51 protein-coding genes and 1 pseudogene (2 of these 52 only partly in view) are annotated in these 56784 nt (G+C 65.7%); 19 read left to right on the top strand and 33 right to left on the bottom strand.

Going from position 1 to position 56784, the window contains the following annotated elements; translation table 11 throughout:
• Positions 1-1100: the 5' portion of a D-alanyl-D-alanine carboxypeptidase/D-alanyl-D-alanine endopeptidase gene (gene dacB, locus PQV96_RS01275; protein WP_207374249.1), read on the bottom strand. 274 nt of this gene lie to the left of the window's left edge; 1100 of the gene's 1374 nt are visible here — the first part of the coding sequence; the start codon lies at positions 1098-1100; the stop codon falls past the left edge of the window.
• A 314-nt stretch (positions 1101-1414) separates the two neighbouring features.
• Between dacB and tsaB the strand changes: the two genes are divergently transcribed.
• The 9 genes from tsaB to corA all read left to right on the top strand — a co-directional run bounded on the left by tsaB (position 1415) and on the right by corA (position 12267).
• Positions 1415-2140, top strand: a complete 726-nt coding sequence (tsaB, locus tag PQV96_RS01270; protein ID WP_066696280.1) for a tRNA (adenosine(37)-N6)-threonylcarbamoyltransferase complex dimerization subunit type 1 TsaB — start codon at positions 1415-1417, stop codon at positions 2138-2140.
• Positions 2137-2628, top strand: a complete 492-nt coding sequence (gene rimI, locus PQV96_RS01265) for a ribosomal protein S18-alanine N-acetyltransferase (protein ID WP_066696282.1) — start codon at positions 2137-2139, stop codon at positions 2626-2628. Before tsaB ends, rimI begins: the two co-directional genes overlap by 4 nt.
• A 58-nt stretch (positions 2629-2686) precedes the next feature.
• Positions 2687-3487, top strand: coding sequence for a uracil-DNA glycosylase family protein (locus PQV96_RS01260; protein WP_142082946.1), 801 nt, complete (start codon positions 2687-2689; stop codon positions 3485-3487).
• Between the two features lie 413 nt (positions 3488-3900).
• Positions 3901-6444 carry a nitrite reductase large subunit NirB gene (gene nirB, locus PQV96_RS01255; RefSeq protein WP_273624321.1) on the top strand — a complete coding sequence of 848 codons (2544 nt, stop codon included), beginning with the start codon at positions 3901-3903 and terminating at the stop codon, positions 6442-6444.
• A 36-nt stretch (positions 6445-6480) separates the two neighbouring features.
• A complete protein-coding gene (gene nirD, locus PQV96_RS01250) occupies positions 6481-6819 on the top strand; it encodes a nitrite reductase small subunit NirD (RefSeq protein WP_198846878.1) in 339 nt (112 codons plus the stop codon).
• A gap of 45 nt (positions 6820-6864) precedes the next feature.
• Positions 6865-8178 (top strand): nitrate regulatory protein, encoded by a 1314-nt coding sequence (locus PQV96_RS01245; protein ID WP_207374243.1) that lies wholly within the window; start codon positions 6865-6867, stop codon positions 8176-8178.
• A 237-nt stretch (positions 8179-8415) separates the two neighbouring features.
• Positions 8416-9228, top strand: coding sequence for a formate/nitrite transporter family protein (locus PQV96_RS01240; protein WP_273624320.1), 813 nt, complete (start codon positions 8416-8418; stop codon positions 9226-9228).
• A 92-nt stretch (positions 9229-9320) separates the two neighbouring features.
• On the top strand, positions 9321-11054 hold the full coding sequence (locus PQV96_RS01235; protein ID WP_273624319.1) for a bifunctional protein-serine/threonine kinase/phosphatase: 1734 nt from the start codon (positions 9321-9323) through the stop codon (positions 11052-11054).
• Between the two features lie 223 nt (positions 11055-11277).
• On the top strand, positions 11278-12267 hold the full coding sequence (corA, locus tag PQV96_RS01230) for a magnesium/cobalt transporter CorA (RefSeq protein ID WP_273624318.1): 990 nt from the start codon (positions 11278-11280) through the stop codon (positions 12265-12267).
• A 190-nt stretch (positions 12268-12457) separates the two neighbouring features.
• On the opposite strand, the gene PQV96_RS01225 is transcribed toward corA, so the two are convergent.
• From PQV96_RS01225 to PQV96_RS01210, 4 genes are all read right to left on the bottom strand, one after another.
• Positions 12458-13207: a 5'-methylthioadenosine/adenosylhomocysteine nucleosidase gene (locus tag PQV96_RS01225; RefSeq protein ID WP_273624317.1), complete on the bottom strand. Its 750-nt coding sequence runs from the start codon at positions 13205-13207 to the stop codon at positions 12458-12460.
• A 238-nt stretch (positions 13208-13445) separates the two neighbouring features.
• Positions 13446-15125, bottom strand: coding sequence for a long-chain-fatty-acid--CoA ligase (locus PQV96_RS01220; protein WP_273624316.1), 1680 nt, complete (start codon positions 15123-15125; stop codon positions 13446-13448).
• Positions 15126-15215: 90 nt separating this feature from the next.
• A complete protein-coding gene (gene pntB, locus PQV96_RS01215; protein WP_207374239.1) occupies positions 15216-16628 on the bottom strand; it encodes a Re/Si-specific NAD(P)(+) transhydrogenase subunit beta in 1413 nt (470 codons plus the stop codon).
• 35 nt (positions 16629-16663) lie between these two features.
• Positions 16664-18268, bottom strand: coding sequence for a Re/Si-specific NAD(P)(+) transhydrogenase subunit alpha (locus PQV96_RS01210; protein WP_207374238.1), 1605 nt, complete (start codon positions 18266-18268; stop codon positions 16664-16666).
• A 350-nt stretch (positions 18269-18618) separates the two neighbouring features.
• On the opposite strand from PQV96_RS01210, the gene PQV96_RS01205 reads away from it, so the two are divergent.
• Complete coding sequence (locus PQV96_RS01205; protein ID WP_273624315.1) at positions 18619-18741, top strand: hypothetical protein; 123 nt, start codon at positions 18619-18621, stop codon at positions 18739-18741.
• A 122-nt stretch (positions 18742-18863) separates the two neighbouring features.
• Here PQV96_RS01205 and fba read toward each other — a convergent pair whose 3' ends face one another.
• The 3 genes from fba to PQV96_RS01190 form a co-directional block, all read right to left on the bottom strand.
• Positions 18864-19928 (bottom strand): class II fructose-bisphosphate aldolase, encoded by a 1065-nt coding sequence (gene fba, locus PQV96_RS01200; RefSeq protein WP_066691136.1) that lies wholly within the window; start codon positions 19926-19928, stop codon positions 18864-18866.
• A 98-nt stretch (positions 19929-20026) separates the two neighbouring features.
• Positions 20027-21415: a sensor histidine kinase gene (locus tag PQV96_RS01195; RefSeq protein ID WP_273624314.1), complete on the bottom strand. Its 1389-nt coding sequence runs from the start codon at positions 21413-21415 to the stop codon at positions 20027-20029.
• Positions 21412-22113, bottom strand: a complete 702-nt coding sequence (locus PQV96_RS01190) for a response regulator (RefSeq protein WP_207374237.1) — start codon at positions 22111-22113, stop codon at positions 21412-21414. Before PQV96_RS01190 ends, PQV96_RS01195 begins: the two co-directional genes overlap by 4 nt.
• An 84-nt stretch (positions 22114-22197) precedes the next feature.
• Between PQV96_RS01190 and PQV96_RS01185 the strand changes: the two genes are divergently transcribed.
• Positions 22198-22938 (top strand): phosphatase PAP2 family protein, encoded by a 741-nt coding sequence (locus PQV96_RS01185; RefSeq protein ID WP_066784104.1) that lies wholly within the window; start codon positions 22198-22200, stop codon positions 22936-22938.
• A gap of 21 nt (positions 22939-22959) precedes the next feature.
• On the opposite strand, the gene pyk is transcribed toward PQV96_RS01185, so the two are convergent.
• Positions 22960-24396, bottom strand: coding sequence for a pyruvate kinase (gene pyk / locus PQV96_RS01180; protein ID WP_066691132.1), 1437 nt, complete (start codon positions 24394-24396; stop codon positions 22960-22962).
• Positions 24397-24498: 102 nt separating this feature from the next.
• Positions 24499-25890: an aminopeptidase P N-terminal domain-containing protein gene (locus PQV96_RS01175; RefSeq protein WP_066691131.1), complete on the bottom strand. Its 1392-nt coding sequence runs from the start codon at positions 25888-25890 to the stop codon at positions 24499-24501.
• A 127-nt stretch (positions 25891-26017) separates the two neighbouring features.
• Between PQV96_RS01175 and PQV96_RS01170 the strand changes: the two genes are divergently transcribed.
• Entirely contained in the window at positions 26018-26755 is a 738-nt protein-coding gene (locus tag PQV96_RS01170) for a hypothetical protein (RefSeq protein ID WP_207374235.1), read from the top strand.
• 42 nt (positions 26756-26797) lie between these two features.
• On the opposite strand, the gene PQV96_RS01165 is transcribed toward PQV96_RS01170, so the two are convergent.
• Both PQV96_RS01165 and speD read right to left on the bottom strand, forming a co-directional pair.
• The gene (locus PQV96_RS01165; protein WP_273624313.1) at positions 26798-27571 is read right to left on the bottom strand and encodes a nucleotidyltransferase family protein; all 774 of its coding nucleotides are present in this window, start codon (positions 27569-27571) and stop codon (positions 26798-26800) included.
• Positions 27568-27969: an adenosylmethionine decarboxylase gene (gene speD / locus PQV96_RS01160; RefSeq protein ID WP_044399078.1), complete on the bottom strand. Its 402-nt coding sequence runs from the start codon at positions 27967-27969 to the stop codon at positions 27568-27570. Before speD ends, PQV96_RS01165 begins: the two co-directional genes overlap by 4 nt.
• Before the next feature lie 142 nt (positions 27970-28111).
• On the opposite strand from speD, the gene tkt reads away from it, so the two are divergent.
• The 3 genes from tkt to PQV96_RS01145 all read left to right on the top strand — a co-directional run bounded on the left by tkt (position 28112) and on the right by PQV96_RS01145 (position 32570).
• Positions 28112-30193 carry a transketolase gene (gene tkt, locus PQV96_RS01155; RefSeq protein WP_207374233.1) on the top strand — a complete coding sequence of 694 codons (2082 nt, stop codon included), beginning with the start codon at positions 28112-28114 and terminating at the stop codon, positions 30191-30193.
• Positions 30194-30284: 91 nt separating this feature from the next.
• Positions 30285-31286, top strand: a complete 1002-nt coding sequence (gene gap, locus PQV96_RS01150; RefSeq protein ID WP_273624312.1) for a type I glyceraldehyde-3-phosphate dehydrogenase — start codon at positions 30285-30287, stop codon at positions 31284-31286.
• A gap of 171 nt (positions 31287-31457) precedes the next feature.
• Entirely contained in the window at positions 31458-32570 is a 1113-nt protein-coding gene (locus PQV96_RS01145) for a YihY/virulence factor BrkB family protein (protein ID WP_207374231.1), read from the top strand.
• A 13-nt stretch (positions 32571-32583) separates the two neighbouring features.
• Here PQV96_RS01145 and PQV96_RS01140 read toward each other — a convergent pair whose 3' ends face one another.
• From PQV96_RS01140 to PQV96_RS01095, 10 genes are all read right to left on the bottom strand, one after another.
• Positions 32584-33702: a mechanosensitive ion channel family protein gene (locus PQV96_RS01140; RefSeq protein WP_207374230.1), complete on the bottom strand. Its 1119-nt coding sequence runs from the start codon at positions 33700-33702 to the stop codon at positions 32584-32586.
• A 364-nt stretch (positions 33703-34066) separates the two neighbouring features.
• Positions 34067-35089, bottom strand: coding sequence for an aldo/keto reductase (locus tag PQV96_RS01135; RefSeq protein WP_273624310.1), 1023 nt, complete (start codon positions 35087-35089; stop codon positions 34067-34069).
• Between the two features lie 78 nt (positions 35090-35167).
• Positions 35168-36115, bottom strand: a complete 948-nt coding sequence (locus tag PQV96_RS01130; RefSeq protein ID WP_273624309.1) for a Gfo/Idh/MocA family oxidoreductase — start codon at positions 36113-36115, stop codon at positions 35168-35170.
• Positions 36116-36140: 25 nt separating this feature from the next.
• Positions 36141-37004, bottom strand: a complete 864-nt coding sequence (locus PQV96_RS01125) for a class III extradiol dioxygenase subunit beta (RefSeq protein ID WP_273624308.1) — start codon at positions 37002-37004, stop codon at positions 36141-36143.
• A gap of 5 nt (positions 37005-37009) precedes the next feature.
• Complete coding sequence (gene ligA, locus PQV96_RS01120; protein ID WP_066782689.1) at positions 37010-37453, bottom strand: protocatechuate 4,5-dioxygenase subunit alpha; 444 nt, start codon at positions 37451-37453, stop codon at positions 37010-37012.
• Between the two features lies 1 nt (position 37454).
• Positions 37455-38408 (bottom strand): amidohydrolase family protein, encoded by a 954-nt coding sequence (locus PQV96_RS01115; protein ID WP_273624307.1) that lies wholly within the window; start codon positions 38406-38408, stop codon positions 37455-37457.
• Positions 38409-38442: 34 nt separating this feature from the next.
• Positions 38443-39441 carry a Bug family tripartite tricarboxylate transporter substrate binding protein gene (locus tag PQV96_RS01110; RefSeq protein WP_273624306.1) on the bottom strand — a complete coding sequence of 333 codons (999 nt, stop codon included), beginning with the start codon at positions 39439-39441 and terminating at the stop codon, positions 38443-38445.
• Between the two features lie 104 nt (positions 39442-39545).
• Positions 39546-40229 (bottom strand): 4-carboxy-4-hydroxy-2-oxoadipate aldolase/oxaloacetate decarboxylase, encoded by a 684-nt coding sequence (gene ligK / locus PQV96_RS01105; RefSeq protein WP_273624305.1) that lies wholly within the window; start codon positions 40227-40229, stop codon positions 39546-39548.
• Between the two features lies 1 nt (position 40230).
• Entirely contained in the window at positions 40231-41265 is a 1035-nt protein-coding gene (locus tag PQV96_RS01100) for an amidohydrolase family protein (RefSeq protein WP_273624304.1), read from the bottom strand.
• A 48-nt stretch (positions 41266-41313) separates the two neighbouring features.
• Entirely contained in the window at positions 41314-42003 is a 690-nt protein-coding gene (locus tag PQV96_RS01095; protein ID WP_273624302.1) for a substrate-binding domain-containing protein, read from the bottom strand.
• A 200-nt stretch (positions 42004-42203) separates the two neighbouring features.
• Here PQV96_RS01095 and PQV96_RS01090 point away from each other — a divergent pair, with 200 nt between their 5' ends.
• Positions 42204-43115 carry a LysR substrate-binding domain-containing protein gene (locus PQV96_RS01090; RefSeq protein WP_273624301.1) on the top strand — a complete coding sequence of 304 codons (912 nt, stop codon included), beginning with the start codon at positions 42204-42206 and terminating at the stop codon, positions 43113-43115.
• Positions 43116-43143: 28 nt separating this feature from the next.
• On the opposite strand, the gene PQV96_RS01085 is transcribed toward PQV96_RS01090, so the two are convergent.
• The 7 genes from PQV96_RS01085 to PQV96_RS01055 are packed head-to-tail and all read right to left on the bottom strand — an operon-like array spanning position 43144 to position 49691.
• The gene (locus PQV96_RS01085; protein WP_273624299.1) at positions 43144-44775 is read right to left on the bottom strand and encodes a nitrite reductase; all 1632 of its coding nucleotides are present in this window, start codon (positions 44773-44775) and stop codon (positions 43144-43146) included.
• The gene (nirJ, locus tag PQV96_RS01080) at positions 44765-45988 is read right to left on the bottom strand and encodes a heme d1 biosynthesis radical SAM protein NirJ (protein ID WP_273624297.1); all 1224 of its coding nucleotides are present in this window, start codon (positions 45986-45988) and stop codon (positions 44765-44767) included. Before nirJ ends, PQV96_RS01085 begins: the two co-directional genes overlap by 11 nt.
• A 2-nt stretch (positions 45989-45990) precedes the next feature.
• Positions 45991-46473 carry a siroheme decarboxylase subunit beta gene (gene ahbB / locus PQV96_RS01075; RefSeq protein ID WP_273624295.1) on the bottom strand — a complete coding sequence of 161 codons (483 nt, stop codon included), beginning with the start codon at positions 46471-46473 and terminating at the stop codon, positions 45991-45993.
• Complete coding sequence (locus PQV96_RS01070; protein WP_273624293.1) at positions 46454-46960, bottom strand: Lrp/AsnC family transcriptional regulator; 507 nt, start codon at positions 46958-46960, stop codon at positions 46454-46456. Before PQV96_RS01070 ends, ahbB (PQV96_RS01075) begins: the two co-directional genes overlap by 20 nt.
• Complete coding sequence (gene ahbB, locus PQV96_RS01065; RefSeq protein ID WP_273624292.1) at positions 46947-48041, bottom strand: siroheme decarboxylase subunit beta; 1095 nt, start codon at positions 48039-48041, stop codon at positions 46947-46949. The genes PQV96_RS01070 and ahbB (PQV96_RS01065) overlap by 14 nt, the downstream gene beginning before the upstream one ends.
• Position 48042: 1 nt before the next feature.
• On the bottom strand, positions 48043-49254 hold the full coding sequence (locus PQV96_RS01060) for a cytochrome D1 domain-containing protein (protein WP_273625214.1): 1212 nt from the start codon (positions 49252-49254) through the stop codon (positions 48043-48045).
• A 20-nt stretch (positions 49255-49274) separates the two neighbouring features.
• On the bottom strand, positions 49275-49691 hold the full coding sequence (locus PQV96_RS01055) for a c-type cytochrome (protein WP_337931354.1): 417 nt from the start codon (positions 49689-49691) through the stop codon (positions 49275-49277).
• A 165-nt stretch (positions 49692-49856) separates the two neighbouring features.
• Between PQV96_RS01055 and cobA the strand changes: the two genes are divergently transcribed.
• From cobA to PQV96_RS01040, 3 genes are all read left to right on the top strand, one after another.
• Positions 49857-50732 carry a uroporphyrinogen-III C-methyltransferase gene (cobA, locus tag PQV96_RS01050; RefSeq protein WP_198846912.1) on the top strand — a complete coding sequence of 292 codons (876 nt, stop codon included), beginning with the start codon at positions 49857-49859 and terminating at the stop codon, positions 50730-50732.
• A 329-nt stretch (positions 50733-51061) separates the two neighbouring features.
• Entirely contained in the window at positions 51062-51943 is an 882-nt protein-coding gene (locus tag PQV96_RS01045) for a gamma-glutamyl-gamma-aminobutyrate hydrolase family protein (RefSeq protein ID WP_198846913.1), read from the top strand.
• A 358-nt stretch (positions 51944-52301) separates the two neighbouring features.
• Complete coding sequence (locus PQV96_RS01040) at positions 52302-52643, top strand: hypothetical protein (protein ID WP_233099955.1); 342 nt, start codon at positions 52302-52304, stop codon at positions 52641-52643.
• 12 nt (positions 52644-52655) lie between these two features.
• On the opposite strand, the gene mobB is transcribed toward PQV96_RS01040, so the two are convergent.
• The 4 genes and pseudogenes from mobB to PQV96_RS01020 form a co-directional block, all read right to left on the bottom strand.
• Positions 52656-53198, bottom strand: a complete 543-nt coding sequence (gene mobB, locus PQV96_RS01035; RefSeq protein WP_198846914.1) for a molybdopterin-guanine dinucleotide biosynthesis protein B — start codon at positions 53196-53198, stop codon at positions 52656-52658.
• 48 nt (positions 53199-53246) lie between these two features.
• Positions 53247-54341 carry a molybdopterin dinucleotide binding domain-containing protein gene (locus PQV96_RS01030; protein ID WP_207375706.1) on the bottom strand — a complete coding sequence of 365 codons (1095 nt, stop codon included), beginning with the start codon at positions 54339-54341 and terminating at the stop codon, positions 53247-53249.
• A gap of 215 nt (positions 54342-54556) precedes the next feature.
• Positions 54557-55836: pseudogene (locus PQV96_RS01025) on the bottom strand (IS91-like element ISCR8/ISPps1 family transposase); the annotation flags it as partial.
• A gap of 7 nt (positions 55837-55843) precedes the next feature.
• Positions 55844-56784: the 3' portion of an AI-2E family transporter gene (locus PQV96_RS01020; protein WP_273624289.1), read on the bottom strand. The gene runs 106 nt beyond the window's last position; 941 of the gene's 1047 nt are visible here — the last part of the coding sequence; the start codon falls outside the window, past its right edge; the stop codon is at positions 55844-55846.

The following is a 56784-nucleotide window of genomic DNA, read 5'->3' as shown; positions in this document are numbered from 1 at the left end:
GCCAGCGCCTGGGCGGTGATGCGCGCATCGCGGCTCAGGCCCGCGCCGTTGTCGGGCACGGGGGCGTCCACATCGGCAAAGCGGGCTTGCCACCACTGGCGCAGGGTTTCACGGGCACCGTCCAGCGTGGCCACGCCGTTTTTCTGGCGCGCCAGGGTCAGAAAAACATGCTGCGCCATGACGTTGTTGCTGTACTTGTTCACATCGCGCACCACCTCGGCCAGCGCGGGCGAGGTGCTGACAAACGCTGGCTTGAGCCCCGCGGGCACCTTGCCTTCTCGCACGCTGCCGGTGAGCTTGCCTCCCAATTCGCGCCACATGCCTTCCACCGCGCGGGCGGCAAACTCCCGTGGCGCGGGGTAGGCCACGGGCCAGACCCGCTCGCCGCAGGCGGCGGGGTAAGCCCCCTGGAAGACGACCTTGAGCGGGTCGTTCAATTCCGCGCGCAAGGCGCCGCGCCAGTCGCCGCAATCTGCCCCCGGCGGGGCCAGGGCCACCGTGGCCGGGCGCTGCACCCCGGCCAGCGGCGGGTCGTACTGGATGTGTGCGAGCCCGGCAGGCGCGTCGGGCACAAAGGTCATCACGCTGGACTTGTAGTTGAGCAGCAGCGCGTCGGGCGATGCGTTGTAGGGGCGCAAGGGCTCGCCATCGAAACGGCCGGGGTCTTGCTCGGGGACATCAAAGGCAGAGCGGTCGAGCACGATGTCGCCCACGATGACCTGAATGCCCTGCGCCTGCAGGCGCCGCATCAGCAGCCACAGGCGCTCCACCACCAGCTTGGGGTCGCCCTGGCCCTGGATATAGACGTTGCCCTTGAGGCTGCCACCCTGCACCGCCCCCTCCACAAACACCGGCGTGCTCCAGGTGTAAGCCGGTCCGAGCTGCTCCAGCGCTCCATAGGTGGTGACCAGCTTCATCACCGAAGCCGGGTTGACGGGCACCTGCGCCCGGTGCGCCAACCGGGGCGGCGTGCGTGCACCGCCCTGCGCATCGGCCACCAGCACGCTCAAGGATTCGCGCGGCAGCTTGGCGCGGGCCAGGGCGGCTTCCACCTCCGGCGGCAAGGGCGGCGCACCGGCAGGCTGTGCACTGGCAGGCATCACCCCGCACAGCCCCACGGCCAGACCCACAGACCCCACCCAGGCACGCACTCGAGCCGGGGGAATGACCGGCAAACTGCCGTTCCGCAAAAGAGCCATTGGTGCGAAGGCGGCAAAAAACCCCGAGACAGAAAAATTCCACATACCGGAGAGTCTAGGGAATCTCTGCCCACGCTCCATGAAAAAAGCAGGCGCCTCGCCCCTGCGACGCCGTGCCACCCGCCCCATCACCGCAACCACCGATAATTGCCCTTTGGGCATTTCTGCCCCACCCGCGCGCCAGCAGCGCAGCCCCGTCCGTGAACCCTAGGCCCATGAACCTGCTTGCTTTTGATACCAGCACCGACACCCTTTCCATCGCCGTGCAGCGCGGCGATGCGGTGTGGCAGCACACGGGCGCCGGGGGCGCGCAGGCTTCTGCGGCGTTGATCCCGGCCATTCAGCGGCTGCTGGCCGAGGCAGGGCTGGGCTTTGACACGCTCGACGCCATCGTCTTCGGCCGGGGGCCCGGCTCCTTCACCGGGCTGCGCACGGCCTGTGCGGTGGCGCAGGGCCTGGCGTTTGGTGCCCGCAACGGCCAGGGCACGCCCGTGGTGCCGGTGGACACCCTGCTGGCCGTGGCCGAAGAAGCACGCCACCAGCACGGCTGCACCCAGGTGCTGGCGGTGCTGGATGCACGCATGAACGAGGTCTACAGCGCCCAGTGCACCTGGCAAGAGGCCACCCGGCAATGGAGCACCGATGCCGACTTTGGCCTGTGCGCCCCCGAAGCGCTGACGCTGGCCGATGCAGCCCTGTGGACCGTGGCTGGCAACGCACACGCCGCCTACGGCGAGCGCCTGCTGCCCCAGGCCCGCCATGTGCCAGCCCTGCCCACCGCCACCGCCCTGCTGCGCCTGGCCCCGGCCCTGCTGGCTGCCGGCGCCGCCGTGCCCGCCAGCGAGGCGCTGCCGCGCTACATCCGTGACAAGGTGGCACAAACCACTGCCGAGCGCGAAGCCCTGCGCGCCCAGGCCGCTGCAGGCACCACCGCACCATGAGCGCCGTGCGATCGTCTGCCGCCCCCGCAGCGGAAAACGCGCTGGAGGTGCGCTTTGAGAAGCTCACGCCCGAATACCTCGATGCGCTGCTGGACGTGGAATTCAGCGCCTATTCCCACCCCTGGACGCGCGGCAACTTCACCGACGCCCTGACCGCAGGCTACGAATGCCAGCTGCTCATGGCGGGCGACCACCTGCTGGGTTACTTTGTGGCGATGCTGGGGGTGGAAGAAGCACACCTGCTCAACATCACCGTCGCCCCCGCCTACCAGCGCCAGGGCTGGGCACGGGTGCTGCTGGACGCCCTGGCCCTGTGGGCACGCGGACGCGGGGCGCAGTGGCTGTGGCTGGAAGTGCGCGCCAGCAACCTGCGCGCCCAGCAGGTGTATGAGGCCCATGGCTTCCGCCGCGTGGGGGAACGCAAACGCTACTACCCGGCCGCCCACGGGCAACGTGAAGATGCCGTGGTCATGAGCCTGCCGCTGTGATGAACTCCGCTACTCCATTCACCCCCGTCTGGCCAGACCCTGTTGTGAGCCCATCGCCATGAGCCTGAACCTTGATGCGCGCCAGCGCGCCATGCTGCAAGAGATGGGCGTGACCGTCTGGACCCGTGCCGAAACCGCTGCCCCCCAGGCCCCAGCCGCCCCGCCGCCTGCTGCGGCAGCAGTGCCCTTACCCGCCACCGCGCCCCTGCCAGCCGCACCCGCCATGGCCCAGCCTAGCCCGGTACCTGCCGCCAGGGCACCCACCGCGCCCGCACCGGCGGCGCCAGCCGCTCATGCGGGTCTGGGCGCACCAGGCGCAGCCCCTGCGCTGCGCCTGCACGCACCGCAGTTGCTGTACCCGACGGCGGATCCGGCACAAACGCCGCCAGGGCTGGGCGCTGGCTGGCTCATCGTGACCGAAGGCATTGCGGCCGCCGACCCTCTGGGGGGTGATGCGGGCAAGCTGCTGGACAACATGCTGCGCGCCATGCAGCTGCACCGCCACCCCCGCGTGTTCGTGGCAGCGCTGGAACGCCCCGCCCCCGGCGCCCGCACGGCCGAAGGGGCCGCTGCGCCAGCCGACGTGGCCGCAGCGCTGGCCGAGGTGGTGACCACCCTGCAGCCCGCACTGGTGCTGGTGCTGGGGCATGTAGCCGCCCGCGCCGCCCTGGGCCGCACCGAGCCCCTGGGCAGGCTGCGCGCCGTGCCGCACACCGTGGCCGGGCGCCCGGCCGTGGTCACCTACGACCCGGCCTTCCTGCTGCGGTCGCAAGACGCCAAAGCAGCCACCTGGGCCGACCTGTGCCGTGCACTGGCGCTGGTGCGCAAGGCAGAGGGCAGCACTGCCAACTCGGGCTAAACCGCGCCCGCTGAGGCGCGGGGCCAATTGCCCTTGCGGCTGATCGCTTGGCCATCCCCAAAGGTGCGCCATCTGCTCCAAGGCTGGTGCTCCCGCACCAATCCGGGGCTGCGACGCACCGCCTTGGCAACCACATACCGCCTGAGCCTGCGGAAGCGAGGCACCTGCCCGCAGCCAAAGCGGGCACGGATATTGCCACCTACCTGACTGACGCAGGTGATGCCGCCTGCGGCGACCCGTGACCTCCGCTAACGATGGCGGAACCCCCAAGCTGGGCCCATGCCCAGCGTACCGGTTGTTCCACAACAGGCCCGCACGCCAGCGGAGGATGCATTGCACCCTTGCCAGTCACCCCTGGCCGGTGCACTGCAATCCGCCCCACCGCTGACCCGGGCCATAGCAGGATTGCAAGCATGAAGATTGTTCTCATTGGCCACGGAATGGTGGGCCACAAGTTTCTGGAGAGCCTGGCCGAGACCGGTATTACCGGCGTGGAAGTCACGGTGCTGTGCGAAGAACCCCGCCCCGCGTACGACCGCGTTCACCTCTCCGAATTCTTCAGCGGCAAATCTGCCGCCGAGCTGTCTCTGGTAGAGCCCGGCTTTTTCGAGCGCACCGGCTTTTCGCTGCGGCTGGCCACGCGCGCCGCCAGCATTGACCGGCGCACCAATACCGTCACCACGCAGGATGGCGAAGTCCTGCCGTACGACAAGCTCGTGCTGGCCACAGGCTCCAATCCCTTCGTGCCCCAGGTGCCGGGGCGCGACCGCCCTCACTGCTTTGTGTACCGCACCATCGAAGACCTGGAAGCCATGCAGGCCGCAGGGGCCAAGGCCCGCTCGGGCGTGGTGATTGGCGGCGGCCTGCTGGGGCTGGAATGCGCCAAGGCCCTGCGCGACATGGGCCTGGAAACCCATGTGGTGGAGTTCGCCCCCCGCCTGATGGCCGTGCAGGTGGACGAAGGCGGCGGCCGGGTGCTGCAGGCCCAGATCGAGCGCCTGGGCGTGCAGGTGCACACGGGCCGCAACACGCAGCAGATCACCGATGGCGCCCGCGCCCGCCACCGCATGGTGTTTGCCGATGGGTCGCATCTGGAGGCCGACATGGTGGTCTTCTCGGCCGGCATTCGGCCGCGCGACGAGCTGGCGCGGCAATGCCTGCTGGCCATTGGGCCGCGCGGGGGCATCGCCATCGACAGCGCCTGCCGCACCAGCGACCACGATGTGTACGCCATTGGCGAGTGCGCCTCGTGGAACGAACAGACCTTCGGCCTGGTAGCCCCCGGCTACGACATGGCCCGCGTGGCGGCACGCCACATTGCAGGCGATGCCGCTGCAGCCTTTGTGGGCGCGGACATGAGCACCAAGCTCAAGCTCATGGGCGTGGATGTGGCCAGCATTGGCGACGCCCATGGCAAGACGCCCCACAGCCGAAGCTGCCAGTACGTGGACGAACGCCGCCAGGTCTACAAGAAGATCGTCATCAGCGAAGACGGCAAGCAATTGCTGGGCGCAGTGTTGATTGGCGATGCGGCTGAATACGGCACGCTGCTGCAGATGGCGCTCAACGGCATCACCCTGCCTGAAGACCCCGAGTTCCTGATCTTCCCGTCCAGCGAGGGCAAGGCCAAGCCCGGCCTGGGCGTGGATGCGCTGCCCGACACGGCGCAGATCTGCTCATGCAACAACGTCACCAAGGGCAACCTCTGCGAAGCCGTGGGCAACGGCGCATGCACCATTGCGGACATCAAGGCCTGCACCAAGGCGGGCGCCACCTGCGGCGGCTGCGTGCCCCTGGTCACCCAGGTCATGAAGGCCGAGATGGCACGCCGGGGCCTGGCGGTGAACAACCACCTCTGCGAGCACTTCGCGTACTCGCGCCAGGAGATCTACCACCTGGTGCGCGTGGGACAGATCAAGACCTTCGACGACCTGCTGGCCCGCCACGGCAAAGGCATGGGCTGCGACATCTGCAAGCCCGTGGCGGCCAGCGTGTTCGCGTCGTGCTGGAACGAGTTTGTGCTCAAGAAGGAACTGGCCAGCCTGCAGGACACCAACGACTACTACCTGGGCAACATCCAGAAGGACGGCACCTATTCCGTGGTGCCACGCATGCCCGGCGGCGAAGTCACGCCCGACGGGCTGATCGCCGTGGGCCAGGTGGCCAAGAAGTACGGGCTGTACACCAAGGTCACGGGCGGTGCGCGCGTGGACATGTTTGGTGCACGGGTGGAACAGTTGCCGCTGATCTGGGAAGAGCTGATCGCCGCCGGCTTCGAGTCCGGCCACGCATATGGAAAATCGCTGCGCACGGTGAAGAGCTGCGTGGGATCGACTTGGTGCCGCTACGGCGTGCAGGACAGCGTGGGCCTGGCGGTGGAGCTGGAGAACCGCTACAAAGGCCTGCGGGCGCCACACAAGATCAAGTTTGGTGTGTCGGGCTGCACCCGCGAATGCGCCGAGGCGCAGGGCAAGGACATCGGCGTCATTGCCACCGAAAAGGGCTGGAACCTCTACATCTGCGGCAACGGCGGCATGAAGCCGCGCCATGCCGAGCTGTTCGCATCGGACCTCACGAAGCAAGACCTGGTGCGCATGATCGACCGGGTGCTGATGTTCTACGTGCGCACCGCTGACCGGCTGCAGCGCACCAGCACCTGGCGCGAGAACCTCGAAGGTGGCCTGGACTACCTCAAGGACGTGCTGCAAAAAGACAGCCTGGGCCTGTGCGCCGAGCTGGAATTGCAGATGCAGCAAGTGGTGGACACCTACCAGTGCGAATGGAAAACCGCGGTGACCGACCCCGAAACACGCAAGCGCTTTCGCACCTTCGTCAACAGCGACCAGCCCGACGAGAACGTGGTGTTCGTGCACGAGCGCGGCCAGATCCGCCCGGCCAGCACGCAAGAGCGCCCGCAGCCCACACGCCCCACCATCGCCCTGCGGCGCGTGGCCTGACGTGGCCGGTTCCCCATTGTTTCAAGAAGGCCCCCAATGACCGAAGCACTTTTGCACTGGACCGACGTCTGCGCGGTCGAAGACATCCTTCCCAACACCGGCGTGTGCGCGCTCGTGGGCAGCCGCCATGTGGCCGTGTTTCGCACCGGCACCGACCGCTGGTTCGCGATTGACAACGTGGACCCCAAGTCGGGCGCCAGCGTGTTGTCGCGCGGGCTGGTGGGCAACCTGGGCGACCGCGTGGTGGTGGCATCGCCCCTCTACAAAAACCACTTTGACCTGCAGACCGGCGAATGCCTGGAGCAGCCGGAGCACTCGGTTCGCACCCACCCGGTGCAGGCCCACCAAGGCCGCATTCGCGTGGCGGTGGCCTGAAAGCCGCACCACCCAGCCCTTTCGAAAAGGATCGAGGAACCACCCATGCCCGATACGACCCCCACCCTGTCTGTCGCCAACCTGGTGCTGAGCTCCAAGCAGCAGGAAATCGACGCCCTGCGCCACCTGGCACACAAGGCGGAGTGGGTGGACGTGATCGGGCAGCTGGTGCAGCGCCTGCAACGCGAACGCGGGGCGTCGTGCATTTACCTGGCCTCGCAAACCCAGCGGTTTGCCGAGGTGCGCCACCAGGCAGTCAACGAAGCCCTGCTGCACGAGGAAAAACTGCGGCAGGTGTTCAGCGCGCAGATGGACCCGGCGCAGGGCACCTCGGCCCAGACGCTGTCGCTCATGGCCTGGGCACTGCTCGGGCTGGAATCTCTGCCTGCCTTGCGCTTGCAGATTGACCGGCAGGCCATGAGCGCGCTCGATGCCGTGGCGGCCTACAGCCACCTGATCGCCGGTTTGGTGGAGCTGGTGTTCCACATGGCCGACACCGCAGGCGTGCCCAGTGTGTCGCGCTTGCTGGTGGCCTTGCTGCACGCCGTGCAGGCCACGGAAGAGGCGGGCCAGGAACGGGCCATGGGCGCCTTGCTGTACGCATCGGGCCACTGCCAGGAAGCCCACCAGCAACGCCTGCTGCACTTGATTGATGCACAGGAGCGGAGCCTGCGCGTGTTTGGTGATTTTGCAGAGCCCGCCCTGCGCGCCCGCTGGGATGAGCTGCAACTGGCCCCCTGCATGGCCACACTGGAGCGCCTGCGGCGCGCGCTGTGTGTGGCGCGCCCCGGCTCAGCGCTCGACAGCGACCTGAGCCGCACCTGGTTCGGCGCCTGCTCCGAGCGCATGGACGGGCTGTGGCAGCTGCAAGGGGCTTTGGTCCAGCGCCTGCGCGAAGAGTGCGACGCGCGCATCGCACATGCGCAGCAGGACCTGCAGGACTCTCGCAACCTGCTGCGCCTTCTGCGCGAAAACCCGCCGCAGCGCACGCACGCGGTGGATCGCTTTTTTGAAACGGGCAGCACGCACCCTACCCCGCCCGAACAGGCAGACCACCCGCCGACCGGCGCTGAGCCCACCCCGCTGCGGGAGCTGCTGCGCACGCAATCGCAGCGCATGGCACAGATGGAGGCCGAACTCGAAGCCACCCGCCGCACCCTGAACGAGCGCAAGATCATCGAGCGCGCCAAGGGGGTGCTGATGGCCCGGCTGGGCATGACGGAAGACGTGGCCTTCCGCGCCCTGCAAAAAACATCCATGGACCAGAACCGCCGCCTGCTGGAAGTGGCTGAGGCCACGTTGGCACTGCCCGACCTGGCCTTTGCCACGCCCGCGTCAGGTGCGCGAGCACTGCAGTGAAACCTCTCCGTGCAGCGCCGCAGCCCTGACGCCCCCCCGCAGGGCGGCATGGAACTTGCAAATACACAGAACAGTCCGGGCTGATGGCGGCACGAACTTCACCGCGGAACCTTCCGCAAGCCACGCAAGCGTGCACACAGGGATAACGGCGTCCCTGCAGCGCACCGCGTTCTTTCACGCGCCACCCAGAGCCTTGCCTGAGGTGGCTCCGCCCGTACCCCGTCCCAAGGAAGTCAAATGGCCTATCTCAACCCTGCCGAGTTCGTCACCAAGATGGTGGATTCTGGTGAATCCAAGTTGCTGATGTCCACCCGCGACACGCTGATCCGCTCGTACATGGCGGGCGCCATCCTGGCGCTGGCCGCCGCCTTTGCGGTCACCGTCACCGTCAACACGGGCAACCCCCTCATCGGGGCCATGCTGTTCCCGGTGGGTTTCATCATGCTGTACCTGATGGGGTTTGACCTGCTCACCGGCGTTTTCACCCTGGCCCCCTTGGCAGTGATGGACAAGCGCCCCGGTGCCACCTGGGGCGGCGTGATGCGCAACTGGGGCCTGGTGTTCTGCGGCAATTTTGCGGGCGCCCTCACGGTGGCCGTGTTCATGGCCATCATCCTCACCTTCGGCTTCAGCGAGGCACCCGGTGCCGTGGGTGAAAAGCTGGGGCACATCGGCGAAGGCCGTACGCTGGGCTATTCCGCGCATGGCGCCGCAGGCATGCTCACGCTGTTTATTCGCGCTGTGATGTGCAACTGGATGGTGTCCACCGGCGTGGTTGCGGCCATGATGTCCACCACGGTCTCGGGCAAGGCCATCGGCATGTGGATGCCTGTGATGGTTTTCTTCTACATGGGCTTCGAACATTCCATCGTCAATATGTTCCTGTTCCCTACAGGCCTCATGCTGGGCGGCAAGTTCACGCTGATGGACTACCTGATCTGGAACGAACTGCCCACGGTGCTGGGCAACCTGGTGGGCGGCCTGACGTTTGTGGGCGCCACCCTGTATTCGACGCACTATAAAACCGCCCCCAAGCGCAAGGTGTCCTGACCACTGCACGGGGCGCTGGGCCTGGCAAGCCCCAGCCCGGCGCGCTTTGCACCTGGTCACCATGACCGCACCTTGATTCCCCCCAACGCACCATGACACAGACGCTGCGCGTGACGCTGGGCCAGCACTCGCGTGGCGGGGTGCATGGCGTCAACCAGGACTTCCATGGCGCCATGCTGCCCCACGAGCCCCTGCGCAGCCGCAAGGGCATCGCGGTGGCATTGGCCGATGGCATTGGCTCCAGCCCGGTCAGCCAGGAGGCCAGCGCGGCCGCGGTGCGCAGTTTTTTGGAAGACTATTACGCCACCAGCGATGCGTGGTCGGTGCGCCGCTCCGCTCAACGGGTGCTGGGTGCCACCAATGCATGGCTGCATGCGCAAACCATGCGCAGCCACGCGCGCTTTGACAAAGACCGGGGCTACGTCTGCACCTTCAGCGCCCTGGTCGTCAAAGGCCGCGAGGTGCATGTGCTGCATGTGGGCGATGCGCGCATCTATCGGGTGCAAGGCACGGCGTGGGAGCAAATCACCGAAGACCACCGGGTCCATCTGTCGTCGGTGGAGTCGTACCTCGGGCGGGCGCTGGGCACCGGCCCGCACATCGAGATCGACTACCACTGCCTGGAGGCCGAGGCGGGCGATCTGTACCTGCTGGCCACCGATGGGGCCTACACCCACCTGGACGCAGCCAGCGTGCACAGCGCCGTGCAGCAGTTTCCGAACGATCTGGACGCTGCCGCACAAGCCCTGGTGGACATCGCCCAGGCGCGCGGCTCCGAGGACGACATCACGGTGCAGCTGCTGCGCATTGACAGCCTGCCGCAGGCACAGCCGCTGCAGGGTCTGGGCCAGGGGCTGGCCATGCCCCCCATCCTCTCGGAGCGCATGCTGTTTGAGGGCTTTCGGGTGGTGCGTGAGCTGCATGTCAGCGACCGCAGCCATGTGTACCTGGCCGTAGACGAACAGACCGGCCAGCCCCTGGTACTGAAGCTGCCGTCTGTAGCGCTGCGCGATGACACCGCCTACCTGGAGCGCTTCGTGCTGGAAGAGTGGGTGGCACAGCGGCTGCACAACCCGCATGTGCTCAGGCCCTACGCCACGCAGCGCCCGCGCACGCACCTGTACGTCGCCATGGAATACATCGAGGGCCAGACCCTGGCCCGATGGATGATGGACCACCCCGCGCCCGACCTGGACAGCGTGCGCAGCCTGGCGGCGCAAATCGCCAAGGGCTTGCAGGCCTTTCACAGCAAGGAAATGCTGCACCAGGACCTGCGGCCCGAAAACATCATGATTGACCGCAGCGGCACCGCCAAGATCATCGACTTTGGCGCCACCCATGTGGCCGGGCTCACCGAAGGCCTGACCGATCCCCACCAGCCCCCGGCCATCGAGGGCACGCTGCAATACACCGCCCCCGAATACTTCACAGGGCAAGGCAGCAGCGCACGCTCTGACCTCTTCTCGCTGGCGGTGCTGGTGTACCAGATGCTCACCGGCCAGTTGCCATATGGCCTGCAAGTCACCCGCCTGCGCACCCCGGCAGACACCCGCAAACTGCGCTACGTGCCCGTGCGCCACCTGCGCCCTGACCTGCCCGACTGGCTGGATGTGGTGCTGCAAAAAGCCCTGCACCCCGACCCCGCCAAACGGCAAGAGGCGGTGTCGGAGTTCATGCACGACCTGCACTTCCCCAGCCACGGCCTGCAGCACCGGCGGGCAGTGCCGCTGGTAGAGCGCAACCCCGTGGCATTTTGGCAAACCACCACCGCGGTGCTGGCCCTGGCCGTGCTCTGGCTAACGGCCAGACTGGTGCTGGCGGCCTGAAGCCCCTCAGACCCCGCCACGCACACGGGTCGCAACCGCGCGCGCCAGGCCTTGCGCCGCAGCGTGCGGTGCCATAATCGGCGGCTATTGATCGACAAACGGAGACAGCGTTTTGGAAACCTACCCGAGTCGGTAGCTTTCAGCTCCCCTGGCACGCCACGTGGGGTTGAAAGCAACCCGAGCCCCCCACACCGCAGATGCCACCAAACAAGGGAGTGAGCCTATGCTCAACATCTTCACGCTCGCCAATGGCCGGCTGTTCCAGGAAGAAATCGAATCGCTGGAAGAGCTGACCAAGTTCCAGCCGATCTGGGTGGATCTGGAATCCCCCACCCTCGAAGAAAAGCGCTGGATCAAGCAGCACTACGGCCTGTCCATCCCCGAAGATGCGATGGACGACGACATTGAGGAATCCGCCCGCTTCTACGAGGAAGACAACGGCGAGCTGCACATCCGCAGCGACTTCTTGATCGACGACGACGAAGACCCCCGCTCGGTGCGCGTGGCCTTCATCCTGAACCAGCACAACGCCAACCTCAAAAGCCGGGGCGTGCTGTTTTCCATCCACGACGAAGATGTGCCGGTGTTTCGCCTGCTGCGCCTGCGCGCGCGCCGCGCGCCAGGGCTGATCGAAGACGCCAAGGAAGTGCTGCTCAAGCTGTTCGACGCCGATGCGGAGTATTCGGCCGACACGCTGGAGAACATCTACGACGAGCTGGAAAAAGTCAGCAAGCAGGTGCTGGCCGGCGACGTGACCGACACCCGCGCGGGCGAAGTGCTGGCCGCCATTGCCCGCCAGGAAGACTTGAACGGCCGTATCCGCCGCAACGTGATGGACACGCGCCGCGCGGTGAGCTTCATGATGCGCTCCAAGATGCTCAACGCCGAGCAGTTCGAAGAAGCCCGCCAGATCCTGCGCGACATCGAGTCGCTGGACAACCACACGGCCTTCCTGTTTGAAAAGATCAACTTCCTGATGGACGCCACCGTCGGTTTCATCAACATCAACCAGAACAAGATCATCAAGATCTTCTCGGTGGCCAGCGTGGCACTGCTGCCGCCCACGCTGATCGCCAGCGTGTACGGCATGAACCTGAAGTTTCCTGAACTGGAACTGCTGGGCGCCGCGGCCTACCCCTACGTGATCGGGCTGATGCTCGCCAGCGCGCTGGGGCCGATGTGGTACTTCCGCAAGCGCGGCTGGCTTAAATAGGTCTCCCCCCTGTGGCGCTGCGCGCCTTCCCCCTGAGGGGGACGCCGCCAGCGCGGCGGGGCGGCCCTTGCGCGGCGGCCACTGGCTTGGTGGCGCGCCAGTTTCTACGCCTGGCTTTCTTTTCCTAAGCTCAAACATCTATCGAACCGACCTCTAGCGCTTACCAGGTAAGCGCCAGAAGCTATGAATTTCATAGCTTCTGCAGAAAACCCAGCATGATGTGTTCGGCGTAGCGTGTTGCCACGGTGTTCACAAACGCCGGGAAGTCCACGTGCGCGGTGTCGTCGGCGCGGTCGGAGATGGCGCGCATGGCGGCGAAGGGCAGGCCGTAGTCGTGGCAGACCTGGGCGACGGCGGCGCCTTCCATTTCTACGGCCAGCACATCGTGGCCCGCTTCGCACAGCGAGGTACGCAGGCCCTGGGCTTCGGCGGCGGCGCTGACAAAGCGGTCGCCGCTGGCGACCAGCCCGTGGTGCACCCTTGGCTGGCCCGTGATCAATTTGGAATCAAATTGATCTCCAGCGCTTGCAACATAAGCGCTAGCAGCTTCCAAAAGCATAGCAGTCAGTGTCTCATCACAGCCCAGGCGGGTGCGGGCGTAGCCGGGCAGCTCCCAGCGGGGAAAGATCGGCGAGGCGTCCATGTCGTGCTGCACATAGTCTTGCGCCACCACCACGTCGCCCACCTGCACGCCATCGCCCACGCCCCCGGCCACGCCGGTGAAGACGATGCGCGCCACGCCAAAACGCTCTGCCAGCGCCGTGGCCGTGGTGGCTGCTGCCACTTTGCCAATGCCCGACAGTGCCAGCACCACGGTGTGCCCCTCCCAGTCGCCCCGCCAAAAAGCGCGCCCGGCGTGCACGATGCGTTGGGGCTGCGCCAGGTGCTGCAGCAGGGAGCTTTGTTCTTCGGGCAGGGCACTGAGGATGGCGGTGGTCATGGGGAGGATTGTGGGGGATGGGCTAGCGTTCAGAACCTTTTGAAGAGACCGCGCCATGGAAAACGGCCCCAGCGGGGCCGTACGACTTTGAACAGATTCTCAATGGCTGATGTGTCTCTTCGCACTACAAATATCCGTTCGGGCTGAGCCTGTCGAAGCCTTGCGCGGCGCTTCGACAGGCTCAGCGTGAACGGTTCTGGCTACTCGGGCGAAAGCCGTTGCGCGACTTTGCGTCAGGTCACTTCTTGTCGCGCAGTTCGCGGCGCAGGATTTTGCCCACGGGGGTCTTGGGCAGTTCGGTGCGGAACTCGATCACCTTGGGCTGCTTGTAGCCCGTGAGGTTGGCCTTGCAGTATTCCTTGACCTGGGCTTCGGTGAGGGCGGGGTCTTTCTTGACGATGACGAGCTTCACCGCCTCACCCGTCTTTTCGTCGGGCACGCCCACCACGGCGCATTCCAGCACGCCAGGCATGTCGGCCACCACTTCCTCGACCTCGTTGGGGTAGACGTTGAAGCCGCTGACCAGCACCATGTCCTTCTTGCGGTCCACGATCTTGAAGTAGCCGCGCGCATCCATCACGCCCACGTCGCCCGACTTGAAGTAGCCGTCTTCGGTCATGACCTTGGCGGTTTCGTCAGGGCGCTGCCAGTAGCCCGCCATGACCTGCGGGCCCTTGATGGCGATTTCGCCCGACTGGCCCAGGGTGGTCACTTCGCGACCATCGTCGTCCAGCAGCTTCATGAGGGTGCTGGGCAGCGGCGCGCCGATGGTGCCGGTGAACTCCTTGGCCGTCACGGGGTTGCAGCTGACGATGGGCGAGGTCTCCGACAGGCCGTAGCCTTCGCAGATGGGGCAGCCCGTCTTCTCCAGCCAGAGCTTGGCCACGGCGCCTTGCACCGCCATGCCACCGCCCACCGAAACCCGCAGGTTCTTCCAGTTGACGGTGTTGAAGTCCGGGTGGTTGGCCAGGCCGTTGAACAGCGTGTTCACCGCCGGGAAGCTGTGGAAGGTGTGCTTGGACAGCTCCTTGAGCACCGCAGGCAGGTCGCGCGGATTGGGGATGAGGATGACTTTGCCGCCCGTGCGCATGCCCAGCATCATGTTCACCGTGAAGGCGAAGATATGGTACAGCGGCAGGGCGCAGATGCTGGTGGGCTGCTCGCCCGCGGGCAGCGACTTCATCACTGGCTCGTTCCAGGCCTCGGCCTGCAGCACGTTGGCAATCACGTTGCGGTGCAGCAGCACGGCGCCCTTGCTCACGCCGGTGGTGCCACCGGTGTATTGCAGAAGCGCGATGTCATCGGGCTTGATGTCCACCGGCTTGAACGTGCCGCGCTGGCCCTTGGCAATCGCGTCATTGAAGCGCACGGCGCCGGGCAGGCTGTACTCGGGCACCAGCTTCTTGACGTTGCGCACCACGTAGTTGACCAGCATGCCCTTGAGGAAGCCCAGCTGGTCACCCATGGCGCACAGCACCACATGCTTGACGGGCGTGTTGGCAATGCAGCTTTGCAGCGTGGTGGCAAAGTTCTCGATGATGACGATGGCCTTGGAGCCGGAGTCCTTGAGCTGGTGTTCCAGCTCGCGTGGGGTGTACAGCGGGTTGACGTTGACCACCACAAAGCCTGCGCGCAGCACAGCGGCCACCACCACGGGGTACTGGGGCACGTTAGGCATCATGATGGCCACGCGGTCGCCCTTGACCAGGCCCAGGCCCTGCAGGTAGGCAGCAAATGCGCGGCTGAGCGCATCGGTCTGCGCAAAGCTGATGTCCTTGCCCATGAAGCTGTAGGCCACGCGGTCTGCATATTGGCGGAAGGCTTCATCCATCAACGCGACCAAAGAGGCGTACTGCGTGGGGTCAATGTCTGCGGGAACGCCTTGGGGGTAAGCAGCCAGCCAGGGGCGGTCGGTCATTTATTTGTCTCCTGAAAAGTTTTTCTGGGGCCCGGACAGCACAGTCATTTTCAGCACGACCGTGCTTTTCCTGAGATCGGATTATGCCCGTCAGGCTTTGAGCGCTGCGAGCACTTCGTCCAGCATTTTCTTGGCATCGCCAAAAAGCATGCGGTTGTTTTCCTTGTAGAACAAGGGGTTGTCTACACCGGCATAACCCGAAGCCATCGAGCGCTTCATCACGATGGAGGTCTTGGCCTTCCACACCTCCAGCACCGGCATGCCGGCAATGGGGCTGGTGGGGTCGTCCTGCGCAGCGGGGTTCACGATGTCGTTGGCGCCGATGACGATGGCCACGTCCGTGTCCGGGAAGTCCTCGTTGATCTCGTCCATCTCCATCACGATGTCGTAGGGCACCTTGGCTTCGGCCAGCAGCACGTTCATGTGCCCGGGCATGCGGCCTGCCACCGGGTGAATGGCAAAGCGCACCTGCACGCCTTTGTCGCGCAAGGTCTTCACAATGTCGTTGACCGTGTGCTGCGCCTGGGCCACCGCCATGCCGTAGCCGGGAACGATGATCACGCTCTTGGCATCGCGCAGCAGCTCGGCCGTCTCGGCGGCGGTCACGGGCACCACTTCGCCCTGCGGCTCGGCAGCGTCGCCCTTCTTGGCGGGCGCACCGGCGCCAGAGCCAAAGCCCCCGGCGATCACGCTGATGAAGTTGCGGTTCATCGCGTTGCACATGATGTAGGACAGGATGGCGCCCGAGGAGCCCACGAGCGCACCGGTCACGATCAGCAGGTCGTTGGACAGCATGAAACCCGTGGCCGCCGCCGCCCAGCCCGAGTAGCTGTTGAGCATGGACACCACCACCGGCATGTCGGCACCGCCAATGGCCATCACCATGTGGATGCCGAACAGCAGCGCAATCGCCGTCATCACCATCAGCGGCACCATGCCTTGCTCGACGGTCTCGGCGCGCAGGAACTCGCGGCCGAACCAGATCACCACCAGCAGTGCCAGCAGGTTGAGCCAGTGGCGGCCGGGCAGCAGCAGCGGCTTGCCGCCGATCTTGCCGTTGAGCTTGCCAAAGGCGATCAGCGAGCCACTGAAGGTGACCGCGCCGATCAGGATGCCGACATAGATCTCCACCTCGTGGATGATCTTTTCCGCGCCCTGCAGCTGGATGGAGGTATCGACATAGCTGGCAAACCCCACCAGGCAGGCCGCCAGGCCCACCAGGCTGTGCATGAGCGCAACCAGCTCGGGCATCTGGGTCATCTTGACGACCTTGGCCGCATACAGGCCAATGCCGCCGCCAATGACCAGCGCACCCACAATCCAGGCTACGCCCGCCGGGCTGACGCGGGGGCCAAACACGGTGGCCAGCACGGCCAGGGCCATGCCGATCATGCCGAACAGGTTGCCCCGGCGCGAAGTTTCAGGGTTGGAGAGCCCGCCCAGGCTCAGGATGAACAGAATGGCCGCGCCCAGGTAGGCGACGGTAGCGAGACTTTGGGACATGTTGGGTATTCCTCGTTGTTCTAGTTGTGATGGAATTACTTGCGGAACATGGCCAGCATGCGGCGCGTGACTGCAAAGCCGCCAAACATGTTGATGGCCGTGAGCACCAGGGCCGCAAACGCCAGCCACAGGATGAGCCCGTCGGGCCGCCCATTCACCCCCGCATCGGGCGGCGCAATCTGCACCAGCGCGCCGATGGCGATGATGCTGGAGATGGCGTTGGTCACGCTCATCAGCGGCGTGTGCAGCGCGGGCGTGACGTTCCACACCACCATGTAGCCGATGAAGCAGGCCAGCACGAACACCGTGAAGTGCCCCAGGAAGGCCACGGGCGCATAGGCGCCGATGGCCCAGAACAGCACGGCCATCACGGCAAAAACGATGGTCAGCGTCTTGGCGGACATGGGTGCGCCCGTGCCGTGGCCATGGCCCGACTTCTTTTCGACCACCGGGGCAGCGGCCTTGGGCGCGGGCGCCGGTGCTTGCTTGAGCGGCGGGGCGGGCCAGGTGATGGCACCGTCCTTGACCACGGTGAGGCCGCGGATCGCGTCGTCTTCCATGTTGACCACGGCCACGCCGTCCTTGGCCTTGCACAGCTCTTCCGTCAGGCGCAGCAGGTTGGTGGCATACAGCGTGGACGACTGCTTGGCCAGGCGTGATGCCAGATCGGTGTAGCCGATGATGGTCACGCCATGGCGCACCACCGCCTCGCCGGGTACCGTCAGCTCGCAGTTGCCGCCTTGCTCGGCCGCCATGTCCACGATCACACTGCCGGACTTCATGCTCTGCACCATCTCGGCGGTGATGAGCTTGGGCGCGGGTTTGCCGGGGATCAGCGCGGTGGTGATGATGATGTCCGCGTCCTTGGCCTGCTCGGCGTACATCTTGCGCTGCGCGGCCTGGAAGCCTTCGCTCATGACCTTGGCATAGCCGCCGCCGCCCGAGCCTTCTTCTTCGTAGTCCACCTTGACGAACTCGCCGCCCAGCGACTTGACCTGGTCGGCCACCTCGGCGCGCGTGTCGTTGGCGCGCACGATGGCGCCGAGGTTGGCAGCGGTGCCGATGGCGGCGAGGCCCGCCACACCAGCGCCTGCAATGAACACCTTGGCTGGCGGCACCTTGCCTGCGGCCGTGATCTGGCCGTTGAAGAAGCGGCCAAACGCATTGGCCGCTTCGATCACGGCACGGTAACCGCTGACCCCGGCGGTGGAGGTGAGCGCATCCATCTTCTGGGCGCGTGACAGGGTGCGGGGCAGGCAGTCGATGGCCAGCACCGTGGCCTTCTTCGCAGCCAGCTGCTGCATCAAATCGGGGTTCTGGGCGGGCCAAATGAAGTCGATGAGGGTGGTGCCCTCGCGCATCAGCGCCACCTCCTCGCTGCTGGGCGGGCGCACCTTGAAGACGATATCTGACGCAGCCCACAAAGCCGCCGCGTCGCCAGCGATTTGCGCTCCCGCAGCGCGGTAGGCGTCGTCGCTGAAATTGGCGGCATCTCCGGCCCCAGACTCCACGGTGACGGTGAAGCCCAGCTTGATCAGCTTCTCCACCACATCGGGCACGGTGGCCACGCGTTTCTCGCCGGGGAAGGTTTCGCGCGGCACGCCAATGCGCTGCGGCTGTAACGTCGAACTTGTCTCCATAAGAATCTCCTCAAGTTTTGAAATCGTTATTCAGGGCTACCAGCCTGGGAGGGGGCAGTCTGACTGCTAGCAAGGTGCATCAAGCGCTTGCTACTTGGCAATGCACCTTGCCGCAGCCAGCACGGCTCTCTTGGCGTGAGCTGTCAGCCGTCGTTCAATTCATGGGCATTACCACTAGATCGCGGGGGCGCCTGTGCTCTAAGTGCGCGGCGATTTCTGACGCTAGATAAAGGCCGCAGAGCTGCAGAACCATGGAAAACATGAGCGGTATGACTTTTCACGAAATGGCGTCAATCATCCGATAGCTGGCAAGACTGCAGCGCAGAGTTTCTCTCAAAGCATCCGTGACCATGGCCGCCCCGACAACCCACCCAAGTGGTGAAAAATTCGCCGAACACACTTTCGGGCAGACTCCCGAAAAGCTGACCATGAGCTTACATGAAGAAATACTAATCACCGCCGCGATTTACTGATGCGAGCGTCACCCTCCAGACAGACCGAGGGGGAACGGGCTTTCGCCGCAGCAGCTGCACGAAAAAAAGCGCCCCGCCACTTCAAGTGGCGGGGCGCTGAACGCTGACAGCAGTGGCGGTGGTCAGTTCACCACTTGGGCGAGCGCGCCGGATGCGTACTGAGCAGCAATGGTTTGCAGGCTCAGGCCCTTGATCTTGGAGCCCTGGCCTTCGCAGCCAAACTCCAGGTAGCGCTGCTTGCACACCTGCTTGGCGGCTTCGCGGGCGGGCTTGAGCCATTCGCGGGCGTCGAACTTGTCGGGGTTCTCGAACAGGAACTTGCGCACCGCGCCAGTCATGGCCAGACGAATGTCGGTGTCGATGTTGATCTTGCGCACGCCGTGCTTGATGGCTTCCTGGATCTCGGCCACAGGCACGCCGTAGGTTTCCTTCATCTTGCCGCCGTACTGGTTGATGATGGCCAAAAGCTCTTGCGGCACAGAAGACGAGCCGTGCATCACCAGGTGGGTGTTGGGGATGCGGGCGTGGATTTCCTTGACACGGCTGATGGCCAAGATGTCGCCTGTAGGAGGACGGCTGAACTTGTAGGCGCCATGGCTGGTACCAATGGCAATCGCCAGCGCGTCCAGCTGGGTGGCCTTCACAAACTGGGCAGCTTCCTCGGGGTCGGTCAGCATCTGGCTGTGGTCGAGCTTGCCTTCGGCGCCAATGCCGTCTTCCTCACCGGCGTCGCCGGTTTCGAGGTTGCCCAGGCAGCCCAGCTCGCCTTCCACCGTCACGCCCACCTTGTGGGCCATGTCCACCACCTTGCGGGTGACATCAACGTTGTAGTCGAAAGAAGAAGGAGTCTTGCCGTCTTCCATGAGCGAGCCATCCATCATCACCGAGCCGAAGCCCAGGTCGATGGCGCCCTGGCAGACCTTGGGCGAGGTGCCGTGGTCCTGGTGCATCACCAGCGGAATGTGGGGGAAGGCTTCGACCGCAGCCTGGATCAGGTGCTTGATGAAGGGCTCACCAGCGTACTTGCGGGCGCCAGCGCTGGCTTGCAGGATGACGGGTGCGCCCACTTCGTCTGCGGCGGCCATCACGGCTTGCACCTGCTCCAGGTTGTTCACGTTGAAAGCGGGGATGCCATAGCCGTTGATAGCGGCATGGTCGAGCAATTCGCGCATGGAGACGAGAGGCATAGTCGTTGGGTCCGTTGAGGGTGGTAGGAGCGCCGCGGCCACCGGGGCCAGGCAATTTTTCAAGCAGCGGTTGGTAACCGCTTGGTAACTCCGCGATTTTACCCGGCTGTGAGCAGGGACTCTCGTGCGAAATCCAGACGGTAGCAGGTGGTGAATGGCGCAGGTGCCGGGGCCTTGCCAAAACGGGCCCGGTGCACCTGCGCCACCCGCGCCACAATTTCATGGCCCAGATGCAGGCTGTCCACCGGCACAGGCGCTGCGGCCACCACATCGCCCGCAGCCACCACGCGCGCGCCGTCATCGCACACCTGCAGCCAGGCACCGTGCTCCCCACCGCCCTCGCCCATCTGCACGGCAATGCGGGTGCGCGCAGGGGTGTGCTTGAGGGCGTTTTCAATCAGGTTGCGCAGCAACAAATCCAGCAGCACCGGATGGCCTCGCACCAAGAGCGCGTCTGGCGCGCTGACCTCCAGCTCGTCGCCCCGCTGCCACGCGGCCTGGGCGTATTCGGCACACGCGTTGCGCGCCAGGGCGGCCAGGTCCACACTGGCCGTGGCGCCGTCCAGTTCGGCACGGCTGGCGCGCGCCAACGCCAGCAGCTGGTTGAGCACATGCCCCGCACGCAGGGCGTCCTGGCGAATGCGGTCCAGCGCTTGCGCCTGGGCCTCGGGCGCCAGCTCGCCCCCCAGCGCACTGGCCTGCAGCGCAATGGACGACAGCGGCGTGCGCAGCTCGTGCGCCACTTCGTTGGCCAGCCGACGTTCCCGGGCCATGGCCGCCTGCTGGCGGTCCAGCAAGGTATTGATGGAAGCCTCGACCGACTCGAATTCCTTCCAAGCGTTCTGAGAGGCCAGACGCTGGTCTGCCGCGGGGTCCAGCGCAGCCACATCGTCTGACAGGGCGTACAGCGGCTTGAGCCCCCGGCGCAAAGCCAACCTCAGGGCCAACGCCACCACCGGCAGCAGCCACAGGCCAGACTCGATCATTTGCTCGGCAATGTCCTGGGCCAACTCGTCCCGCTCGCGCACGGCCACCAGCACCATGATTTTGCGACTGCGATCGGCATTCCACTGCGAAAAACTGCGCCAGGCCACCGGCGGGGCGCCCAAGTTCAGATCAGCAAACCCTTCTGTCTCGTCAAACGTTGGCAACGGCGCCGAACCGCTGGCCGCCACCACGCGGCCTTCTGCGCTCCACTGCACCACGCTCAAGGATTGCTGGTAGTCGTGTGCCTTCAAGCCGGGCAGTGGTGCCCGCTGGGTGGCATGCACCCCCTCGACAGACTCGAACGCCCGCAAATTCAGCAGCAGTGACGCGACGCTGGCCAAATGTCCGTCGGTCAGCTCATCGGCCTCGTGCACACCGGTCTGGTACCCCATGAACACGAAACTGCCCCACACCGCCACCAGCGCCCCCAGCGACCACAGCAACAGGTGCTGCGTCAGCGAAGCGCGGCGCGCTGACGGGACGGCAGCCGGAGCGGTCACGCTGCCTCCTGTGGAATGAAATAGCCCACGCCGCGCATGGTGAGAATGCTGCCGCTGCCCAGCTTGCGCCGCAGGTGGTGGATGTGCACTTCCACGGCATTGCTCTCAATGGCGGCGTCCCAGCTGTACAAACGCTCCTCAATCTGCTGGCGCGACAGCACATGCCCACGCGCCTCCAGCAACACCCGCAGCACAGAAAACTCGCGCGGCGACATGTCCACCAACTGCCCATGCAGCCGAACGGTGCGTGCTGCCGGGTCCAGCTCGATGCCCCCATGGCGGATGGTGGGCGCCGCACGGCCCGCCGAGCGGCGCAGTAGCGCGCGCAGCCGGGCATCCAGCTCGTCGATGTCAAAGGGCTTGGCCACGTAGTCGTCGGCGCCCATGTCCAGCCCCGCAATGCGTTGCTGCACCTGGTCGCGTGCGGTCACGATGAGCACCGGTGTAGCCGGGTTGGGCAAGGCTGCGCCCGAGGCGCCCACCGTGGCTGGCGCCGACCGCAAGCGCTGCAACAGAACGCTGCCGTCTGCGTCAGGCAAACCCAGGTCCAGCAGCACGGCGTCAAACCGCTCGGTGCGCAAAGCGCTCCAAGCACTGGCCACATCGCCACACACATCCACGGCATAACCGCGTTGCTGCAGCGTGGTGCGCAGGCCTGCGGCGATGCCTGCATCGTCTTCAATCACCAGGATTCGCATGGCCGGATTGTCACCGCAAGCCGCGGCAAGTCCGCTTCGCGTCCATTAAGACCGGGTTAAGTGCCACCTTTTAACGTCGCGGGTATGCAGCAATCCTCTCTTTCGGGCGCACAACCGCAGCCTGTTTCACAACGCCACACCCTGGTGGTCACCTTGCTTCTCCTGGCAGCCGTGGTGGCCTGGGATGCAGGAGGGCAGGACCTGGCCTGGGCAAACGCCTTTGGAACCCCCTCGGGCTTCCCTTTGCGCGAGCACTGGTTTTTTGTGCAAGTGATGCACGAAGGCGCGCGCCGCATCGGGTGGCTGGTGGTGCTGGCATTGGCGCTGAGCGTGTGGTGGCCCCTGGGGATTCTTCGCCGCCTGGACGCCAGTGAGCGCCTGCAGATGGCCCTCAGCGCCTTGCTGGGCCTGGCGGTGGTGAGCGTCATCAAAAACCTGAGCAACACCAGCTGCCCCTGGGATCTGGCGGAGTTCGGCGGTGTGGCGCGCTACGCCTCGCACTGGGCGCTGGGCGTGATCGATGGAGGAGGCGGCCGCTGCTTCCCCGGCGGTCATGCCTCAGCGGGCTTTGCGTTTGTGGGGGGCTACTTTGCGCTGCGCCGCAAGCAACCCGTTGCGGCACGGTGGTGGCTGGCGGGCGCGGTGCTCATGGGCCTGGTGCTGGGTGGCTCTCAGCAGGTGCGCGGTGCGCATTTCATGAGCCACACCCTGTGGACCGGCTGGCTGTGCTGGACTACCGGCTGGCTGGTGGACTTGGCCGCCGTGGCCCTGCGCCCCCGCATTGCGGCCTTTTTGCACTCTACCCCCGCACCCGTGGCCGATTGACCGGGGCCGAAGCCCCGGTTTTTAACTGGCCACGCAGATCTTGAGCATGTTGGTGCCGCCCGGCGCCCCCATGGGCTCGCCGCAGGTGATGGCGTACACATCGCCCTTTTGCACGATGTTGCGGCTCTTCAAATGGCCTTCGGCCTGCTCCAGCGCCGTGTCACGGTCCGCGCTGGTGTCCATGAGCAGCGGGCGCACGTTGCGGTACATCGCCATCTTGCGCTGCGTCGCCACCTTGGGGGTGAGGGCGTAAATGGGGATGTGGATGCGGTGGCGGCTCATCCACAGGGCCGTGGCACCGCTGTCGGTCATCGCCACGATGGCCTTGGCGCCCAGGTGGTGGGCCGTGAACAGCGCGCCCATGGCAATCGACTGGTCGATGCGGCGGAAGGTCTGGCCCGTGAAATCGGCATCAAGCTGGTGGTCTTCGGCGGCCTCAGCGGCGGCGCAAATCTTGGCCATCTCTTCCACGGTTTCGAGCGGATAGCGCCCGGCGGCTGTTTCGGCGCTCAGCATCACCGCGTCGGTGCCGTCCAGCACGGCGTTGGCCACGTCGCTCACCTCGGCGCGGGTGGGCACGGGGTTGGTGATCATGCTCTCCATCATCTGCGTGGCAGTGATGACCACCTTGTCCATGTCGCGCGCCATGCGGATCATCTTCTTTTGCAGCGCAGGCACCGCCGCGTTGCCCACTTCCACGGCCAGGTCGCCACGCGCCACCATGATGCCGTCGCTGGCGCGCAGGATGGCCTCCAGGTGCGGAATGGCCTCGGCGCGCTCGATCTTGGCGATCAGGCCAGGCTTGTGGCGGTATTCGGCAGCGGCCACGTTGCACAGCTGGCGAGCCATTTCCATGTCGGTCGCGTTCTTGGGAAAGCTCACCGCCACGTAGTCGGCCTGAAAGCTCATGGCCGTGCGGATGTCTTCCATGTCCTTGGCCGTGAGGGCGGGAGCCGTGAGCCCACCGCCCTGCTTGTTGATGCCCTTGTTGTTGGACAGCTCACCGCCCAGTTTGACGGTGGTGTGCACCTCTTCGCCGCGCACCGCATCCACCGTGAGCACGATCAGACCGTCGTTGAGCAGCAGCAGGTCGCCCGCCTTCACGTCGCGGGGCAGCTCCTTGTAGTCCAGGCCCACGCCGTTGATGTCGCCTGGCTCGGTGCGCGAAGCGTCCAGCACGAACTTGGCACCGGGTTCCAGAAACACCTTGCCGTCGGCAAACTTGCCCACACGGATCTTGGGGCCCTGCAGGTCGGCCATGATGGCCACTTCGCGCCCGGCACGCTGGGCGGCAGCGCGCACCGTGGCAGCGCGATCTATATGGTCCTGCGCCTTGCCATGGCTGAAGTTCAACCGCACCACGTTGACACCCGCTCGGATCATCGCCTCGAGCAGTTGCGGGTCGCTCGAAGCAGGACCCAGGGTGGCAACGATCTTGGTGGCGCGGCGAGTGGCCATGGCGAGTCTCTTTCGTGTAGATGTAATCGGGTTTCAATTTTCACACGAAACCAGTTACATCCCCGTTACCAGAAAACCCTGACGCACTCCCAGGGAACGGGCTCAGCCCCGCATCAAGGCCTCGATCTCATCGGCTTCCACCGGCACATCGCGTGTGATCAGCTCACAACCGGCCTCGGTCACCACGGCATCGTCCTCGATGCGGATACCAATGTTCCAGAACTGCTCCGGCACGCCCTCGGCGGGACGCACGTACAGCCCAGGCTCGATGGTCAGCACCATGCCGGGGCGCAGCACGCGGCTGGGGCGGTTGGTGATGGTCTCCCCCGAGAGCGGATCCTTGCGTTCGCTGGCCTGGCCCACCTCACCGGGCTCCACGTAGCTGCCGCAGTCGTGCACATCCATGCCCAGCCAGTGGCCGGTGCGGTGCATGTAAAACTGGAAGTAGGCACGCTTGTCGATCACGTCCTGGGCGGTACCGACCTTGTTCTTGTCCAGCAGCCCCAGGTCAAGCAGGCCCTGCGCCAGCACGGCCACCGTGGCGTCGTGCGGGTCGTTGAAGCGCGCACCGGCCTTGGTGGCCGCCACGGCGGCATATTGGCTGGCCAGCACCAGGTCATACAGCGCGCGCTGCGGGGCCGTGAACTTGCCATTGGCCGGGAAGGTGCGGGTGATGTCGCTGGCGTAGCCGTCCAGCTCGCAGCCTGCGTCAATCAGCACCAGCTCGCCATCGCGCACCGGCGCGGCATCGGCCCGGTAGTGCAGCACGCACGCATTGGCGCCCGCAGCGACGATGGAGCCATAGGCGGGGTATTGCGAGCCACCTTCGCGGAACGCGTGCAGCAACTCTGCGTCGAGGTGGTATTCGCGCACATCCTGCCCGGCACGCAACATGCGGGCGGACCGCTGCATGGCGCGGATATGGGCCTGGGCGCTGATCTGGCTAGCGCGGCGCATGATGTCCAGTTCATGCGCATCCTTGATGAGGCGCATCTCGTCGAGCAAGGTGCACACATCGCTTTGTTGCGCTGGGCACAGTGCTCCGTAACGCACGCGGGCGCGCACGGCGTTGAGCCAGCCCTCCACCCGCGCCGCCAGGCCCGTGTGCGTGGCAAAGGGGTACCAGACGCAGCTGCGGTTTTCCAGCAGGCGGGGCAGTTGGGCATCCAGCACCGCAGAGGACTGCGCAGCATCCACCCCCAGCGCTTCGGGCGCGGCGGCGGGGCCTAGGCGGTAGCCGTCCCAGATTTCGCGCTCCAGATCCTTGGGCTGGCAAAACAATGTGCTGTGCCCCTCGGCCGTAAGCACCAGCACCGCGCCCGGCTCGGCAAAGCCGGTCAGGTAATAGAAGTAGCTGTCGTGCCGGTAGATGAAGTCCGTATCGCGATTGCGCGGACGCTCAGGCGCGGTGGGGATGATGGCGATGCCGCCGGCGCCCAGCATCGAAGCGAGGCGGGCACGGCGCTGGGCGTAGATGGATTGCGTTGCATTCATGTGTACATTTTGAGCCCAACTGGCGCGGCCCCGGATATGTCACAGAGAATCTGCGCCCATTGGGTCCAGCGGTTGAAGACCCTCCGCTGCCTGGCGCCGCAGCTCCTCTATCCATCGATACGCATTCATGCTGAACTTTTTTCTGTCAACTTTCGTGCCCGCGCTCGGGGTGGTGCTCACGGCTGCCCTGCTGATCTACGGCGTTTACTACCGCTGGGTAGATGTGCCCCAGAAGTGGCTGCTGACCCGCGAGGCCCTGGTGGCGCTCATCGTGGTGGCAGGCCTGTGCGATGTGTGGCTAGGCGTGCGCGCCTACCTGTCCCACACGGAAAAGCAGACCTGGCAAGACAGCGCTGCCGTACGCGCCAGCCGCGAACGCTTCGTGTTGCCCCAGGATTTCCAATATGGCGAACTGCTCATCCCTGCAGGCAGCCTCATCAACCGCACAGACCCCTTTGACCGGGGCGAGCCCCGCCGCCCCCTGGCCCTGCATGGCCTGGACGCCGTGCGTTTTGCTCAGCCGGTGGAGGTGGCTGGCGTGCTGGCCACCGCCTTGCAGGTAGTGCCCATGCGGGTGGAGCTGGCCGACAACCAGCGCATCGGGCCGGTGCACCGCTATGACACGGCCACGCAGACCTGGGTGCCCAACAAGGTCATGCCCACACTGCAGTGCCGCAAGGGGCAGATCGCGCTGTTCCAGGTGCCGCACATCCCCCACGACCTGCAAGCCGAAGTGGGCAAGCCGCCGCCAGATGGCCCGGACGCCCGGTTTGCGCCCAGCCAGTGGCTGTTTCGCGGCTGCGAAAACGGCCCTGTGACCGTGCAACCGGCCTACAACGCCGCCCAAGCAGCTGCCACGCCATGACCCTACGCGGCTGGCAACGTGGGGCGCCAGCGGGGTGCCCGTTCAGCGGTTGAGTTCGGCCAGGCGCTCGGGCGTGCCCACGTCCGTCCATCGCCCGGCGTAGAGGGAGGCCCCCACGCGCCCCTGGTCCATGGCGCGGCGCAGCAAGGGGGCCAGCGGGGCGGCCATGCCTGCCGGGTTGCCCGGCGGGATATCGCACCAGGGGGCAGCAAACAACTCGGCGCGCAGCAGCGCGATGGTGCTGTAGGTGTAGCGCGGCGCGGGGTCGTCGGCCGGCAGGTTCAGCGCCAGGCCGGCGGCCGAGAGCCCAAAGTCACCGCGCGGGTTATGGGCGGGGTTGGGCACCAGCCACAGGTGGGCGAGGTGGCCGCTGGCCTTGAAGGCCTGCACGGCCTGGGCATCGAACACGAAATCGGGCGCGAACACATCGCCTGCGGCCAGCCAGAACACCGGCCCCAGCTGCGGCAGCGCACGGGCAATGCCGCCTGCGGTTTCCAGCGCCCCACCAAAGTCCACGCCCTCGTGCGAGTATGAAATTGATAGCTGGTGGCGCTTATCTGGTGCGCCCTGCAGGCCAAAATGGCTTGAAAATTGCTCGCTGATCTGCTCCCCCAGCCAGGCTGTGTTGATCACCGCCCGATCCACCCCCGCCTGCGCCAGCGCCTGCAAATGCCACTGCAGCAGCGGCAGGCCCTGCACCTCCAGCAGCGGCTTGGGGCAGGTGTCGGTCAGGGGGCGCATGCGCTCCCCACGGCCAGCGGCCAGCAGCATGGCGGGCACCTGGTGAACAGGGGCTGCGGTAAGGGTCGAACTCATGGAACAAGGCTTTCGGGCACCGGGCGCAGTTCGCCCCGTTGCAAAGCGTGGCGCTGCACGGTGGTGGCCTCCAGCAGCGCCAGCAGGGCATTCATCAGGGCATGGGCTTTGGCGCTGTGGTCGGCGCCAAAGTTGCACACATACACATCCAGCGTGACGGCGGCCTGCTCGGGCCAGGTGTGCACGCACAGGTGCGACTCGGCCAGCAGCACCGCGGCCGTCACGCCGCCGGGCCCGTGGGCCGTGGCAGGAAAGGTGTGAAAAACCTGCCCCACCGCCTGCAGGCCACTGGCGGCCACGGCATCCAGGCAGGCGCGGCCCAAGGCATCGGCATCGGTGAGCCAATGCGGCGCGCAGCGGCATCCGTGGAGGTCGGCAGTGAGGTGCAATCCATGCATGGGCATGCAATGTAGTGCATCACCTAGGGCATCACCCACCGGGCCTGCCATGCTGCCGCCGCGTGCCGGGCGAAGTGCCCACTGCGGCCCCGGTAAAATAAGCGGTTTCCCTGATCCCCACCCACCAGCACCCCCACAACCCATGGCCAACACCCAGCAATCCCAACAAATGGCCAATGCGATCCGCGCATTGGCCATGGACGCCGTTCAACAAGCCAACTCCGGCCACCCCGGCGCCCCCATGGGCATGGCCGACATGGCCGTGGGCCTGTGGGCTCGCCACCTCAAGCACAACCCCACCAACCCCCAGTGGTTTGACCGCGACCGTTTTGTGCTGAGCAACGGCCACGGTTCGATGCTGATCTATTCGCTGCTGCACCTCACGGGCTACGACCTGCCCATGAGCGAGCTGAAGAACTTCCGCCAGCTGCACAGCAAGACCGCCGGCCACCCTGAAGTGGGCATCACCCCCGGCGTGGAAACCACCACCGGCCCGCTGGGCCAGGGCATCACCAACGCCGTGGGCTTTGCGCTGGCCGAGAAGCTGCTGGCCGCCGAGTTCAACCGCGAAGGCCACGCCATCGTTGACCACAACACCTACGCCTTCCTGGGCGACGGTTGCCTGATGGAAGGCATCAGCCAGGAAGCGATTTCGCTGGCCGGCGCCTGGAAGCTGAACAAGCTGATCGCCCTGTATGACGACAACGGCATCTCCATCGACGGCCAGGTGGCCCCATGGTTTGCCGACAACACCGCCCTGCGCTTTGTGTCTGCCGGCTGGAACGTGATTGGCCCCATTGACGGCCACGACGCCGACAAGGTGGCAGACGCCATTGCCGAAGCCAAGAAGCAGACCGAGCGTCCTTCGCTCATCATCTGCAAGACCCACATCGGCAAGGGCAGCCCCAACCGCGCCAACACCGCCAAGGCCCACGGCGAGCCCCTGGGCGCCGAAGAAATCAAGCTCACCCGCGAAGCCCTGGGCTGGACCAGCGAGCCCTTCGTGATTCCTGAAGACGTGTACGCCGGCTGGGACGCCAAGGCCAGCGGCCAGAAGGCCGAAGCCGCCTGGAACGACCGCTTTGCTGCCTACAGCAAGGCTTTCCCCGAGCTGGCTGCCGAATTCACCCGCCGCATGAAGGGCGAGCTGCCTGCCCAGTTTGCCCAGGTGGCCGTGGACACCGTGGTGGCCGCCCACACCAAGGGCGAGACCGTGGCCAGCCGCAAGGCCAGCCAGCTGGCGCTGGAAGCCTTCACCGCTGCTCTGCCCGAGCTGCTGGGCGGCTCGGCAGACCTGACCGGCTCCAACCTCACCAACACCAAGAGCACGCCCAACCTGCGCTTTGACGCAGCGGGCGCCGTGGTCAAGAACGAAGCTGGTGTTGGCGGCCGCCACATCAATTACGGCGTGCGCGAGTTCGGCATGGCCGCCATCATGAACGGCGTGGCGCTGCATGGTGGCTTCATCCCCTACGGCGGCACCTTCCTGACCTTCAGCGACTACAGCCGCAACGCCATCCGCATGGCCGCGCTGATGAAGCAGCGCGTGATCCACGTGTTCACGCACGACTCCATCGGCCTGGGCGAAGACGGCCCCACGCACCAGTCCATCGAGCATGTGGCCAGCCTGCGCCTGATTCCCAACCTGGACGTGTGGCGCCCTGCCGACACGGTGGAAACCGCCGTGGCCTGGAGCGTGGCTCTGTCCAACCGCACCAAGCCCACGGCGCTGGCCCTGTCGCGCCAGAACCTGCAACACCTCTCGGCCGCAGCGCCCAAGCGCGTGCTGGGCGACATCAGCCGGGGCGCGTATGTGCTCTCCGAACCCGCTGACGTGGGCATCAAGAAGAAGCCCCAGGCCGTGATCATTGCCACCGGCTCTGAAGTGCAACTGGCCCTGAAGGCGCAGCGCCTGCTGGCCGACAAGAAGATCGCCGTGCGCGTGGTCTCCATGCCCAGCACCACCACGTTTGACCGCGAAGACGCCAAGTACAAGAGCAGCGTGCTGCCCGCTGGCGTGCCCCGCGTGGCCGTGGAAATGGGCGTGACCGACGGCTGGTGGAAGTACGGCTGCGCCGCCGTGGTGGGCATCGACACCTACGGTGAATCGGCCCCCGCGCCTGTGCTGTTCAAGCACTTCGGCTTCACCGAAGAAAACGTGGCCGACACGGTGCTGGTCGCCATCGGCGCGGCACGCCTGAAGCCCGCCAAGAAGGCCCGCTGACACCCCTCCTGCCCGCTGTGCCCCGCTGCCAGCGGGTGCGTGGCGGCAGGTTCCTGATTTCGACTTTGCAACCTTGGAGAGACTACAAGCTATGACGATCAAGATTGGTATCAACGGTTTCGGCCGTATCGGCCGCAACGTGCTGCGCTCGGCCATCCAGAACTTCAGCGACATCGAAGTCGTTGGCATCAATGACCTGCTGGAGCCCGACTACCTGGCTTACATGCTGCAGTACGACTCGGTGCATGGCCGCTTCCAGGGCACTGTGGCCGTGGAAGGCAACACCCTCATCGTCAACGGCAAGAAGATCCGCCTGACACAAGAGCGCGACCCCGCCAACCTGAAGTGGAACGAAGTCGGCGCTGATGTGGTGATCGAATCCACCGGCCTGTTCCTGGACAAGGCCTCAGCCCAGAAGCACATCGACGCAGGCGCCAAGAAGGTCATCCTGTCGGCTCCTTCCAAGGACGACACGCCCATGTTCGTGTTCGGCGTGAACCACGACACCTACGCTGGCCAAGCCATCGTCTCCAACGCCTCGTGCACCACCAACTGCCTGGCCCCCGTGGCCAAGGTACTTCATGATAAGTGGGGCATCAAGCGCGGCCTGATGACCACCGTGCACGCAGCCACTGCCACGCAAAAGACCGTGGACGGCCCTTCGAACAAGGACTGGCGCGGCGGCCGCGGCATTCTGGAAAACATCATCCCTTCGAGCACTGGCGCTGCCAAGGCCGTGGGCGTGGTGATTCCTGCGCTGAACAAGAAGCTGACCGGCATGTCCTTCCGCGTGCCCACCTCTGACGTGTCGGTGGTGGACCTGACGGTGGAGCTGGACAAGGCTGCCACCTACGACGAGATCAAGGCCGAAATGAAGGCCCAGTCCGAAGGCGCCCTGAAGGGCGTGCTGGGCTACACCGAAGACAAGGTGGTGGCCACCGACTTTCGTGGCGACACCCGCACTTCGATCTTCGACGCTGACGCCGGCATCGCGCTGGACGGCACCTTCGTGAAGATCGTGAGCTGGTACGACAACGAGTGGGGTTACTCGAACAAGTGCCTGGAAATGGTGCGCGTGGTGACTGCCAAGTAAGGCACCCCCAAGCCACCTGCGAAACGCGCCCCGAGGGGCGCGTTTCTCTTTGGTAGGTCACCTTGGCAGGAATGCATCACGCAGCCCACCTACGCAGCATCGGTGCGCGCGCCTACAGCCGCAAGGTGTGTTCAACGGCAGCATAGGGTCAGTTCTGTTCTCTTGCCGCCCATGAACCCACAACGCCTTTATCGCCTGGCCCGCAAAGCCGTCATGGCCTGGATGGATGACTTTGCCCCGAGCATGGGCGCGGCGATTGCGTACTACACCGTGTTTTCCATCGCACCCCTGCTGGTGATCGTGATTGCCGTGGCAGGCGCGCTGTTTGGGCGCGAGGCGGTCCAGGGCGAAATCGTGGGGCAATTGCAAGGGCTCATCGGCCAGGACGCTGCCGTGGCCGTGCAAGCGCTGGTGCGGGCTGCCAGCGAGCCCACGCGCGGCCTGGTGGCGGGCCTGATCAGTGGCGTGGTGCTGCTGGTGGGTGCCACCACCGTGTTTGCCGAATTGCAAAGCGCGCTCGACCGCATCTGGCATGTGCCGCAGCGGGCCAAGCCTTCGGGCCTATGGGCCGTGCTGCGCGCGCGGGTGCTGTCGTTCGGGCTGATCCTGGGGCTGGCCTTTCTGCTCATCGTGTCCCTGGTCATCAGCGCGGGGGTGGCGGCCCTGGGCGGCTGGGCCAGCGGCCTGTGGCCGGCCTGGGAGGTGACGCTGCAAGCCCTGAACACCCTCATTGCGGTAGGCGCCACCACCGTGCTGTTCGCGATGATTTTCAAGTTCATGCCCTCGGTGCCACTGCAGTGGCATGACGTGTGGGTGGGCGCTGCCGTGACGGCTGTGCTGTTCGAGCTGGGCAAATTCGCCATCGGCTACTACCTGGGCAAGAGCGGCGTGAACGAAACCTATGCAGCAGCCGGTTCGCTGGTGGTGGTGCTGGCCTGGGTGTACTACGCCGCGCAGATCTTTTTGCTGGGGGCAGAGTTCACCAAGGTGTATGCCGACGAGCGCGGCAGCGCAGTGGGCAAGCGTGCGGTGGCCGCCACGCAGACCGGCGCTTTGGTGGCGGCAGCAGGCTCAGACATCACCGCCGACATGCTGCCCGCCACACCTGCGGGCGCTGCCTCGCCCGCAGCGCACAGCGACGTGCTGCAGGCGCAAGTGCAAATATTGGAGCAGCGCACCGGCCAGCAGCGTGCGCAATTGTGGGCGCTGGCTGCGCTGGTACTGGCACAGCAGGTGCGCTGGCATTGGCATCGCCGCAAAACGCGTCGCGCGCCGCGCCCTTAGCAACATCAACCCATCAGGCCTGCAAAGGGGCCACGCGCAGGGGGTGGGGAGGCTCGGCAGGCATCTGGGCCACATGCACGGTGCGGGCGGGCAAGGCAAACTTCACTCCCATGGCGGCCAGCTCCCGCATCAAGCCCAGGTTCAGGGTCTGCTGCAGGTCCATATACAGATTGAAGCCCGGGTTCTTCACGATGTAGACCACCTCAAACTCCAGCGCGCTTTGCCCAAAGGCCTTGAAGTGCGCCCGGTCGAACTCCAGCTGCGGCTGGGCTTCTACCAGCCGCTGCACCACGCCTGGGATGGCCTCGACCTGTTCGATGGGGGTGTCGTAAGGCACGCCAAAGCCGAACACGATGCGGCGGCGCTGCATGGGGCGATAGTTGCTGATGGTCTGCTTGAGCAGGTCGGTGTTGGACATCACCACCTCCTCGCCCTGCAGGCTGCGGATGCGGGTGGTCTTGAGGCCAATCATCTGCACCGTGCCCGCCACGTTGCCCACCACCACAAAGTCGCCCACCTGGAACGGCTTGTCCACCGCGATGGACAGCGATGCAAACAAATCCCCCAGGATGTTCTGCACCGCCAGGGCCACCGCAATGCCGCCCACCCCCAGGCTGGCAATGAAGGCCGTGATGTTCACCCCCAGGTTCGACAGGATGGCCAGCAGCACCACGCTCCACAGCAAGGTGCGCAGCCCCCACGACATGAGCGTGGCAGAGGCACTCACATGCGTCATGCCCGAAGAAGCGTGCTGCGCAAGGTAGTGCCGCACTCCGATGCCGATGGCGCGCATGCCCCACAAGCCCATCTGCAGCGCCACGGCCACAAACCACAGCTGGCTCAGTCGGGTTTCCCAGCGCCCGGGCAGATCGAGAAAACTGGCGCCCACCAGCAGGGCCGCCACCAGCATCAAGAAGCGGCTGGTGCCTTCCAGCACATCCACCATCGCACGGGCCACCCCGCTGTGCGACTGGCTTGCCCACGCACGGGCACGGCCGGTCAACAGGCTCAGCGCCAGCAATATGCCCAGATAGGTGGCCACCCCCGCCAGCACGGCGATCAGCAGGCTCCACAGCGGCACGCCCGCAAAAGTGGTCTCCTGAACCCAGGAAAGAAAGGCGGATGGTGGCATGCAGGGGTTCTCCTTGTGTGTAGCGTTGGCAAAGGCCAAGCCCAGGAGCCACGTGGTGCACCAGGGCAGGCAGCCTTTCAGCATGACCGCGCATCGCGCACAACACCATCCGCAGTGCTTGCAAATGTTTGTAGGACATATCCCACAACCCAAGGCGCAGGCGGCGCTGGACTTGGGTTTTTCACCCTGGCAAGGGGGGGGACAAAGTCCAGCCACACCGCGAGGCGTCAACCACCAGTGGATGCCGTGTTAAGAGCGGCTAACAAAACTCAGCGAAGCGGTTCTGGCTAGGCGCCGCGTCGCAGGCAGTACGCGTAGTACGACAAGACGCGGCAACGACGCCAGAAGAGTTTTGTTAGCCGCTCTAAGTGGCAGAGCGCTCCGCGTAGGCCTCGGTATCCACTTCGCTGGCGTTCTGCGGGTTGTAGCGGTTGCCCACCACGGTGCGCTCGTTGATCAGCGCTTCCAGCCGCTCGATGACAGCGCTGCCGAGCTGCACCTGCACAGCCCCCAGGTCGTCGTGCAGATGCTCCACACTGGTCGTGCCCGGGATGGGGATGATGTCCTGCCCCTTGTGCAGCAACCAGGCCAGCGCCAGTTGCGCGGGGGTGCAGCCCACTTCGGCCGCGATGGCACGGTAGCCTGCCAGCAATTGCAGGTTGGCTGCATACGCCTCGGGCGCAAAGCGCGGCATGCCACGGCGGATGTCCTTGGCGTCCAGCGTGCCCACATCGGTGAGGTCGCCACACAGAAAGCCCCTGCCCACCGGGCTGAAGGCCACAAACGCCACGCCCAGTGCACGGCAGGCGTCGAGCACCGCAATCTCGGGGTTGCGCGTCCACAGCGAATACTCGGTTTGCAGGGCTGCAATGGGGTGCACGGCATGGGCGCGGCGCAGCGTGGCGGCCGACACTTCCGACAGGCCAATGCTGCGGATCTTGCCCGCGCGCACCAGGTCGGCCAGCGCGCCCACGCTGTCTTCAATCGGCACGCTCTTGTCCCAGCGGTGCAGGTAGTACAGGTCGATCACATCGGTCTGCAGACGGCGCAGGCTGTCTTCGCAGGTCTGGCGCAGCGTGGCAGGGCGCCCGTCAATCACGCGCACCAGCTTGCCGTCGCCATTCACATCCACGCCCTGCATACCGCACTTGCTGGCCAGGGTGAAGCAGTGGCGGTGCGGCTTCATCACCCGGCCCACCAGGGTTTCGTTGGCGCCAAAGCCGTACAGCGCCGCCGTGTCGAACAAGGTCACGCCCGCATCCAGCGCGGCCAGCAGCACACGCTCGCCCTGCTCGGCGCTGACCGGGGCGCCATAGGCGTGCGAGAGGTTCATGCAGCCCAGGCCAATGGCGCTGACCTGGAAAGGGCCCAAAGCACGTTGTTGCATCACATCTCCGATATCTAATGAAAAACGCCCGCAGCGTTTGATCTACGGGCGGTAGCAGCTACTGAATCAATAGCAGCATCAAACCAGTTGCTGCTCCAGATCATGCAACACCTGGTAGCAAGGCAGCACCTGCGCCACGCTGGCGTTGGGCTCGCGGCCTTCGCGGATGGCGGCGAAGAACTCGCGGTCTTGCAGCTCAATGCCGTTCATCGACACATCCACCTGGCTCACGTCGATCTTCTCTTCCTTGCCGTTCACCAGGTCGTCGTAGCGGGCGATGTAGGTGGCGGTGTCGCCGATGTAGCGGAAGAAGGTGCCCAGCGGGCCGTCGTTGTTGAAGCTCAAGCTCAGCGTGCAGATGGCACCGTTCGCCGCCTTGAGCTGGATGCTCATGTCCATGGCAATGCCCAGATCCTTGTGGATAGGACCCTGGATGGCGTTGGCTTTGACGATGGGGCTGCCCGCCTGGTAGGCGAAAAGGTCCACCGTGTGGGCAGCGTGGTGCCACAGCAGGTGGTCCGTCCAGCTGCGGGGCTGGCCCAGCGCGTTCATGTTGGTGCGGCGGAAGAAGTAGGTCTGCACATCCATCTGCTGGATGTTGAACTCGCCCGCCTTGATCTTGTGGTGCACGAACTGGTGGCTGGGGTTGAAGCGGCGGGTGTGGCCGCACATGGCCACCAGGCCCGTCTGCTTTTGCAGGTTCACCACCGCCTGGCCTTCGCTCAGGATGTCGCACAGCGGGATTTCCACCTGCACATGCTTGCCCGCTTCCAGGCAGGCAATGGACTGGCTGGCGTGCATCTGTGTGGGCGTGCACAGAATCACGGCGTCCACTTCCTTGATCGCCAGGCTGTCGGCCAGATCGGTGGTGACGTGCTTAATACCGTACTTGTCGGCCACTTCCTGGGTCTTGGCCAGATCGCGGCTGATGAGGGAGACGACTTCCACATCGGGAATGTTTTGGATGCCGTCCAGGTGCTTGATGCCGAAGGCGCCCGCGCCTGCGAGTGCGACTTTGATGGTCATGGGGTGATGTCCTTTGGGATTCGGTTCAGTTCTCAAGAATCAGGTGGCCCACGGCGGTGTTGGACGCTGGCACATGGTAGAAGCGGTGCGCCACTTTGGGGGCGGGGCCACCGGCCACATCGGCCATGGCACCGCGGGCGATGAGCCACATCACCAGCTCAATGCCTTCACTGCCCGCTTCGCGCACGTAGTCGATGTGCGGCACTTCCGAGCAAGCGGCAGGGTCGTTGATGAGCTGGTCAAGCCAGGCGTTGTCCCACTCGCGGTTGATGAGTCCGGCGCGTGCGCCCTGCAACTGGTGGCTCATGCCCCCCGTGCCCCAGATGTGCACGTTCAGGTCTTCGTCAAAGCTCTCCACCGCGCGGCGGATGGCCTGCCCCAGCTGGAAGCAGCGGCGGCCACTGGGCACGGGGTACTGCACCACGTTCACCGCAAACGGAATCACCGGGCAGGGCCAGGCACCGGTCTGCGGATGCTGCTCGCCGCACATCAGCGACAGCGGCACCGTCAGGCCGTGGTCCACATCCATCTTGTTGACGATGGTGAGGTCAAAGTCTTGCTGAATCACGCTTTGCGCGATGTGCGAGGCGAGTTCGGGGTGACCGACCACCTTGGGCACCGGGCGCGGGCCCCAGCCCTCGTCGGCGGGTTGGTACTCGGCGGCGGTGCCGATGGCGAAGGTGGGAATCAAATCCAGGCTGAAGGCCGTGGCGTGGTCGTTGTAGACGAGGAAGATGACATCGGGCTTGTGGTCCTTCATCCATTGCCTGGAGAAGTCGTAGCCTGCGAACAGCGGCTTCCAGTAGTCTTCCTGGGTCTTGCCCAGGTCCATGGCCGCGCCAATGGCGGGCACGTGCGATGTGTAAACAGATGCGGTGATGCGTGCCATGGTGTTCAGTCTTTCTGGGCCTGCCCGGCCTTGCCTTGCGGCTGGCGGTGCGCCTGGGCATCGCCGTCTTCGCCGATGTAGCGGTTGCCGTTGGCACTGCGGCCACCGCCGATCATCATGGCGCGGTATTCCTCTTCGGTCATGCCGGTCATGGAGCCCGCCATTTGCTGGAAGCTCTTTCCATCGGTTGCGCCAATCTTGGCCAAAAAGTAGATGTTGCCGCCGGTACGCATGCACCAGTTCAGGTCGCGGGCCAGCACGGCCTGCTTCTGCTCTTCGGTCATCGCCCACTCGTCCAGATAGGCGCGCTCGTTGGCCTTGAAGCGTTCGCGGTTCTCGGCCTTCATCAGGCTCATGCAGAACTGGTTGAGCCAGTAGCCTTTGCGGCTTTGCTCAGCGTCAAAGATGATGGTGCCAGGCACGTCCTGGTAGGGTTTGTCGAGTGCCATCTCAGACCTCCTCGGGCCAGTAGAGCTTCATGGGGTTGGTGACCAGCAGCTTTTGCTGCAGCTCGGCCGTGGGCGCAATGTGCGGGATGAAGTCCACCAGCAAACCATCGTCAGGCATGTGGTCCTTGAGGTTGGGGTGCGGCCAGTCGGTGCCCCACAGCACGCGGTCAGGAAACTCCTGCACCACGCGGCGCGCAAAGGGCACCACGTCCTGGTACGCGGCCTGTTCGCCGTTCAGGGCCTTGGGGCCCGTCACGGAGAGGCGCTCGGGGCAGCTCACCTTGCTCCACACATTCTTGTGCTCGCGCATGAACTTGAGGAACAGCGCGAACTCTTCACTGTCCACGCCCTTGCTCACGTCCGGGCGGCCCATGTGGTCCACCACCACGGTGGTGGGCAGGCGGGTGAAGAAGTCCCACAGCTCGGGCAGGTCTACCGCCTCAAAGTAGATGACCACATGCCAGCCCAGCTGGGCGATGCGGCCTGCAATCTCCATCAGCTCGTCCTTGGGCGTGAAATCCACCAGGCGCTTGACGAAGTTGAAGCGCACACCGCGCACGCCCGCAGCGTGCAGAGTTTGCAGTTCTTCATCGGTGACCGAGCGCTTGACCGTGGCCACACCCCGCGCCTTGCCGCCACTGGCAAGGCACGCATCCACCATGGCGCGGTTGTCTGCGCCGTGGCAAGTGGCCTGCACGATCACGTTGCGGGCAAAGCCCAGGTGGTCGCGCAGCGCAAACAGCTCGTGCTTGCTGGCATCGCAAGGGGTGTACTTGCGCTCGGGCGCGTACGGAAACTCCGCGCCGGGGCCGAACACATGGCAGTGGGCATCCACCGCGCCTGCGGGCAGCTGAAAGCGGGGCTTGGCAGGGCCGGTGTACCAGTCAAGCCAGCCGGGGGTTTTGGTGAAGCCTTCGGCTTGGGTGAAGACCTCCGCTCTGGTGAATTCGCTCATTCGCGTGCTCCTTGGATTCTTGCTGGCTCGCAGGTCAGTCCAGCGAGACGTTGGCCTGGCGGATCACGTCGCCAAAGCGCTTGGCTTCGTCCTTGACGAACTGGTCAAACTGCGCACGTGTGGTGGGGAAGGACTCGTAGCCAAAGGTCTTGAACTTCTCGGCCACGTCAGGGCCGGTCAGGGCCTGCTCGATGTCGCGCTTGATCTTGTCGGTGACGGCAGCGGGCAAGCCGGGCGGCACGGCAATGGCGTTCCAGCCGGTCACGGCAAAGTCCTTGGGGCCACCGGATTCGGCCACGGTGGGCACGTCGGGGAACTCAGGCGAGCGCTGGGGTGCGGCCAGGGCCAGCAGGCGCAGCTTGCCAGCGCGGTACAGCGGGCCCGCGGTGGCGGCGCTGCCCAGCGCGAAGTTGATGTCGCCCGTGGAGACCGAGGTGTAGAGCTGCGTGGTCTCCTTGAAGACCACATGCTCCATCTGCGTGCCGGTCATACTCTCGAACAGCTCCGAGCCCAGGTGCACCGGGTTGCCCACCGACCACGAGCCGTAGTTGAGCTTGCCAGGGCGCGCCTTGGCATCGGCCACCACATCGGCCACGGTCTTGTAGGGGCTGTTGGTGCCCACGGTGAAGAAGAAGTAGGTGCGGAACAGCGGCAGCAGGGGGTCGAAATCCTTGGCAGTGTCGTAGGGCAGCTTCTTGAACAGGCTGGGGTAGGCTGCCAGGTGCACGTTGTCAAGCACGATGAGGTCATGCCCATCCTTGGCGCCGCGCTTGAAGGCATCGATTGCAATGAAGCCGTTGCCACCGGGGCGGTTTTCCACCACCACCGACTGGCCCCAGGTTTTGGAGAGCTTGTCGGCCACCAGGCGCGCCACGCCATCGGGGCCGCCCCCCACCGGGAAGGGGGTGATGATGCGCACAGGCTTGGTGGGGAACTGCTGTGCGGCGGCCCACTGGGGCGCCAGCCCCAGGGTGGCGGCCAGGCCCACAGCCAGGGCGGCGGTGCGGCGGTTCAGGTTTGCGAAAGTTGCCACGGGATGTCTCCTTCATGTAATTACTATTAATTTGATAGCTGCTTGCGCTTTATTCATAAGCGCTACAGGCCTTTTTTACTTGAAATTGCTTGCAGACAGACAGGTCAGTCGATGTAGCGCAGGCCCTTCTTTTCCAGTGGCTCGCGCATCTTGTACATGTCCAGCCCCAGCACGCCGCTGGCCAGCTTGGCGCGCTTTTCGCCCTCCAAGCTCTCGCGCTTTTGCGCGGCTTCCAGTGTCTGTACCGCCCGCGCAGCGGGCACGCAGACCACGCCGTCATCGTCTGCCACGATCACATCGCCCGGCGTGACCAGCATGCCGGCGCACACCACGGGAATGTTCACCGAGCCCAGGGTTTCCTTGATGCAGCCCTTGCTGGAGATGCACTTGCTCCACACAGGGAAGTTCATCTCCTGCAGCGTTTTCACATCGCGCACACCCGCGTCGATGATGAGTGCCCGCGCGCCGCGCGCCTGGAAAGACGTGGCCAGCAGGTCGCCAAAGTAGCCATCGGTGCAATCGGCCGTGACGGCTGCCACCACGATGTCGCCGGGCTGGATCTGCTCGGCCACCACATGCATCATCCAGTTGTCGCCGGGGTGCAGCAGCACAGTGACGGCGGTGCCGCTGACCTGCACGCCGCTCTGGATGGGGCGCATGTACGGCTTGAGCAGGCCCACACGGCCCATGGCCTCGTGCACGGTGGCCGAGCCCAGGGCGGCCAGGCCATCGGCGGCTGCGCGGTCGGCGCGGGTGATGTTGCGGTAGACAACGCCTAGTTCGTACATGTCAGAGCCCCTTTGCCTTCAGGCGGATGTCGAGTCGCGAGAACACGCGGCGCGTATTGGCTTCGTAGATCTGGTGCTTGTCCTCGGCGCTCAGAATGGTGCTGGCCTCGATGTAGCGCTTGGTGTCGTCGTAGTAGTGGCCGGTGGTGGGGTCGATGCCACGCACCGCGCCGATCATTTCGCTGGCAAACAGCACGTTCTTCACCGGGATCACGGTGTTGAGCAGGTCGATGCCCGGCTGGTGATACACGCAGGTGTCAAAGAACACGTTGTTCAGCAAGTGCTCTTGCAGCAGCGGCTTCTTCATCTCCTGCGCCAGGCCCCGGAAGCGGCCCCAGTGGTAGGGCACCGCGCCGCCGCCGTGCGGAATCAGGAACTTGAGCGTGGGGAAGTCCTTGAACAGATCGCCCTGGATGAGCTGCATGAAGGCCGTGGTGTCGGCATTGAGGTAGTGCGCACCGGTGGTGTGGAAGCACGCGTTGCAGCTGGTGCTCACATGGATCATGGCGGGCAGGTCGTACTCCACCATCTTTTCGTAGATGGGGTACCAGTGCTTGTCGGTGAGCGGGGGGCTGGTCCAGTGGCCGCCCGAGGGGTCCGGGTTCAGGTTGATGCCGACGGCACCATATTCCTTCACGCACTTTTCCAGCTCGGGAATGCAGGTGGACGGATCGACACCGGGGCTTTGCGGCAGCATGGCCACGGGCACGAAATGGTCGGGGAACAGCGTGGAGACGCGGTAGCACAGCTCGTTGCAGATGGCCGCCCAGGTGCTGGAGACATTGAAGTCACCGATGTGGTGGGCCATGAAGCTGGCACGCGGGCTGAACAGCGTGATGTCGCTGCCGCGCTCTTTCATCAGCTTGAGCTGGTTGGTCTCGATGGACTCGCGCAGCTCGTCGTCGCTGATCTTCAGGTCCGCCACTTTGGGCATGGCTGCGGGGTCTTGGATGCCAGCAATCTGCGCATTGCGCCAGTTCTCCAGCGCCTTGGGGGCCGTGGTGTAGTGGCCGTGGCAGTCGATGATGAGGCTCATGAAGGGCTCCTTGGATGCTTGGAATCGGTATATCAGGTCGGCGCGCGGCTAAGCGGGCTCCATGCCCTGGCGGCGTTTGGCTGGTGCCGCCTGCGGGGACGCCATGAACGCCAGCAGCGCCTGCGCGGCCGCGGGCTGGGCGGCGGCTGTGGCCACCGCGCCCGAGAACGTGGTGGTGATCTGGATGGGCTCTGGCAGCGGCCCGGCCAGCGTGATGCCTGGCACGTGCAGCAATTCGCTCAGCTGCTGAAAGCCCAGCTCCACCTCGCCGCACGCCACCAGCGTGCCCACGGGTACGCCCGGTGGGGCCTGAACAATGCGGGGCGCAATTTCTTGCGCAATGCCCCAGCGCTCGAACAGCCGGGCCAGCGCCACACCGCTGGGGCCGGTGGAATAGCTGAGGCTGCGGGCCGCCAGCACCGCGCGACGTACGGCGTCTTCCGAGGTCAGGTCGGGCACGGGGGCGCCTTCGCGCACTGCCACGGCCACGCCGGAATGCACCAGATCAACCTTGCTGCCCGCCCGCACATGGCCCGAGGCCGCGAGCTTGTCGATGGCGTCAGAGGCGAGGATGACCACGTCAAACGCCTCACCCGCCTGCACGCGCCGGGCGGCATCCACCCCGCCTACGGATTCGATGTGCACCGGGTCGGCCGATTGCTGCGCATAGGCGGCCACCAGCTCTGCCAGCACCTGGCGGGTGGCCATGGACGAAATGCCTTGGAGGGGGGTAGCCATGCGTCTCCTGTGGATGCGGTGCGGCCGGGGTAGGCGCTGTGGCGCCTGCCTGGCCCGTGAAAAGGCTTGATTGTGGTCATGGCGCGGCCCGTGCGACAGCGTGCCAAGCCACTACCAGATATACCATTCTGTGATGGCCAAATGGCAGATATTCCAATAACCATAGCTGCCGACCCGCCGCAGCCTACAGGGAGAGCCCCATGGACTTGAAACAAATCGAATACTTCGTGCGCGTGGCAGAGCTGGGCAGCTTCACCCGGGCTGCCGTCGTGCTGAACATTGCCCAGCCCGCCCTGAGCCGCCAGGTGCGTTTGCTAGAGGTAGAGCTGCGCCAGAACCTGCTGGTGCGCAATGGGCGCGGCGCCATTCCCACCGAGGCGGGCAAGCTGCTGCTGGAACATGGGCGCGGCATCCTCCACCAGGTGGAGCGGGCGCGGGAAGAGCTGGGCCGGGTGCGCGGTGCGCTGGCCGGGCGCGTGGCCATTGGCCTGCCCACCAGCGTGGCGCGTGTGATGACGGTGCCGCTGACCCGCGCCTTCCGCAACGATCTGCCCGAGGTGCGCCTGTCCATCAGCGAAGGCTTGTCGGGCGCCATTCTGGGCGGGCTGAACAGCGGCCACCTGGACCTGGTGGTGCTCTACAACGCCCAGCCCTCGCGCGAGACCGATGTGGCGCACCTGCTTGACGAAGACCTGGTGCTGGTGCGGGCCCGCCCGCCAGGCCTGCTGGAAGACCCGCCGCCCGGCCCCATCGCACTGAGCGAGGTGGCCCAACTGCCCCTGGTCATCCCCACCCGGCCGAATGCGATCCGAATGCATGTGGAATCAGAAATGGCCCAGATTGGCTGCACCCCGCAGGTGGCGCTGGAGATTGATGGCGTGTCTGCCATCCTCGACCTGGTGGCCGATGGCGCGGGCTGCGCCGTGCTGTCGCGCAATGCCCTGCTGAACTCGCCGCGCCCCTCGGCCTACACCGCGCAGGCCATTGGCACGCCGCCGCTGCGCATTGCGTTGTCGCTGGCCACCAGCTTGCAGCGGCCATCCACCCAGGTGCAAAAGGCCGCGCTCGATCTGGTGCGCAGAACGGCGGCGGCGGTGTTCCAGCCGCGCTGAGTGCGCCCGGCAGCGCTCGCCAATGAGGCTAGTGCGAGGTGCCCTCGCTGCGCGTGATCTTGTTCCACACGTTGTACTTGCCTACGGGCTTGCTCATGGGCAGGCGCTTGACTTCCTTGAAGGTCTGCGCGTCGAACACCACCACGGCGCCGTCCATCTCCCACACGCTGGCCAGGGCGTAGCGCCCGTCCCTGGTGAACTCGATGTGCGCCAGTGTCTTGCCCGGCTCGCGCACCTTGGCCACCACCTCCAGCGTGCGCTTGTCGATGATGGTGAGGGTGTCCTTGCCCGTAGGGCTCATCATGGAATCGGTCCAGGCAAACGGCGTGTTTTCGTGGCTGCGCATGAAGAAACCGGGGCCGGGCGTGGCGATGGTGCGCACGGGCTTCCAGCTCTTCATGTCCACCACGTCAATAGCGCTGCCCTGCAGGTTGGGGCTGGCCAGCACGGTGGTGCCGTTCCAGGCAAAGGTGATGCCCGAGCCCAGGTGCGGCATGCCGGCAATGGGCAGGTCGGCCACCTTGCGGCGGATGTTCAGGTTCACCACCTGGGCGGTGGCGCCTTCGGTCTGGGCAGACTGGCGGGGCCGCGTGGCGCCCAGCACGTAGGTGTAGGTCTGGTCGAAGAAGAAGTCGTCCAGCGGCTCCTCCAGCGGGGTGCGGCGCACGCCCTGGAAGCCCGGCTTGGCAATCGACTCGCCCATGCGGTAGTCGTGCACATAGCCGTCATGGATGGGCTCGGCCGCCGGGTCGTACGAAATCTCCCACAGCTCAGGCACGTCCTTGAGGGCCACCACAAAGCTGCGGCGCGGCGCGGCGTCGTACACCGCCGACACGCGCGAGGCCTGCTTGCCATCGAGCGAGGTGGCGGGGTAGTTGCGCACCAGGTTCAGGTCGGCATCGAACAGCACGGCGTTGCGCGGCAGGTAGTTGGCCGCCATCACCCAGCGGCCATCGCCGCTCACCGCCACGTTGCGCATGTTCAGGCCCGCACGCACCTCGGCCACGACACGCAGGCGCCACAGGTCGTACTTGGTGATCCAGCCATCGCGCGAGCCAAAGAACACATAGCGCCCGTCGGGCGTGAACTTGGGGCCACCGTGCAGGGCGTAGCGGCTGGCAAAACGGGTGATGACTTCAAACTTGTCGCCATCGAGCAGCGAGACATGGTGGTCGCCCCCCTCCACCACCAGGAACAGGTTCATGGGGTCGGCAGACCACACGGGCTTGGCGGGCTCATTGGCCGGTGCGGGGGTGGCCACGCGCGATGCGCGAATGTCCTCATCGCCCCAGGTGGGCGCGGGTTGCACCGGGCTGCGCACCCACTGCGCCAGGGCCTGGATTTCGGCGGCGCTCAGCGTGCCAGCAAAGCCGGGCATTTGCGTGGCGGTGCGGCCCTGGCCAATCACGCGCAGCACCTCGGCGGGGCGCACGCGCTCCAGGCTTTCGGGCAGCAGGGCCGGGCCCATGGCGCCGGTGCGCTGGGGCGCGTGGCACGCGGCGCAGTGCTGCTGGTACAGGGCCGGGGCGTCGGGCACCGCAGCGGTGGTGGCGGTGGCGGGCGCAGAAGTCTGCGCCAGCGCAGCGCCTGCAGCGGCCAGCAGGCCCGCAGCGCACAGGGCCAGCACGCGCACGGTGCGGGTCAGGCGGTTACTGCGCATGGCTCACCTCCATGAAGTGCACAGGGTGCGGGGCCGCAGGTTCGGCCACGGCCAGGTGCTCGGTGCCGGTTTCTTCGTCCGTCAGGTAGCAGCCGGGGTCGAAAGCCCAGGGGTTGCCGGTGAGCTGCTGGGCGCGCACGCGGGTGTTGCCCCCGCACAGGCTGAAGTAGCGGCATTGCGCGCAGCGGCCTTCCACCGGCCGGGGGTGGGCCTTGAGGCCTGCCATGAGCGGGTCGCTGGTGTCAGCCCAGATGGCCGAGAACGGCCGCTCGCGTACGCTGCCCAGGTCGTGGTGCCACCACATGGTGTCGGGGTGCACATGGCCCAGGTTGTCGATGTTGGCCACGTTGACGCCGCTGGAGTTGCCGCCCCAGGCCTGCAGGCGCGCGCGCAGATCGGCGTGCCAGCGGGGCAGGCGCCGCTGCACCCACTGCAGCAGGTAGGCGCCATCGGCATCGTTGTTGCCAGTCACATAGTCTTCGTCCAGCCCGTCCAGGGCGGCTTGCCAGGCGCGTTCAAACAGCAGGTCCAGCGCCTCTCGGGTGGCGGTGAAGTGCGCGTCTTTGCCCCGGTGGATATTGCCGCGCCCGGCGTAGTTGAGGTGCGAGAAGTAGAACTTCTGCGCGCCCTCTTCGCGCATCAGCGCCAGCAGCGCGGGCAGGTCGTGCGCGTTCATGGACGTCATGGTGAAGCGCAGGCCCACCTTCACGCCCCGCGCGCCCAGGAAGCGCACGGCGGCCAGGCTGCGGTCAAACGCGCCGTCCAGCCGGCGGAATTTGTCGTGCGTGGGCTTGAGGCCGTCCAGGCTGATGCCCACGTAGTCAAAACCGGCAGCGGTCACGCGGTCGGCCATGGGCTCGTCAATCAGCGTGCCGTTGGTAGACAGGCCGATGTAAAAGCCCATGCCCTGCGCGCGCGCGGCAATGTCGAACAGGTCGGGGCGCATCAAGGGCTCGCCGCCCGAGAGGATGAGCACCGGCACGCCGAAAGCGCGCAGGTCGTCCATCACCGTATAAACCTCTTGCGTACCCAGCTCGCCCGCGTAGTCGTGGTCGGCCGACAGGGCGTAGCAATGTTTGCAGGTGAGGTTGCAGCGGCGGATCAGGTTCCAGATCACGACCGGGCCGGTGGCCTTGCGGTCGCGCACCACGGGGTATTGGCCCGTGGCTTCGGCTTTTGCCAGCTCGCGCATGTATTGGCTGATGCGAAACATGGTCAGTCTTCCTTCAGGCGCAGGCCTGTTTTTTTGAGCACCGCACTGGAATACAGAATGTCGTGCTGGCGGCAGTGCGGCCCCAGCAGTTGGGCAAGTTGGGCGGCCTGTTCGGCCACCTCGTCGCGGCTGCGCCCGTGCAGCATGGCGAACAGGTTGTAGGGCCACACCGGCAGGCTGCGCGGGCGCAGGTAGCAGTGGCTCACGCCGGGCAGCTGGGCCACCTGGCGGGCCAGGGCATCCACCTGGGCATCGGCCACGTCCCACACGCTCATGCCGTTGGCGGTAAAGCCCAGCTTGTAGTGGTGGGGCACCGCGCCAATGCGGCGCACCAGGCCGGTGTGCAGCAGTTCGGCCAGCCGCTGGCGCACGCGCTCGCCGCTCACGCCCAGGGTGGCGCCCACGGCGTCATACGGGCGGGGCACCAGGGGCAGGCCAGCCTGGGTGGCGGCGATCAGCGCGCGGTCAAACGCATCCAGCGCCATGGGGCACCTCCAGCGGTGGGGGCAGCGTTTCGCCGGGTGGCAGCAGCGGCAGGCGCAGCTCCACGCGGTATTCGCGCTCTTTCGGAAAGGCGTGCACTTTCAGGCCCGTGGCGCTCTCAATGCGCTGCAGCACCTGGGTGGCCTGCGCGGGCGACTCAGCGGCCACCACAAACCACATGTTCAGCGCGTGTTCACGCCGGTAGTTGTGGGCCACCTCGGGCAGGGCGTTGACCTGTGCAGTCACGGCGTCAAACTGCGCCTCGGGGGCTGACAGCGCCGCCAGCACAAATTGCCCGCCTGCGCGTTCGATCTGGAACAGCGGGCCAAAGCGGGTGAGGTAACCGTCATCCAGCAAACGCTGCAACCGCTGCAGCACGTCCTGCTCGGTGGTGCCCAGCGCCTGGGCCACGGCGGCGTAGGGCTCGTCCACCAGCGGAAAGCCGCCGTGCAGGTAGGCCATGAGCCGCAGGTCTTCAAGGCAGGGCATGGGCCACTCCTTGCGCGGTGGGTGCTGCGGCGGCAAACCGGCGGCCGCCCGTCTGCTTGAAACGGCGGCGCGAAAACAGCACGGCGTGGGGCTGGTGGGCCAGGCCGCTGCGCTCCAGGGCGCTGGCCACCACCTGCTCTACCGCCTGCCGGTGGGCGCCGTGCACCATGCAATACAGGTTGTAGCGCCAGCCGGGCGCGCGGGCGCGGCGGTAGGCCAGCGTCACGCCGGGCTGGGCGGCCAGGGCGCGGCCGGCGGCGTCTACTTCGTCGTCGGGCACATCCAGCACCGTCATGGCATTGGCGGCAAAGCCCAGCTCGTGGTGGCGCACCACCACGCCAAAGCGGCTGAGCACCCCGGTGTGCAGCCACTGCTGCAAGGTGGCCTGCACCTGCGCGGCGGTGGTGCCCAGGGCCTGCGCCCACTGGGCATAGGGCTGGGCCACCAGGGGCAGGCCTGCCTCGGCCAAGGCCGCCAGGGGCCAGTCGGCATCGGCCAGCTGGGCGCGGGGCGCCACCTGTGGGGGCTGCAGGGCGCAGCGGCCCACCTGGGCAGCGTGCTGCGGGCCGGTGGTCAGCTCGCAAGAGAGGTCAAACGCCAGGTCGATCCGGTAGGGCTGCAGCATGGGGAGGCGCAGGGCCGTGAGGCCGGTGTCCGCCTCCAGGCAGGCGATGGTGCGTTCCACCTGCGCGGCGCTGGGGCCGGTGACCACGAACCACAGGTTGTAGGCGTTTTCGCGTTCGTAGTTGTGGTTGACGCCGGGGTGCGCCGACACCACGGCGGCCACGGCTTCGAGCCGCTCGGGCGGCACCGCCATGGCCGAGAGGATGGACGCCCCACCGCTACCCGGCGCAAACACGGCCCCAATGCGGCTGAGCGCGCCTTCGCGCGCCAGCTGGCGGTAGGCCTGCAGCACCTGCGCGGCAGATAAATCCAGCGCCGCGCCCACCACGGCAAAGGGCTCGTCGCACAGCGGAAAGCCGCGCTGCCACGCGTTGAGCAGCGACAGGCGCTGCGCGGGGCTGGGTTGGAAACCGGTGCTGCCCAGGGCAGGCGCAGCGGGGTCGGGCACGGCTGGCATGTCAGAACCCCATGCGCTGGGCGCGCGCGGTGAAGAAGATGCCGCTGGGGGCGTCCACCGCCAGCGTGGCCAGGGTCTGGCGCGTGGCGGTGTCGATGACGCGCACCAGGTGGTCGTCGCGGCAGCTGATCCACACCGCGTCGCCGCGGGGCGTGAATTCCATGTGCAGCACCGCCTTGCCGGGACGCAGGGTGTCCACCACGCGCTGGCTGGGGGTGTCGATGACCTGCACCCGGTCGTAATCGGGCACGGCAAAGTTCACCCACACCTGGCGGCCATCGGGCCGGGCCATCACAAACACGGGCTGGCCCGCCACGGGGATGCGGCCCACCTCTTGCCAGGTGGTGGTGTCCACCACCAGCACCTCGTGGCGGCCAATGGCGGGCAGGTAGGCGTGGCGCCCGGCCACGGCCCAGCCGCGCAGATGCGGCATCTTGTACACCGGCAGCGGCTGCTGGCCCCGGCCGTAACCGGCCAGAATGCGCCGCACCTTGGGCTGGGGTTCCCACAGGTCCACCATGGCCAGGCCGTCTTCACCGAACAGGCCGGCGATGTAGTGGCGGCCATCGGGCGTGACCAGCGCGTCGTACGGCTGGCGGCCAATGCCTTCGAGGGTATGCACGCGGGGGCGGGTGGGGTCAGAGCAATCGGCGATGCAGATCGCATCGGCATCGAACAGGCTGTAGGCGAAGCGGCGCTGGGGCAGGTCTACCAAGCCGACGACGCGCGAGCGTTGCCCGTTGCCATAAGTGGCGGGCAGGTCGGCCAGCAGCGCGAGCGATTTGGCGTCAAACACCTTCACGCCGCCGGGCACGTAGTTTTGCGCGGCCACCAGCGTGCCGTCGGCACTCACGGCCCCGCCAATCGAGTTGCCGGCCTGCATCACGCGGTGCACGATGCGTTCGCGCAGCAAATCCACCTGCGTGAGACCGCCATCACGGCCAAACACGTAGGCGTAGCGGCCATCGCGCGAGAACACTACCGAGGCGTGCGACAGATCGCCCAGCCCGGTGATTTCGCCCAGCATTGAGCGGTCGCTGGTGTTCACCACCGTGACGGCGCCCCGCGCGCGCTGGATGACCACGCCCAGATCGCCCGTGCCGCGCAGGTTGTCTGGAGTTGCCTCAGCAGCGCGGCCATCGGCCAGGGCGGCGCAGCCACTGGCCCACAGGGGGGCCGAGGCCATCAAGGTCAGCAGCCCACGGCGTTGCAGGGGCTGGAAGGCGGGTGGGTTCATCGCGCAGGTCTCCGGGATTCTTCAGGAAAGCCCTCGGCCAGCTGCTGGGCCACCCAGTGGGCTTCTTCGAGGGTGAGCATGGCGCTCCAGCCCGGCATGGGGGTGCCGGGGCGACCGCCGTAGATGGTCGAGGCCATGGACAGCAGGGGTTTGCCCTCCAGCGCCTGGGGGGTGATGGCGGGGCCCAGCCCCCCCGTCAGCCGCATGCCGTGGCAAGAGCCGCAGTCTTGCCGCACCATGCGCACCAGGGCGCTTTGGCGCTCTGCACTGGGGGTGGGGACAGGGACGGGGGCTGGCGCAGGCTGCGCCAGGGCAGCGCCTGCGGCCGCGCAGCCCAACCACCCCAGCAGGCAGCAGCGCAGCAGCGCGGCGCGCCACGGGCCGGGCCGGAAAAAGCGGGGGATGTGTGTCATGTCGTCACCGTGGGAGCGTGGGGCGCGCAACACAGGTTGCGGCAACCGCCTTCAATGGACGCATCCTCTCGCGTGTTGGAAGCGCCGACCTTGAACTAAGTCAAGGTCGGGCCGGGCATTGCGTTTAAACATCGGGCCTGTTTCCACCACACAACGAGATCCACGATGAGCTTCCAGAACAACGCCCCGGGCGCTGCAGCGGCAGACCAGCCCGCAGGAGAAGGCCCCACTGCGCCCGTGGTTTCCCCCGTGGGTCATGTCACGCTGGTGGGCGCGGGCCCTGGCGACCCGGAGCTGCTCACCCGCAAAGCCTACCGGGCGCTGCAGACCGCCACGCTGGTGCTGTACGACCACCTGGTCGGCCCTGCCGTGCTGGACTGCATTGCGCCTGGCGCCGAGCGCATCTACGTGGGCAAGGAATCATCCCGTCACACCCTGCCGCAGGAGCAGATCATCGAGCTGATGGTGCGCCTGGCGCGCAGCGGCCGCAATGTGGTGCGCCTGAAGGGTGGCGACGGTTACATCTTTGGCCGAGGGGGCGAGGAAGTGCAGGCCCTGGCCGAGGCCGGCATTGGCTTTGACGTGGTGCCCGGCATCACCGCCGCGCAAGGTGCGGGCGCGTCGGTGGGCATTCCGCTCACGCACCGCGACCACGCCTGCACCCTGGTGTTTGCCACCGGCCACCTGCGCGAAGACCGCACCGTGGGGCTGGACTGGGAACTGCTGGCCCGCCCCCGCCAAACCGTGGTCATCTACATGGGCGTGGGCGCCCTGCCCGCCATCTGCAGCCAGCTCATCGCCCACGGCCTGCCTGCCGACACCCCCGCCGCCGTGGTGGAAAACGCCACCCTGCCCACCGAACGCTGCCTCACAGCCACCCTGGCCACCCTGCCCGCCCTGGCCGTGGCCGAGAAGGTGCAGCCCCCCGCCCTCATCATGGTGGGCCAGGTGGTGCAACTGCACCCGCTGCTGGCGCGACCAGGCACCGTGCTGCAAACAGTGCCAACGGCCCAGGAAACCAAAGAGCTCGCCACCGCCTAACCGAAATGCTATCATTTCGATAGCTACCAGCGCTTACCCAATAAGCGCCAGGTGCCAATTTCAGGCTCTTCTAGCGAATAGTAGTGATGGAAATCGCCGCACGTCTGTAAACGACGATTTCGACGTACGACATTTATCGAGTGCATCACTAGCATTCGCTAGAAGAGCCCAATTTCATTCAAATACCCAAGGAGCCCCTTCAGAGGGCGGGTGAAGGCCTGCGGGCGCCGCGCAAAGCCGACACTTTCCTACACCGCTGCGGCAAGGGCGGTGCTACAACAGAGGCTGGCCTGTGCGCACCCACCGCCCGCGCACCCCACCCGCTGCCCATGCCCAACGCACCCCGCCTCAAGATCGGCCTGTCGGCCTGCTTTCAACACGCGGATCCCACCCGCCCACTGTTCACCAACAAAACACTGCAATACGTCGAGCAGTCCATCGCGCACTGGCTCATGTCCGCCGGGGCCATGGTGGTGATGGTGCCCTGCCCCACGGGCGAGACGGCGCGCGGCGACGTCACCCTGCAGCACTACGCCGAATGGCTGGATGGCGTGGTCATGCACGGCGGCGCCGATGTGTGGCCCGGCAACTATGGCGAAGAACCCCTGCGCGAGGAATGGATTGGCGACCGCGTGCGCGACATCTACGACCTGGCGCTGGTGAAGGCCTTTGCCGAGGTGGGCAAACCCATCTTTGGCGTGTGCCGGGGGCTGCAGCTCATCAACGTGGCCTTTGGCGGCGCGCTGTACCAGGACATCGAAACCCAGCACCCCGGCGCACTGCAGCACCGCAACGCCGTGGCCTACGACCAGCATTTCCACGACATCCAGATCGTGCCCGATTCGCGCCTGGCACAGCTCTACCCCAACCTGCCCCGCGCCCGCGTCAACAGCATCCACCACCAGGGCATCAAGCGCGTGGCGCCCGACTTCGTGGTCGAAGCCCTGAGCGAGCCCGACGGCGTGCCCGAAGCCATCCGCGTCAAACCCGCACCGGGCCGCGGCTACATCGCCGCCACCCAGTGGCACCCCGAGTTTCACAAGCTCGGGGCCGACACGCTGGACGACACGGCCATCCTGAACGATTTTTTGGCAGCGTGCGCTCACGCCAAAGCGCACCCCGTGCGGCGCGACCAACCCACCGGGTTGCGCGACCGCGCCACGCGCCTGCTGCGCAGCGCGCTGCGCAAGGACAGGGAACGCGGGGAGTGATCAGGCACCGCGCTTGCCCTTGGCATGGGCTGTGGGCTGTTGGCCGCACCCGGCGACCATCGCGCCATGCCATTCGGACGACCCCGAAAATACCTGAACAGGTTCAATGGGCAGCACTGCACTGCCCCCTTGGCAAAGTAGGCCCAGTCCTGCGTGCAACATAGAAACACGCCGCACCCAGCGGCAGCGGTTGGCGATACGGTGGAAAGAGCAAGCTCAGGGCGGCTTTCCTTCAGGATTTCGCCGCAGCCCAGGTCTTTGCAACGTGGGGCACCTCTTTTATTGCCCCCGCTTTGTTGACGAGGCGGGGCCAACCACGAGGCGCTCCAAATCTTGTCACGCAACGCGGAGGCTACCGATGCAAGAAAATTCCACCGATCCCCATCCTCTTGGCAACCTGGCTTACGACTGGGTCACTTTGGTGCAGAACAAGGCCCAGGCCCTCATGGCCTACGACCAGTACATCAAAGACGCCGAAGCCGCCGGCTCCGCCGAGTGCGCGGCGTTCTTCCGCAAGGTGCACGACACCGACAAGGCCCAGTTGGCGGAAGCCAAGCAGCACCTTGTAAAGGTGCTACAAGGCAAGATGGGCGGGCATAAAGGTCCGGGCCGCTGCACGAGGTGCGGATGCCTGTCGGGCTCGGTGCCACAGGTCGCTTCCCCAGCCAGCAGCAGTGGCAATGAGCGATACAGTGGGTGAGCCGCTCAGCGGTTACGGCCAGTCTGCGCTTCGCTCCGCGCGGCCCGCTGGGCCTAACGAGCAGGGCTGCGCACGGTCCATGACTAGTTGCGCGATAGCCGGTATGTCATGCAAATCGAGAGCAGGGCCGTGCGGCACTCGTTGTGGCTCGTCGCTGGCGGTGGCAACAATGCCCGGCCAGCCCGGCCCCAGCGGCGCCTTGAACAAGGCTGGCCGCCACACCTCCAGTTTCGGAAAATCTCCCGTCTTGAATCCCTCGATCAGCACCAAGTCGCACGACTGAAGGCGCGATAGCAGATATTCCAGTGGTGGATGAACCTGCTCACGCAGCTCATGCATCAAGGCCCAGCGCGCCTGCCCCAGCAGCATGACCTCGCCGCAGCCCGCCTCCCGCAGGCGGTACGAATCCTTGCCGGGGCGATCAATCTCGATGTCCTTGTGGCTGTGCTTGATCAGCGACACCGAAAGCCCCCGGGCGCGCAGTTCAGGGACAAGCCGCTCCAGCAGCGTGGTCTTGCCCATCCCCGAATGGCCCGCGATACCAAATAGTTTCATGGTCAATCCATCTGCGCGCCGTGCCTGATACCGTACCGAATCACCCCGTCAGGGCAACACGGCGGCATCCTTGGCGTTCATCTCCAGGAACTGCAGCACCAGCTTGCGCTCTGTGTCGCTCAAGCCCGCGCGCGGGAACATGCTCTGCGTGATGCCATGCCACTGGCTCTTGGTGAAGTCGCCGGGTTCACGCGGTACATGGCACAGCGTGCAGCGCTCGTAGAAGAGCTTTTCGCCGGGAATCATCTGGCTCATGGTGGCGCCCTTGATGCGGGCGGCACGCTCGGTGAGCTGCAGGGCGGCCACGTCCAGCTTGCGCACCGGGGCACGTTCGATGACGGGCGGCTCATAGGCCCGGTTTGGCGACTCGGCATCGTCGCAGCGCTTGAGGTCTGCAATGCAGGTGTTGGCGCTGGTAGCCTGACTCAACCCGCTCGATGCCACGCTGGTGGTGATCATGTTGATCGCACCGCTGTTGCACCGGCCCTTGGAGTCGAGCTGGATCCAGTTGCCCTCTTCCAGGCTGACCACGCCCTTCATGATCTTGTCGGTGACCACCGCGCCAGCAATCAGGGCGCCCCGGCTGTTCGACAACTCCACCAGGTCACCGTTCTTGATGCCCTTGTCTGCAGCGTCTTCCACGCTGATGAGCACATGCTGGCGGCCCTTGACGTTTTGCTCAAAACGCACGTCGGCCTGGGCCATCTGCGAATGCACACGGTTGTACGGGTGCGGGCTGACCACGTGCACTTGGCCGGGCTTGGCGTTGCCCAGGAACTCGGAAGGTTCCAGGTACTTGGGTACCGGTGGGCAATCGGGCACATTGAAACGGGCGATCTCCGAGCAATACAACTCGATCTTGCCGGACTTGGTGTGCAGCGGGTGCTTGGCCGGGTCGGTGTAGAAGTCGCCATGGCGCACCCATTGGCGCATCTTCTCGGGCACCTCGATGCGCACCAAGCCTTCCTTCCAGAACTGATCGAACGGAACCTTTTGGCTCGTCTTTTCGTACGAGGCCTTGAGGATGTCCATCACCGTCTTGCCCTCGGTGAACCCGTATTCCACGCCCATCAGTGCGGCCAGGCGGCGGAAGATCTCGAAGTCGTCCAGACTCTCGCCAAAGGGCTTGATCACCTTGCGCATCGCATAGATCTTGTCGTTGCTGTAGGTACGGATAGGAAATTCAACCGCATGAGGCCAAGTATGGCACGAGTTTTGGGCCTCGAAACACGTTCGGCCAAGGAAGGTTGAGCGCTCGCTTGCCGCTCAATGGCAAGAGCTTGGGAGGCAGTATGCATTTGGGCCTGGCGCGCGCGCAGCTGCTTCCCCGCAGCGATGGATACCGCCGCTTCACTGGGTCACCAATTGACGCGCTGGTCTACCTCGTCGGGTTGAGCTGCCAGATCCCAATCCGGCTCGCCTTGCGCACCATCATCCACCGGCGCGTCGCAGCCCTCCCACAGCGGTGGCCCGCGTGCCGGGGTGATGTGCGGGGGGGCAGACTCCACCCCGATGTGGTTCAGGATGTGGCGGATTTCGGCGCTGTGGGTGATGAAGGCAATGATGCGCATCTGCCCACCGCACATGGGGCACAGCAGCGGAAATGCCTCGTAGATGCGGGCAATCAGCACCGCCCACAAGTAATGCGCCGCTCGCTTCGGGCGTGCTTCAGGTTCGGGTGTGGGTGTGGCCGCGTTGCCCGGCGCCGCCACCCCAGGTACGCCCGCGCCAGGTTGTGCAGTCTCCACCGTGGCTGGTTGCGACGCAGCAGGCTGAGCCAGCGCCGTTACCGCCGCTCTCAGCGGCGAGTTTGGTGCCAGCACACCAAAGTAGCGGTGCCGGTGGGTGCGTGGCGGTGGCACCAGCGCGGCGATGCGGTCGATCAGTTCCAGCGGTGTGAGGTGCAGCTCATCTGCCTTGGCACCACGCTTGTCACTGGTGGGCTCGCTGCGCTGTTTGGCACAGCGGTACACCAGTTTGCTTCCCTCTTTGCGTAGGCGCTCCATGGAAAACGGTGGACGCGCGCAATAGCGCAATAGCGCAGCAGCCGCTCCAGCGCAGCGCGGTCGTGGGCTTCGATGCAGACACCGGCGTCCACCGAGAAGCCGCTGTGTTTGTAGCCCAGCATGTCTTTGGCGTCACAGTTCTCCAGCAGGCCCCGAGCAACGAAGGCGCGCAGGATGCGTTTTTGCAGTGTGGTCTGCACTGGGGCCACGGTAGCCGCATCGATGCCGGTGGCCGCGTGAAAGATGACACCCGGCGATGAGATTCGAGGGGTCGCATCAGCATCGCCCTCGCCCTCCACTTCCTCAAACACCCCGTCCACCACACAAACGTGGAAGTGGACGTGTTCATTGAGGCTGGAGCCGAATCGGTGAATGAAGGCGATGGCACCGATGTGCAGGCCTGCCTTGTCCATATGGGCCGCACCGGGGCTGTGGGTCTGCAGAGTTTGTGCGATCACCCGCAGAAAGATGCGCAGCACCATGCTCAGCACCGCTCCGTCGCGTTGCATGAAGTACCGCAACCTCTTGGGCACGGAGAGCACCCACTGGCGCACCGGAAGGCGGGGGAAGGCGTGGTCGTTCAGGTGCGCTGCTGTCTCCACCATGCGCCGGGTGGTGCACGAGGGGCAGAGCAAAGAGTCAACCTCGGCGCTCCGATTGGCCGCCGCTTCGTGACAGCAGAATGGCGATTGGTCGGGTGGCTGAAAACTCGGACAGCACAATCACCATGACGGCAGTGATGGGAATGGCTGCAATGGCGCCTGCAATGCCCCACAACGCCGTCCAGACCGTCAGGCTGATCAGGACCGCATAGGGGCTGAGGTCCATCGACGTGCCCATGACCTGCGGCTCAAGCACATTGCCGACCAGAAACTGTGCGGCAGATAGGAAGAGGATCAGCGTGATCACCTCATCCGTCAGGCCGAACTGGCCAAGGGCGATCACCCCCGGCACCGCCACCCCGATGAACGATCCGATATAGGGGATATAGTTCACCAGCGCGATCACGATGGCCCAGAGGACGGCAAACTCAAGCCCATAGGCCAGCATGATGCCATAGCACAGGACACCAAGCGCAATGTTGATCAGCGTCTTGACCACCAGATAGCGCCCGACGCGCCCGTTGATGTCCTCGATCACCTTGCGCAGCCGGATCGAGCCCTCACCATCGGGGACCATCTTGTCAAGCTTGGCATCAAAGCTGCCCCGCTCCAGCAGCATGAAGACGACGTTCAGCAGAACGAAGATCAATCCCCCCAGCAGGGCGACAGAGGAGGCCACGCCACTGCGCAGTGCCGACTGCAGGTTGATCTGACCAAAGAGGTCACTGCGAAGCGTCTCCCACGTCAGGTCGCCCTGAAAGCCCGCCATGTTTGCAAGGGTCTGAACTGCGGCCAGCAGCCGGGTCTGATACTCGGGCGCAGAACTGGCAAAGGCAGCCAGATTGGCGGCAAGCAACGTCACCAGCTGGACCAGACCGTAGCAGATCAGCACCGCCGCGACGGCGAGCCGCAGCCCCGGTGACAGCCGCACCCCGATCCATGGGATGGTGCCTGTCAGCCGCGCCACCGCCATGACCA

It is taken from the genome of Acidovorax temperans (assembly GCF_028596105.1).
In the GTDB taxonomy this organism is placed as follows: Bacteria; Pseudomonadota; Gammaproteobacteria; order Burkholderiales; family Burkholderiaceae_C; genus Acidovorax; species Acidovorax temperans.
The sequence above is the reverse complement of the archived record's forward strand: the minus strand, read 5'-3'. Positions and strand labels throughout refer to the sequence as shown.

Coding starts and splice junctions, on each gene's coding strand:
- nirD (WP_198846878.1), top strand. CDS start 6,481: ATGACCGAAGCACTTTTGCACTGGACCGACGTCTGCGCGGTCGAAGAC.
- PQV96_RS01235 (WP_273624319.1), top strand. CDS start 9,321: ATGACACAGACGCTGCGCGTGACGCTGGGCCAGCACTCGCGTGGCGGG.
- cobA (WP_198846912.1), top strand. CDS start 49,857: ATGAGCTTCCAGAACAACGCCCCGGGCGCTGCAGCGGCAGACCAGCCC.
- tsaB (WP_066696280.1), top strand. CDS start 1,415: ATGAACCTGCTTGCTTTTGATACCAGCACCGACACCCTTTCCATCGCC.
- PQV96_RS01095 (WP_273624302.1), bottom strand. CDS start 42,003: ATGGCTACCCCCCTCCAAGGCATTTCGTCCATGGCCACCCGCCAGGTG.
- nirB (WP_273624321.1), top strand. CDS start 3,901: ATGAAGATTGTTCTCATTGGCCACGGAATGGTGGGCCACAAGTTTCTG.
- PQV96_RS01140 (WP_207374230.1), bottom strand. CDS start 33,702: ATGCCACCATCCGCCTTTCTTTCCTGGGTTCAGGAGACCACTTTTGCG.
- PQV96_RS01100 (WP_273624304.1), bottom strand. CDS start 41,265: ATGAGCCTCATCATCGACTGCCACGGCCACTACACCACGGCCCCCAAG.
- PQV96_RS01070 (WP_273624293.1), bottom strand. CDS start 46,960: ATGCCCTGCCTTGAAGACCTGCGGCTCATGGCCTACCTGCACGGCGGC.
- PQV96_RS01085 (WP_273624299.1), bottom strand. CDS start 44,775: ATGCGCAGTAACCGCCTGACCCGCACCGTGCGCGTGCTGGCCCTGTGC.
- speD (WP_044399078.1), bottom strand. CDS start 27,969: ATGCATGGATTGCACCTCACTGCCGACCTCCACGGATGCCGCTGCGCG.
- PQV96_RS01210 (WP_207374238.1), bottom strand. CDS start 18,268: ATGGAGACAAGTTCGACGTTACAGCCGCAGCGCATTGGCGTGCCGCGC.
- PQV96_RS01145 (WP_207374231.1), top strand. CDS start 31,458: ATGAACCCACAACGCCTTTATCGCCTGGCCCGCAAAGCCGTCATGGCC.
- corA (WP_273624318.1), top strand. CDS start 11,278: ATGCTCAACATCTTCACGCTCGCCAATGGCCGGCTGTTCCAGGAAGAA.
- PQV96_RS01040 (WP_233099955.1), top strand. CDS start 52,302: ATGCAAGAAAATTCCACCGATCCCCATCCTCTTGGCAACCTGGCTTAC.
- PQV96_RS01225 (WP_273624317.1), bottom strand. CDS start 13,207: ATGACCACCGCCATCCTCAGTGCCCTGCCCGAAGAACAAAGCTCCCTG.
- ahbB (WP_273624295.1), bottom strand. CDS start 46,473: ATGGCGCTGGATGCGTTTGACCGCGCGCTGATCGCCGCCACCCAGGCT.
- PQV96_RS01245 (WP_207374243.1), top strand. CDS start 6,865: ATGCCCGATACGACCCCCACCCTGTCTGTCGCCAACCTGGTGCTGAGC.
- PQV96_RS01260 (WP_142082946.1), top strand. CDS start 2,687: ATGAGCCTGAACCTTGATGCGCGCCAGCGCGCCATGCTGCAAGAGATG.
- PQV96_RS01055 (WP_337931354.1), bottom strand. CDS start 49,691: ATGACACACATCCCCCGCTTTTTCCGGCCCGGCCCGTGGCGCGCCGCG.
- PQV96_RS01240 (WP_273624320.1), top strand. CDS start 8,416: ATGGCCTATCTCAACCCTGCCGAGTTCGTCACCAAGATGGTGGATTCT.
- PQV96_RS01170 (WP_207374235.1), top strand. CDS start 26,018: ATGCTGAACTTTTTTCTGTCAACTTTCGTGCCCGCGCTCGGGGTGGTG.
- PQV96_RS01030 (WP_207375706.1), bottom strand. CDS start 54,341: ATGCGCAAGGTGATCAAGCCCTTTGGCGAGAGTCTGGACGACTTCGAG.
- PQV96_RS01175 (WP_066691131.1), bottom strand. CDS start 25,890: ATGAATGCAACGCAATCCATCTACGCCCAGCGCCGTGCCCGCCTCGCT.
- tkt (WP_207374233.1), top strand. CDS start 28,112: ATGGCCAACACCCAGCAATCCCAACAAATGGCCAATGCGATCCGCGCA.
- rimI (WP_066696282.1), top strand. CDS start 2,137: ATGAGCGCCGTGCGATCGTCTGCCGCCCCCGCAGCGGAAAACGCGCTG.
- PQV96_RS01090 (WP_273624301.1), top strand. CDS start 42,204: ATGGACTTGAAACAAATCGAATACTTCGTGCGCGTGGCAGAGCTGGGC.
- PQV96_RS01185 (WP_066784104.1), top strand. CDS start 22,198: ATGCAGCAATCCTCTCTTTCGGGCGCACAACCGCAGCCTGTTTCACAA.
- PQV96_RS01220 (WP_273624316.1), bottom strand. CDS start 15,125: ATGACCGACCGCCCCTGGCTGGCTGCTTACCCCCAAGGCGTTCCCGCA.
- nirJ (WP_273624297.1), bottom strand. CDS start 45,988: ATGTTTCGCATCAGCCAATACATGCGCGAGCTGGCAAAAGCCGAAGCC.
- PQV96_RS01165 (WP_273624313.1), bottom strand. CDS start 27,571: ATGAGTTCGACCCTTACCGCAGCCCCTGTTCACCAGGTGCCCGCCATG.
- PQV96_RS01130 (WP_273624309.1), bottom strand. CDS start 36,115: ATGACCATCAAAGTCGCACTCGCAGGCGCGGGCGCCTTCGGCATCAAG.
- PQV96_RS01190 (WP_207374237.1), bottom strand. CDS start 22,113: ATGCGAATCCTGGTGATTGAAGACGATGCAGGCATCGCCGCAGGCCTG.
- ahbB (WP_273624292.1), bottom strand. CDS start 48,041: ATGCCAGCCGTGCCCGACCCCGCTGCGCCTGCCCTGGGCAGCACCGGT.
- PQV96_RS01125 (WP_273624308.1), bottom strand. CDS start 37,004: ATGGCACGCATCACCGCATCTGTTTACACATCGCACGTGCCCGCCATT.
- ligA (WP_066782689.1), bottom strand. CDS start 37,453: ATGGCACTCGACAAACCCTACCAGGACGTGCCTGGCACCATCATCTTT.
- pyk (WP_066691132.1), bottom strand. CDS start 24,396: ATGGCCACTCGCCGCGCCACCAAGATCGTTGCCACCCTGGGTCCTGCT.
- gap (WP_273624312.1), top strand. CDS start 30,285: ATGACGATCAAGATTGGTATCAACGGTTTCGGCCGTATCGGCCGCAAC.
- PQV96_RS01045 (WP_198846913.1), top strand. CDS start 51,062: ATGCCCAACGCACCCCGCCTCAAGATCGGCCTGTCGGCCTGCTTTCAA.
- ligK (WP_273624305.1), bottom strand. CDS start 40,229: ATGTACGAACTAGGCGTTGTCTACCGCAACATCACCCGCGCCGACCGC.
- pntB (WP_207374239.1), bottom strand. CDS start 16,628: ATGTCCCAAAGTCTCGCTACCGTCGCCTACCTGGGCGCGGCCATTCTG.
- PQV96_RS01135 (WP_273624310.1), bottom strand. CDS start 35,089: ATGCAACAACGTGCTTTGGGCCCTTTCCAGGTCAGCGCCATTGGCCTG.
- fba (WP_066691136.1), bottom strand. CDS start 19,928: ATGCCTCTCGTCTCCATGCGCGAATTGCTCGACCATGCCGCTATCAAC.
- mobB (WP_198846914.1), bottom strand. CDS start 53,198: ATGAAACTATTTGGTATCGCGGGCCATTCGGGGATGGGCAAGACCACG.
- PQV96_RS01205 (WP_273624315.1), top strand. CDS start 18,619: ATGGCCGCCCCGACAACCCACCCAAGTGGTGAAAAATTCGCCGAACAC.
- PQV96_RS01115 (WP_273624307.1), bottom strand. CDS start 38,408: ATGAGCGAATTCACCAGAGCGGAGGTCTTCACCCAAGCCGAAGGCTTC.